This is a genomic window from Pseudomonas iridis (assembly GCF_017980685.1).
In the GTDB taxonomy this organism is placed as follows: Bacteria; Pseudomonadota; Gammaproteobacteria; order Pseudomonadales; family Pseudomonadaceae; genus Aquipseudomonas; species Aquipseudomonas iridis.
This window is the reverse complement of record NZ_JACXXO010000019.1, coordinates 1-53786: the sequence shown is the minus strand read 5'-3', so window position 1 is coordinate 53786 and position 53786 is coordinate 1. Positions and strand designations below refer to the sequence as shown.

Annotated in this window: 58 protein-coding genes, 3 pseudogenes and 1 riboswitch (1 of these 62 running past the window's edge); of the genes and pseudogenes, 26 read left to right on the top strand and 35 right to left on the bottom strand. The window is 58.3% G+C overall.

Going from position 1 to position 53786, the window contains the following annotated elements; genetic code table 11:
* Positions 1–40: the final stretch of a LacI family DNA-binding transcriptional regulator gene (locus tag IEQ42_RS23570; protein ID WP_210705519.1), read on the top strand. It extends 959 nt beyond the left edge of the window; the window shows 40 of its 999 coding nt (coding positions 960–999); its start codon lies beyond the left edge, outside the window; the stop codon is at positions 38–40.
* Between the two features lie 38 nt (positions 41–78).
* On the opposite strand, the gene IEQ42_RS23565 is transcribed toward IEQ42_RS23570, so the two are convergent.
* Entirely contained in the window at positions 79–402 is a 324-nt protein-coding gene (locus IEQ42_RS23565; protein WP_210705518.1) for a hypothetical protein, read from the bottom strand.
* A gap of 199 nt (positions 403–601) precedes the next feature.
* Between IEQ42_RS23565 and ycaC the strand changes: the two genes are divergently transcribed.
* Complete coding sequence (ycaC, locus tag IEQ42_RS23560; protein ID WP_150618202.1) at positions 602–1234, top strand: isochorismate family cysteine hydrolase YcaC; 633 nt, start codon at positions 602–604, stop codon at positions 1232–1234.
* Between the two features lie 85 nt (positions 1235–1319).
* Here ycaC and IEQ42_RS23555 read toward each other — a convergent pair whose 3' ends face one another.
* From IEQ42_RS23555 to IEQ42_RS23530, 6 genes are all read right to left on the bottom strand, one after another.
* Positions 1320–2057, bottom strand: coding sequence for a Fic family protein (locus IEQ42_RS23555; protein ID WP_210705516.1), 738 nt, complete (start codon positions 2055–2057; stop codon positions 1320–1322).
* A complete protein-coding gene (locus IEQ42_RS23550; protein ID WP_150618203.1) occupies positions 2054–2317 on the bottom strand; it encodes a hypothetical protein in 264 nt (87 codons plus the stop codon). Before IEQ42_RS23550 ends, IEQ42_RS23555 begins: the two co-directional genes overlap by 4 nt.
* A 279-nt stretch (positions 2318–2596) precedes the next feature.
* Entirely contained in the window at positions 2597–5512 is a 2916-nt protein-coding gene (locus tag IEQ42_RS23545; RefSeq protein ID WP_210705560.1) for a PAS domain-containing hybrid sensor histidine kinase/response regulator, read from the bottom strand.
* A 174-nt stretch (positions 5513–5686) separates the two neighbouring features.
* Positions 5687–7225 carry a cryptochrome/photolyase family protein gene (locus IEQ42_RS23540; protein WP_210705515.1) on the bottom strand — a complete coding sequence of 513 codons (1539 nt, stop codon included), beginning with the start codon at positions 7223–7225 and terminating at the stop codon, positions 5687–5689.
* A 103-nt stretch (positions 7226–7328) separates the two neighbouring features.
* On the bottom strand, positions 7329–8453 hold the full coding sequence (locus IEQ42_RS23535; RefSeq protein ID WP_210705514.1) for an alkene reductase: 1125 nt from the start codon (positions 8451–8453) through the stop codon (positions 7329–7331).
* Between the two features lie 119 nt (positions 8454–8572).
* Positions 8573–9250 carry a type 1 glutamine amidotransferase domain-containing protein gene (locus IEQ42_RS23530; protein ID WP_210705513.1) on the bottom strand — a complete coding sequence of 226 codons (678 nt, stop codon included), beginning with the start codon at positions 9248–9250 and terminating at the stop codon, positions 8573–8575.
* Positions 9251–9459: 209 nt separating this feature from the next.
* Here IEQ42_RS23530 and IEQ42_RS23525 point away from each other — a divergent pair, with 209 nt between their 5' ends.
* The gene (locus IEQ42_RS23525; RefSeq protein ID WP_210705512.1) at positions 9460–10044 is read left to right on the top strand and encodes a TetR/AcrR family transcriptional regulator; all 585 of its coding nucleotides are present in this window, start codon (positions 9460–9462) and stop codon (positions 10042–10044) included.
* 13 nt (positions 10045–10057) lie between these two features.
* Here the strand turns inward: IEQ42_RS23525 and IEQ42_RS23520 are convergent, their stop codons facing one another.
* From IEQ42_RS23520 to IEQ42_RS23500, 5 genes are all read right to left on the bottom strand, one after another.
* On the bottom strand, positions 10058–10981 hold the full coding sequence (locus tag IEQ42_RS23520) for a LysR family transcriptional regulator (protein ID WP_210705511.1): 924 nt from the start codon (positions 10979–10981) through the stop codon (positions 10058–10060).
* A 112-nt stretch (positions 10982–11093) separates the two neighbouring features.
* Positions 11094–11804 carry an SDR family NAD(P)-dependent oxidoreductase gene (locus IEQ42_RS23515; RefSeq protein WP_210705510.1) on the bottom strand — a complete coding sequence of 237 codons (711 nt, stop codon included), beginning with the start codon at positions 11802–11804 and terminating at the stop codon, positions 11094–11096.
* Positions 11805–11853: 49 nt separating this feature from the next.
* The gene (locus tag IEQ42_RS23510; protein ID WP_210705509.1) at positions 11854–12510 is read right to left on the bottom strand and encodes a DsbA family oxidoreductase; all 657 of its coding nucleotides are present in this window, start codon (positions 12508–12510) and stop codon (positions 11854–11856) included.
* Positions 12507–12722 (bottom strand): tautomerase family protein, encoded by a 216-nt coding sequence (locus tag IEQ42_RS23505; protein WP_042558834.1) that lies wholly within the window; start codon positions 12720–12722, stop codon positions 12507–12509. Before IEQ42_RS23505 ends, IEQ42_RS23510 begins: the two co-directional genes overlap by 4 nt.
* 253 nt (positions 12723–12975) lie before the next feature.
* A complete protein-coding gene (locus tag IEQ42_RS23500; protein ID WP_210705507.1) occupies positions 12976–13671 on the bottom strand; it encodes a tRNA (adenine(22)-N(1))-methyltransferase in 696 nt (231 codons plus the stop codon).
* 253 nt (positions 13672–13924) lie between these two features.
* On the opposite strand from IEQ42_RS23500, the gene IEQ42_RS23495 reads away from it, so the two are divergent.
* Both IEQ42_RS23495 and IEQ42_RS23490 read left to right on the top strand, forming a co-directional pair.
* A complete protein-coding gene (locus IEQ42_RS23495; protein WP_210705505.1) occupies positions 13925–14854 on the top strand; it encodes a Gfo/Idh/MocA family protein in 930 nt (309 codons plus the stop codon).
* A 380-nt stretch (positions 14855–15234) separates the two neighbouring features.
* Positions 15235–15522, top strand: coding sequence for a hypothetical protein (locus IEQ42_RS23490; protein ID WP_150595402.1), 288 nt, complete (start codon positions 15235–15237; stop codon positions 15520–15522).
* A gap of 118 nt (positions 15523–15640) precedes the next feature.
* Here the strand turns inward: IEQ42_RS23490 and IEQ42_RS23485 are convergent, their stop codons facing one another.
* The 3 genes from IEQ42_RS23485 to IEQ42_RS23475 all read right to left on the bottom strand — a co-directional run bounded on the left by IEQ42_RS23485 (position 15641) and on the right by IEQ42_RS23475 (position 20387).
* Positions 15641–17185, bottom strand: a complete 1545-nt coding sequence (locus IEQ42_RS23485; RefSeq protein WP_210705502.1) for a methyltransferase regulatory domain-containing protein — start codon at positions 17183–17185, stop codon at positions 15641–15643.
* A 289-nt stretch (positions 17186–17474) separates the two neighbouring features.
* Positions 17475–19856 (bottom strand): DUF3772 domain-containing protein, encoded by a 2382-nt coding sequence (locus IEQ42_RS23480; protein WP_210705500.1) that lies wholly within the window; start codon positions 19854–19856, stop codon positions 17475–17477.
* A gap of 72 nt (positions 19857–19928) precedes the next feature.
* Positions 19929–20387, bottom strand: coding sequence for a metallophosphoesterase family protein (locus IEQ42_RS23475; RefSeq protein WP_210705499.1), 459 nt, complete (start codon positions 20385–20387; stop codon positions 19929–19931).
* A gap of 57 nt (positions 20388–20444) precedes the next feature.
* Here IEQ42_RS23475 and IEQ42_RS23470 point away from each other — a divergent pair.
* A pseudogene (locus IEQ42_RS23470) lies at positions 20445–20573 on the top strand (transposase); the annotation flags it as partial.
* On the opposite strand, the gene IEQ42_RS23465 reads toward IEQ42_RS23470, so the two are convergent.
* Positions 20569–21201, bottom strand: coding sequence for a TetR/AcrR family transcriptional regulator (locus tag IEQ42_RS23465; protein ID WP_210705498.1), 633 nt, complete (start codon positions 21199–21201; stop codon positions 20569–20571). The pseudogene IEQ42_RS23470 and the gene IEQ42_RS23465 overlap by 5 nt on opposite strands.
* A gap of 159 nt (positions 21202–21360) precedes the next feature.
* Here IEQ42_RS23465 and IEQ42_RS23460 point away from each other — a divergent pair, with 159 nt between their 5' ends.
* Both IEQ42_RS23460 and IEQ42_RS23455 read left to right on the top strand, forming a co-directional pair.
* Complete coding sequence (locus IEQ42_RS23460) at positions 21361–22101, top strand: SDR family NAD(P)-dependent oxidoreductase (protein ID WP_210705497.1); 741 nt, start codon at positions 21361–21363, stop codon at positions 22099–22101.
* A 169-nt stretch (positions 22102–22270) separates the two neighbouring features.
* The gene (locus IEQ42_RS23455) at positions 22271–22681 is read left to right on the top strand and encodes a VOC family protein (RefSeq protein WP_150596589.1); all 411 of its coding nucleotides are present in this window, start codon (positions 22271–22273) and stop codon (positions 22679–22681) included.
* Between the two features lie 211 nt (positions 22682–22892).
* Here the strand turns inward: IEQ42_RS23455 and IEQ42_RS23450 are convergent, their stop codons facing one another.
* The 3 genes from IEQ42_RS23450 to IEQ42_RS23440 form a co-directional block, all read right to left on the bottom strand.
* On the bottom strand, positions 22893–25280 hold the full coding sequence (locus IEQ42_RS23450) for a TonB-dependent siderophore receptor (protein WP_210705496.1): 2388 nt from the start codon (positions 25278–25280) through the stop codon (positions 22893–22895).
* A 118-nt stretch (positions 25281–25398) separates the two neighbouring features.
* On the bottom strand, positions 25399–26379 hold the full coding sequence (locus tag IEQ42_RS23445; RefSeq protein WP_210705495.1) for a FecR domain-containing protein: 981 nt from the start codon (positions 26377–26379) through the stop codon (positions 25399–25401).
* Positions 26366–26881, bottom strand: coding sequence for a sigma-70 family RNA polymerase sigma factor (locus IEQ42_RS23440; protein ID WP_150605014.1), 516 nt, complete (start codon positions 26879–26881; stop codon positions 26366–26368). The genes IEQ42_RS23445 and IEQ42_RS23440 overlap by 14 nt, the downstream gene beginning before the upstream one ends.
* A 213-nt stretch (positions 26882–27094) precedes the next feature.
* Between IEQ42_RS23440 and IEQ42_RS23435 the strand changes: the two genes are divergently transcribed.
* Positions 27095–27811: a class I SAM-dependent methyltransferase gene (locus IEQ42_RS23435; RefSeq protein ID WP_150605015.1), complete on the top strand. Its 717-nt coding sequence runs from the start codon at positions 27095–27097 to the stop codon at positions 27809–27811.
* 110 nt (positions 27812–27921) lie between these two features.
* On the opposite strand, the gene IEQ42_RS23430 is transcribed toward IEQ42_RS23435, so the two are convergent.
* Entirely contained in the window at positions 27922–28815 is an 894-nt protein-coding gene (locus tag IEQ42_RS23430; RefSeq protein WP_042558850.1) for a LysR family transcriptional regulator, read from the bottom strand.
* A 127-nt stretch (positions 28816–28942) separates the two neighbouring features.
* Here IEQ42_RS23430 and IEQ42_RS23425 point away from each other — a divergent pair, with 127 nt between their 5' ends.
* The 5 genes and pseudogenes from IEQ42_RS23425 to IEQ42_RS23410 all read left to right on the top strand — a co-directional run.
* Positions 28943–30130, top strand: a complete 1188-nt coding sequence (locus tag IEQ42_RS23425; protein WP_210705494.1) for an MFS transporter — start codon at positions 28943–28945, stop codon at positions 30128–30130.
* Between the two features lie 27 nt (positions 30131–30157).
* Complete coding sequence (locus IEQ42_RS23420) at positions 30158–30607, top strand: cyclophilin-like fold protein (RefSeq protein ID WP_210705493.1); 450 nt, start codon at positions 30158–30160, stop codon at positions 30605–30607.
* A 25-nt stretch (positions 30608–30632) separates the two neighbouring features.
* Positions 30633–31661, top strand: a complete 1029-nt coding sequence (locus IEQ42_RS23415; RefSeq protein ID WP_210705491.1) for an alpha/beta hydrolase — start codon at positions 30633–30635, stop codon at positions 31659–31661.
* A gap of 177 nt (positions 31662–31838) precedes the next feature.
* Positions 31839–31982, top strand: a pseudogene (locus IEQ42_RS27395) (TetR/AcrR family transcriptional regulator); the annotation flags it as partial.
* 54 nt (positions 31983–32036) lie between these two features.
* Positions 32037–32153 (top strand): annotated as a pseudogene (locus tag IEQ42_RS23410) (zinc-binding dehydrogenase); the annotation flags it as partial.
* An 18-nt stretch (positions 32154–32171) separates the two neighbouring features.
* Here the strand turns inward: IEQ42_RS23410 and IEQ42_RS23405 are convergent.
* The 5 genes from IEQ42_RS23405 to IEQ42_RS23385 form a co-directional block, all read right to left on the bottom strand.
* The gene (locus IEQ42_RS23405; RefSeq protein WP_080896012.1) at positions 32172–32330 is read right to left on the bottom strand and encodes a DUF2986 domain-containing protein; all 159 of its coding nucleotides are present in this window, start codon (positions 32328–32330) and stop codon (positions 32172–32174) included.
* A gap of 150 nt (positions 32331–32480) precedes the next feature.
* Entirely contained in the window at positions 32481–33032 is a 552-nt protein-coding gene (locus IEQ42_RS23400; RefSeq protein ID WP_210705489.1) for a hypothetical protein, read from the bottom strand.
* Positions 33029–33514, bottom strand: coding sequence for a GNAT family N-acetyltransferase (locus IEQ42_RS23395; protein WP_210705488.1), 486 nt, complete (start codon positions 33512–33514; stop codon positions 33029–33031). Before IEQ42_RS23395 ends, IEQ42_RS23400 begins: the two co-directional genes overlap by 4 nt.
* Before the next feature lie 140 nt (positions 33515–33654).
* The gene (locus tag IEQ42_RS23390; RefSeq protein ID WP_210705487.1) at positions 33655–34227 is read right to left on the bottom strand and encodes a P-loop NTPase family protein; all 573 of its coding nucleotides are present in this window, start codon (positions 34225–34227) and stop codon (positions 33655–33657) included.
* Positions 34228–34340: 113 nt separating this feature from the next.
* A complete protein-coding gene (locus IEQ42_RS23385) occupies positions 34341–34817 on the bottom strand; it encodes a hemerythrin domain-containing protein (protein ID WP_210705486.1) in 477 nt (158 codons plus the stop codon).
* A 335-nt stretch (positions 34818–35152) separates the two neighbouring features.
* Here IEQ42_RS23385 and IEQ42_RS23380 point away from each other — a divergent pair, with 335 nt between their 5' ends.
* From IEQ42_RS23380 to IEQ42_RS23370, 3 genes are all read left to right on the top strand, one after another.
* On the top strand, positions 35153–36493 hold the full coding sequence (locus tag IEQ42_RS23380) for a cytochrome ubiquinol oxidase subunit I (RefSeq protein ID WP_241865833.1): 1341 nt from the start codon (positions 35153–35155) through the stop codon (positions 36491–36493).
* Positions 36494–36505: 12 nt separating this feature from the next.
* Positions 36506–37501 (top strand): cytochrome d ubiquinol oxidase subunit II, encoded by a 996-nt coding sequence (cydB, locus tag IEQ42_RS23375; RefSeq protein WP_210705484.1) that lies wholly within the window; start codon positions 36506–36508, stop codon positions 37499–37501.
* Positions 37502–37606: 105 nt separating this feature from the next.
* The gene (locus IEQ42_RS23370; protein WP_210705483.1) at positions 37607–38833 is read left to right on the top strand and encodes a zinc-dependent alcohol dehydrogenase; all 1227 of its coding nucleotides are present in this window, start codon (positions 37607–37609) and stop codon (positions 38831–38833) included.
* 49 nt (positions 38834–38882) lie between these two features.
* Here the strand turns inward: IEQ42_RS23370 and IEQ42_RS23365 are convergent, their stop codons facing one another.
* Positions 38883–39260 carry a low affinity iron permease family protein gene (locus IEQ42_RS23365; protein WP_210705482.1) on the bottom strand — a complete coding sequence of 126 codons (378 nt, stop codon included), beginning with the start codon at positions 39258–39260 and terminating at the stop codon, positions 38883–38885.
* Positions 39261–39344: 84 nt separating this feature from the next.
* Here IEQ42_RS23365 and IEQ42_RS23360 point away from each other — a divergent pair, with 84 nt between their 5' ends.
* The gene (locus IEQ42_RS23360) at positions 39345–39782 is read left to right on the top strand and encodes an HhH-GDP family DNA glycosylase (RefSeq protein ID WP_210705481.1); all 438 of its coding nucleotides are present in this window, start codon (positions 39345–39347) and stop codon (positions 39780–39782) included.
* Here the strand turns inward: IEQ42_RS23360 and IEQ42_RS23355 are convergent.
* The 5 genes from IEQ42_RS23355 to IEQ42_RS23335 form a co-directional block, all read right to left on the bottom strand.
* Complete coding sequence (locus IEQ42_RS23355; RefSeq protein WP_042558859.1) at positions 39779–39994, bottom strand: PLDc N-terminal domain-containing protein; 216 nt, start codon at positions 39992–39994, stop codon at positions 39779–39781. The genes IEQ42_RS23360 and IEQ42_RS23355 overlap by 4 nt on opposite strands.
* A gap of 48 nt (positions 39995–40042) precedes the next feature.
* Positions 40043–40969, bottom strand: a complete 927-nt coding sequence (locus IEQ42_RS23350; RefSeq protein WP_210705479.1) for an ABC transporter substrate-binding protein — start codon at positions 40967–40969, stop codon at positions 40043–40045.
* Positions 40966–41325 carry a (2Fe-2S) ferredoxin domain-containing protein gene (locus tag IEQ42_RS23345; protein WP_210705477.1) on the bottom strand — a complete coding sequence of 120 codons (360 nt, stop codon included), beginning with the start codon at positions 41323–41325 and terminating at the stop codon, positions 40966–40968. Before IEQ42_RS23345 ends, IEQ42_RS23350 begins: the two co-directional genes overlap by 4 nt.
* Complete coding sequence (locus IEQ42_RS23340; RefSeq protein ID WP_210705475.1) at positions 41325–43262, bottom strand: TonB-dependent receptor plug domain-containing protein; 1938 nt, start codon at positions 43260–43262, stop codon at positions 41325–41327. Before IEQ42_RS23340 ends, IEQ42_RS23345 begins: the two co-directional genes overlap by 1 nt.
* Before the next feature lie 94 nt (positions 43263–43356).
* A riboswitch (cobalamin riboswitch) is annotated at positions 43357–43562 on the bottom strand.
* A gap of 52 nt (positions 43563–43614) precedes the next feature.
* A complete protein-coding gene (locus tag IEQ42_RS23335) occupies positions 43615–44505 on the bottom strand; it encodes a LysR family transcriptional regulator (protein ID WP_210705473.1) in 891 nt (296 codons plus the stop codon).
* Positions 44506–44615: 110 nt separating this feature from the next.
* Between IEQ42_RS23335 and IEQ42_RS23330 the strand changes: the two genes are divergently transcribed.
* The 4 genes from IEQ42_RS23330 to IEQ42_RS23315 all read left to right on the top strand — a co-directional run bounded on the left by IEQ42_RS23330 (position 44616) and on the right by IEQ42_RS23315 (position 48454).
* On the top strand, positions 44616–45623 hold the full coding sequence (locus IEQ42_RS23330; RefSeq protein ID WP_210705471.1) for a zinc-binding alcohol dehydrogenase family protein: 1008 nt from the start codon (positions 44616–44618) through the stop codon (positions 45621–45623).
* 56 nt (positions 45624–45679) lie between these two features.
* Positions 45680–46864 carry an L-dopachrome tautomerase-related protein gene (locus tag IEQ42_RS23325; RefSeq protein WP_210705469.1) on the top strand — a complete coding sequence of 395 codons (1185 nt, stop codon included), beginning with the start codon at positions 45680–45682 and terminating at the stop codon, positions 46862–46864.
* 28 nt (positions 46865–46892) lie between these two features.
* Positions 46893–47201 (top strand): putative quinol monooxygenase, encoded by a 309-nt coding sequence (locus tag IEQ42_RS23320; protein WP_210705466.1) that lies wholly within the window; start codon positions 46893–46895, stop codon positions 47199–47201.
* A 113-nt stretch (positions 47202–47314) separates the two neighbouring features.
* Complete coding sequence (locus IEQ42_RS23315; protein WP_210705464.1) at positions 47315–48454, top strand: saccharopine dehydrogenase family protein; 1140 nt, start codon at positions 47315–47317, stop codon at positions 48452–48454.
* Here the strand turns inward: IEQ42_RS23315 and IEQ42_RS23310 are convergent.
* A complete protein-coding gene (locus tag IEQ42_RS23310; RefSeq protein ID WP_210705463.1) occupies positions 48443–48919 on the bottom strand; it encodes a thiol-disulfide oxidoreductase DCC family protein in 477 nt (158 codons plus the stop codon). The genes IEQ42_RS23315 and IEQ42_RS23310 overlap by 12 nt on opposite strands.
* Before the next feature lie 114 nt (positions 48920–49033).
* Between IEQ42_RS23310 and IEQ42_RS23305 the strand changes: the two genes are divergently transcribed.
* From IEQ42_RS23305 to IEQ42_RS23295, 3 genes are all read left to right on the top strand, one after another.
* Positions 49034–49336, top strand: coding sequence for an ArsR/SmtB family transcription factor (locus IEQ42_RS23305; RefSeq protein WP_047300830.1), 303 nt, complete (start codon positions 49034–49036; stop codon positions 49334–49336).
* Between the two features lie 72 nt (positions 49337–49408).
* A complete protein-coding gene (locus IEQ42_RS23300; RefSeq protein WP_210705461.1) occupies positions 49409–50383 on the top strand; it encodes a zinc-dependent alcohol dehydrogenase family protein in 975 nt (324 codons plus the stop codon).
* A gap of 40 nt (positions 50384–50423) precedes the next feature.
* Positions 50424–50726 carry an antibiotic biosynthesis monooxygenase family protein gene (locus IEQ42_RS23295; protein ID WP_210705459.1) on the top strand — a complete coding sequence of 101 codons (303 nt, stop codon included), beginning with the start codon at positions 50424–50426 and terminating at the stop codon, positions 50724–50726.
* Between the two features lie 86 nt (positions 50727–50812).
* On the opposite strand, the gene msrA is transcribed toward IEQ42_RS23295, so the two are convergent.
* The 3 genes from msrA to tspO are packed head-to-tail and all read right to left on the bottom strand — an operon-like array spanning position 50813 to position 52811.
* The gene (gene msrA, locus IEQ42_RS23290) at positions 50813–51319 is read right to left on the bottom strand and encodes a peptide-methionine (S)-S-oxide reductase MsrA (RefSeq protein ID WP_210705457.1); all 507 of its coding nucleotides are present in this window, start codon (positions 51317–51319) and stop codon (positions 50813–50815) included.
* A 41-nt stretch (positions 51320–51360) separates the two neighbouring features.
* A complete protein-coding gene (locus tag IEQ42_RS23285) occupies positions 51361–52371 on the bottom strand; it encodes an alpha/beta hydrolase (protein WP_210705456.1) in 1011 nt (336 codons plus the stop codon).
* Positions 52371–52811 (bottom strand): tryptophan-rich sensory protein TspO, encoded by a 441-nt coding sequence (tspO, locus tag IEQ42_RS23280; protein WP_210705455.1) that lies wholly within the window; start codon positions 52809–52811, stop codon positions 52371–52373. The genes IEQ42_RS23285 and tspO overlap by 1 nt, the downstream gene beginning before the upstream one ends.
* A 183-nt stretch (positions 52812–52994) precedes the next feature.
* Between tspO and IEQ42_RS23275 the strand changes: the two genes are divergently transcribed.
* Positions 52995–53228: a hypothetical protein gene (locus IEQ42_RS23275; RefSeq protein WP_210705454.1), complete on the top strand. Its 234-nt coding sequence runs from the start codon at positions 52995–52997 to the stop codon at positions 53226–53228.
* Positions 53229–53786: the final 558 nt, after the last annotated feature.

Below are 53786 nucleotides of genomic sequence, written 5' to 3'. Positions count from 1 at the left end.
CCAGCTGACGCCACGTGACAGCACGGCTCGACTTGACTGACTCATCTGTCAGCACTCATTGCGCAGGTAGCGAACGCTTTAATCGCTTTGCGGCTTCAGCGTTTGATACCACTCGGCATACGGCGTGTTGCTCACTTTGTATCGGTTGTAATCCGCACTGCCGTCCTCCCACCAGACCGGGCCACGTTCGCCCAGTGCCACTTTGGCGGCTTGCACATGCGCCCTGGCTGTTTTCAATTCTTGCGGGTCACCCAGCGACTTCGCCGCTTTGATTTCGCGTCGCGCAGTCATCAAGTCGTCGACGAGATGCTGGCGTTGTTGCGGGTCCAAAGACGGGTTGCTGCATCGCCAAAGCCGTTCTTTGACCACGAAATAACGGCCGTCAGGCGTGGTTGGGTGCATCTGTTTATTCCTCTGTCAGCGAACCTGCCTTACCCATCGACCCCGAAGGCGCGAGGGGATTCAGATCGATGTTTTGGATTGTCCTTTTTGGGTTGACGGTCAAACGCTTTTCAGCCGATTTATCCAGCGCTGGAGTGTCAGTAATCTGAGCCCATCTTGAACGCAACAAGAACTTCCCCAACTAAAAAGGACTGCACAGATGAACACGCCAACCTACAACCGCCTCAACAAAGACGACGCCGTAGTACTGCTGGTTGACCACCAGACCGGTTTGATTTCTCTGGTGCAGGACTTCTCGCCGAACGAATTCAAGAACAACGTTCTGGCGTTGGCCGATCTGGCGAAGTTCTTCGAATTGCCGACCATCCTCACCACCAGTTTCGAACAAGGCCCGAACGGCCCACTGGTACCGGAACTGAAAGAGATGTTCCCGGATGCGCCCTACATCGCCCGTCCAGGCCAGATCAATGCCTGGGACAACGAAGACTTCGTCAAGGCGATCAAAGCCACCGGCCGCAAGCAGATCATCATTGCTGGCGTGGTCACCGATGTTTGTGTGGCATTCCCGACACTGTCAGCCTTGGCCGAAGGGTTTGATGTGTTCGTGGTCACCGATGCCTCCGGCACTTTCAACACCACCGTGCAACAAGCCGCATGGATCCGCATGACTCAGGCCGGCGCACAGATGATGAACTGGTTCTCGGTAGCCTGTGAGCTGCACCGCGACTGGCGCAACGACATCGAAGGACTGGGTAATCTGCTGTCGCAGCGGATCCCGAACTATCGCAACTTGATGAATGGTTATGCGGCGCTGACGGCGCAGCAAAAGTAAGTCGACGGCGACTGACGAAAAGCCTGCCCTGAAAAGCAGGCTTTTGGTTCTTCTGCGGTACAAAATCAGAATTCCCAGATGACCATCATTCGAAAGGCCGCGCCCGGTACGTTTTGTAGAGCTGCTGAACCTCTGGATCATCAAGACTCTGGTACGTAATGCCTTCCTTGTCCAGACCATCCAGTCCCGTTATACGGCCAATCATTTCTGGCCATTCTTCTCGGCTGGAGATGTTGACGATGAAAGGCGCCAGGTAATCATCCAGATGGCCTTGGAAAGGATCTCGAATTTCTTCGCTGAGCGCTCGCAAGTAGTCGTCCTTGCTTGTCTTTGACCAGTCGATGGCGAATTTGGTCCGAAAACACAGTTCCATGTAAACCAGCAGGATTGTGCGTCCATTGCCATCCAGAAAGGGGTGAGCAGAAGCCAGTTGGCCCATTACCTCACCCGGTCGGGTCCGGAAGCGTTTCTTGTTGGCTGCGAGTTCAAGCGCGTATTCGACTGACCTTTTGATCAGCTCCGGACGCTCAAATATCGTGTGATGAGGATCGTCTTTCGATCCCTTGAAAACTGCCAGATGGGGAACCAGCTCATTCCTGTCTTTCCCCGCCCAAGGGTAAAAACCGGAGAATAGGATTTCGTGGGTTTTGAGGATGGTTTTGTAGTCGATGGGCTTTTTCTTGGCTAGATAGGCAAGAGCCTCATCGATACTGGCTTCGAATGAGAGGTGCTCAGACTCCTTTACTTCGATGGGGTCTTTGAGTTTGAGCGAGTTTTGAAGATAACCTGCTGTATCGAAATCGCCGAAGGGGTCGAAGGTCATGCGCTGAGTTGTTTTTTGCAGCGCCTTTTTTCCTGCAGGTAGCGTCCTTGCAGGGCCATGATCTCTGTTTTGCTTAAAACACCTTTTCTTTTGAGGTTGACGAGCAATTGCTCAACGCCGTCCAGCTCCACGACATCGCCAGCCAAGCGTGTGATCGTAACTGCCATACGGCTCAGGCTATCTCGGTCGGCGGTAACCTGGTGTTCTTTGGCGAGCTGGCGAACTTCGGCCGCAACGCTGTCAGTGGTTGATCTGGTCATTTGGAAACCCTCATTTTCTCCTTTGAAGCATAGCATGGTGTCGTTTCTGTCGGCGTGCAGTGCAGGTGCACCGTGTCATTCAGCATGTCTGTCGACTGACACGGCCCCTTCGCGAGCAAGCTCGCTCCCACAGGTTTGTGCGTCGCTCACAGATCTTCGGCCAGCACACAAACCTGTAGGAGCATTCGAGTGAAACGAGGCTGCGATCTTTTGATTGTGATTTTTACAATCAAGATCAAAAGATCGCAGCGTGCCGCAGCTACAGGGGGCGGTTGCGGGTTACGGCTTTGTCGCTTCGTACAGCAAATCACTGACCCGCGACACCAGCGTGTCGACCGCAAAAGGCTTGGTCAGCACTTGCATCCCCGGCCCTAGTTGAGCGCTGCCGATGACGGCGTTTTCTGCGTAGCCGGTGATGAACAGGGTCTTGAGTTTCGGGCGGATTTCCCGGCCCGCGTCGGCCATTTGCCGGCCGTTCATGCCGCCCGGTAAGCCGACATCGGTGATGAGCAGGTCGATCTGCGCGTTGGAGCGCAACGTATCAAGGCCTTCGATGCTGTCAGTCGCATCCAGCACGGTATAGCCGAGTTCGCTGAGCACGTCTTTGAGCAGTATGCGCACCGTGGGTTCGTCGTCGACGATAAGAATGGTCTCGCCTGCTTTAACCAGCGGTGTTGTCGTGCTGCGGGTGGCGTCGTGATTTTGTTTTGCTTCGCCGCGATAGCGTGGCAGGTAGATGCACATCGTGGTGCCTTGGCCAACTTGTGAATGCACACGCACATGGCCACCGGATTGTTTGGTGAAGCCGTAGATCATCGACAGCCCAAGGCCTGTGCCCTGTCCGAGCGGTTTGGTGGTGAAAAACGGGTCGAAGGCCTTGGCGATAACTTCAGTGCTCATGCCGGTGCCGGTGTCGGTCACGCAGAGGCAAAGGTACTCGCCCTCGGGAATGTCCAGCGTGCGAACCGACTCGACGGCCACGGCGCGATTGGCGGTTTCCACCGTGATGCTGCCGCCATCCGGCATGGCATCGCGGGCGTTGATGCACAGATTCAGCAGAGCGTTTTCCAACTGGCTGGCATCGACCAGCGCCGGCCACAGATCGGGTGCCACCAACGTCTTCAAGCGAATGCTCGGGCCGACGGTGCGCTGGATCAACTCGGTCATGCCGACAATCAGTGTGTTGACGTCCGTTGGCCGCGGATCGAGAGTCTGGCGCCGGGAGAACGCCAGCAGTCGATGGGTGAGCGCCGCCGCACGTTTGGTCGCGCCTTGGGCGGTGGCCAAATACTTGTCGACGTCCTTGAAGCGGTCCTGAGCGATGCGTTTTTGCATCAGCTCCAGGGCGGCGGAAATGCCGGCCAGCAGATTGTTGAAGTCATGGGCCAGGCCTCCGGTGAGTTGCCCGACGGCTTCCATTTTCTGAGATTGCCGCAGCTTTTCCTCGGCTTGCATGAGATCGGCAGTGCGCGCGATTACACGTTGTTCCAGGGTGTCGTTGAGCGCGCGCAGTGCCGCGTTGGCCCGATCGCGCTCGGCCTCGACACTGCGCCGCTCTTCCACATCGATCAGCACGCCGGGAAAGCGCAGCGCCGTACCGTCGTCGGCGCACTCGACGCGCCCGTTGGCCTCGAGCCAGTTGTATTTTCCATCGGCGTCGCGCACCCGATACTGATGTGAATAGGCGCCGCCGCGGGCAATCGCTTCGTTAATCGCACCGATGAGTCCGTCCCGGTCGTCAGGGTGAACGGTCGTCACCACTTGTTCCAGGCTCAGACCGGTGCGGCCCAGAGCCGGGTCGAGATTGAACACCTTGGCGAAGGCTTCATCCACGGTAAAGCTATCGGTCGGCAGGTCCCAGTGCCATGTGCCGATAATGGCGCCGGCGGCGAGGGCAAGTTGTACACGCTCGACGTTTTCACGCGCGAGTGCTTCGCTGACGCGCAGGCGCTCTTCGACGTCGCGTCGTTCGGTGACGTCATTAAAGAGGATCGCGATTTGCCGGTCGGCCGGATCGCCGACTCGTACGGCACGCACGTCGAACCATCGCTCAAAGGTGTTGGCGTAACTTTCGAAGTTCGCCGGTTCGCCAGTCTTGGCCACGTGCCCGTAGGTCTCGAACCAGAACTTTTCCAGATTGGGTGCAAACTCGGTCACCCATTTACCCCGCAGATTGACCCCGCATTGACGTTCGAACGCCGGATTAGCCTCGACGAAGTAGTAATCCACCGGACGATCGTCGGCGTCGAATTTGACCTTGACGATGGCGAATGCGGCTTCGATGGTTTCCAGAATGGTGCTGAAGCGTTCTTCGCTCAGGCGCAGCGCCGTTTCGGCACTGCGCGAGCGCGTCAGATCAAGCATCGCGCCGATGATGCGTTCGGCGCGGCCGTCGGCGTCACGGATCAAGTGGCCGCGGTCAAGCACTTCGGCGTAGGAACCGTCCTGGCAGCGGAAGCGGTACTCGGCGCTCCAGGTCGATCCGCTGCCGTCGATGGCCGAGCGTATCGATTCCTCGACGCGTTCGCGATCCTGCGGATGGATCTGGGCAAAACGCCATTCACTCGTCGAGCCGATGGCCGCACACGGGAATCCATAAGCCTGTTGCAGGGCTTCGTTCCAGACAATCTGCCGGGTCTGCAGATCCCAGTCCCAGACCGCATCGCGTGTGGCCTTGAGCGCCAGGCGATAACGCTCTTGCGATTCGAATAGTGCACGGCCAGCGAGATGCTCCTGGGTGCGGTCACGAAGTATTTTCACGAAGCCCAAGTGGGATTGATCGTCAGCATAGAGCGGCATCAGTTCGCCCGACGCCCAGAACAATTGGCCGTCCTTGCGCAGGTGCCAACGCTCATCGGAGGCGCGCCCTTCAAGCAAAGCGCGTTGCATTTCCAATTCAACGCGACCCGTGGCGCGATCCGTCGGCGTGAAAAAAATCGCGGCGCTCTGGCCGAGTACTTCTTCGGCGCTCCAGCCCATGACATTGACGGCGCCGGCGTTCCCTTCGGTAATGTTGCCGCGCGGGTCGGTGGCGACCATGGCGAAATCGATCGCGCACTCCAAGATCGCCCGCTGGCGCGCTTCACTGGCGGCGAGCGCCGCACGGCTGGCGGCCAGTTGCGCGGCGATATCGCGCTGTGCGCCGCTGACGAGTGTTTGTCCTGCGCTGGTTTCCAGCGCCTGGCGCAGACGCATGACTTCGGATTCAAGCGCTTCGCGGGTTAGATGTTTCAGGATTTTCACCACTCACGCCTGGTTGATTATTGTGGTCCGGGCTCGTTCAACGCGTTGCAAACGAACACTACGGGTGACCCATTGACACGGCGCGCCTTACATAAGTTGCAGCCTTGAAGGGCGGCGCTTGCGGATCTACAACGACTGCCCGTTATCCAGCGTGTCGAGCAGCATTTGCCCGCGTTGCCAAAGAGCCTGCTGTTTGGCTTCGGGCATGCGGTCGAGGTTCTTATAGAGCATGCCCATGCGCTGATTGCTGCGCAGCAGGTTGCCGTGGCGCATCAGAAAATGCCAGTACAACGCATTGAATGGACAGGCATTGTCGGTGGTGCTTTCACTTACCTTGTAGGCACAGTCGCGACAGTAATCGGACATTCGCTTGATGTACTGGCCGCTGGCGCAGTAGGGCTTGGAGCCCAGGTATCCGCCATCGGCGTGCATCACCATGCCCAGGGTGTTGGGCAGCTCGACCCAGTCGAACGCGTCCATGTAAATGGCCAGATACCACTCGCATATCTCACTCGGCGCGATGCCGGCCAGCAAGGCGAAATTGCCCGTGACCATGAGCCGCTGGATGTGGTGTGCATAGGCATGTTCGAGACTTTGCCCGATGGCCTGGCGCATGCAGTTCATCTGTGTTTCGCCGGTCCAGTAGAACTCCGGCAATGGCCGGGTGTTACCGAATGAGTTGCCTTCGGCGTAGTCAGGCATTTTCAGCCAGTAGACCCCGCGCACATATTCACGCCAGCCGATCAGTTGCCGAATGAAGCCTTCGGCGGCGTTCAGGGCAACGCTGCCCGCCCAATAGGCCGACTCGACGTCGCTGCACAGTTGCCGCAGATCGAGCAAGCCGATGTTGAGCGCGGCACTGATGCGCGCATGGAACAGAAACGGCTCGTCGCTGGCCATGGCGTCCTGATAATCACCAAAACCGGCCAGACCGAAATCCAGAAAGTATTGCCACAGCGCTTGGGCGTCGGCGTGGGTCACCGGGTAGTTGAAGTCGTCCACAGCGCCGTAGTGACTGGCGAAACGCTCGCGCACCAAAGCGAGGACTTGCTGAGTGACAGGGTCCGCGCTGAAGTTGAGCGGGTAGGGCGGCTTCACGCCTTTGGGCAGCGACTTGCGGTTGTCGGCATCGAAATTCCACGCGCCACCCACCGGAGTACCGTCGCCATTGAGCAACAGCCTGCTTTTGCGGCGCATCTCGCGATAGAAGTACTCCATGCGCAGCTGCTTTTTACCAGCCGCCCAATCGGCGAACTCGGCGCGGGTGCATAGAAAACGGCTGTCACTGTGCCAATGGATGGGCAAACCACAATCGCGCAGCGAATGCTCCAAACGCCAGTCGCCACATTCGGTCAGGTGCAACTCGTCCGGCTTTAGAAGCGCATGCCAGCGCTGCAACTCACTCGGCACAGCGCCGGTGTTTTGCGGATCGTCGAGCCTGACGTACTGCACCCGAAAGCCTTGCTCCTGCAACGCCTGAGCAAAATGACGCATGGCGCTGAACACCAGAACGATTTTTTGCGGATGGTGAGGAACATGGCTGGCTTCCTCCATCACCTCGACCAGCAGGACGGTGTCGCGTTCGCGATCAAGCCCTTGCAACGAGGCGAGATCGAAAGATAACTGGTCACCGAGGACCAGGCACAAGCGGTTAACAGTCTTCATTCGAACGCAATCAGCCTGATGAGAGGCAATAGAGGTAGCCAGTGGTGGGAAAGTCCTTACTCAGATAGTTGTACGAAAAGTTGATTTTGTATAGGTTTTTTTGCTAGCCGGGGTACGCCGGGTAATCGATATAACCTTCAGCGCTGCCGCCATACACCGTGGCCGGGTTCAGTGCATTCAGCGGCCAGCCATTGGCGATTCGCGCAGGCAGATCCGGGTTGGCCATGAACGGCCGACCGAAAGCGACAAAATCGGCGAGACCGGAGTCGAGCAACTGCGCACCGGATTCGGCGTTGTAGCGCCCGGCATAGATGATCGCGCCGCTGAAGGTATCGCGCACCGCTTGGCGGAAGGTTTGCGGCATCGCTGGCGCGTCGTCCCAATCGGCTTCGGCGATGGACAGATAAGCAATGCCGACGTCCTCCAGCACCTTGATCGCTTCTATATAGGTGTTGTGCGGATCTTCCTCGACCAGGCCCAGGTACGTGCGCGCCTCATCGGTGGTGGTGAACAGCGGTGCGAAGCGCACGCCGACCTTCTCCTTGCCAATGCACTCGGCGACGCCCGCCACCACTTCGCGCAGAAAACGCAGGCGATTGTGCAGCGAACCACCGTATTGATCGGTGCGCAGATTGCTGTGGGCGGAGATGAACTGGTTGACCAGATAGCCATTGGCGCAGTGCAGTTCGATGCCGTCGAAACCGGCGTCCATCGCGTTGCGTGCTGCCTGGATGTAGAGCTGGATCAGCTCCTGAACTTCATCAGCGCTCAACGCGCGCGGTGCGGACGGCGGCACCAACTCGCCTTTGCCTGGCGCGGTTTCGATGAACACACTGACCCGATCGGTCGCCACCGCGGAAGCCGATACCGGCGCCGCACCGCCAGGTTGCAACGCGCTGTGCGACACACGGCCCACGTGCCAGAGCTGGGCGAAAATCACCCCGTCGACGGCATGCACGGCATCGGTGACTTTGCGCCATCCGGCAATTTGCTCGGGGGTGTGAATGCCCGGCGTCCAGGCATAACCCTGGCCCCGTGGCTCGATCTGCGTGCCTTCGGTCACCAGCAAACCCGCGCCGGCGCGCTGCTGGTAATACTCGGCCATCAATTCATTGGCGATGTTGCCCGGTTGGGTACTGCGCTGGCGGGTGAGGGGCGGCAGCACGATGCGGTTTTTCAGGGTATGCAGGCCCAATCGGGTGGGGGTGAAGAAACTACTGTTGTTCATGAATGACCTTTTTTACTGGTTTATTAGACCAGTCAACTATTGAGTGAGCGTAAAAAAACGCCGTGCATGACGCGCACGGCGTTCGGGTGTTATTCCCGCGTGAGGCTTGGCGTGAAAAATCAGCCGAGCATCTTCAGCAATTTTTCGGCGACCGCTGCGGAGCTGGCAGGGTTCTGGCCAGTGACCAATTGCCCGTCGGCCACCACATGAACTTGCCAGTCGGCGACCTTGGAGTAGTAACCGCCAAGACGCTGGAACTCGTCTTCGATCAGGAACGGCACGACATCGGTCAAACCGACCGCGGCCTCTTCGGCGTTAGTGAAACCGGTGACCTGGCGATGCTGGATCAGCGGCTTGCCCTCGGCATTCAAAACGTGGCGCAGTACGCCCGGTGCGTGGCAAACGAAACCGTGCGGCTTGTTGCTGCGGTCGAAGGCTTCGATCAAAGCGATCGACTGCTTGTCTTCGGCCAGATCCCACAATGGACCGTGGCCACCCGGGTAGAACACCGCATCGAAATCATCCGCCCGAACATCCGCCAGACGCCCGGTGTTGGCCAATGCCTGTTGGGCGGCCGGATCATTGCGAAAGCGATCGGTCTCGGTGGTCTGTGCGTCGGGTTCGTCGCTTTTCGGATCGAGCGGTGGCTGGCCACCGGCCGGGGACACCAGCGTGACGTCGGCGCCGGCGTCCTTGAAGGCGTAGTAAGGAGCGGCGAACTCTTCGAGCCAGAAGCCGGTTTTCTTGCCGGTGTCGCCAAGTTGATCGTGCGAAGTCAGAACCATCAAGATTTTCATAAAGCACCCTTGGTTGATCAGGTGGCGTCGCTGCGCAACGGATTTGCGAAACGCCGACACCGGGAGATGAGTTGTCGGAGCGCAGCATAGATTCCAATTAGACCAGTCGTCTAGTAATTTTTTCTGCGCAGGTTTTTCACTGACAGGTATGGCAAACTCCCGTTCCCTGGAAATATACGACTGGTCTATTGTCTGGTAATTTGCGCCCCATGAAACCGACCTACGACGACACCCGCCAACACTTGCTCGATACCGGCCACCGAATGATGGCCGAGAAGGGCTTCACCAGTGTCGGCCTCAATGAAATCCTGCAAACCGCTGGCGTGCCCAAGGGCTCGTTCTATCACTATTTCAAATCCAAAGAGCTCTATGGCCAGGCCTTGCTCGAGGATTACTTTGTCGGCTACCTCGCCGACATGGAGCGACGCCTGACGTTGCCGGGGCTGACCGCTTATGAGCGATTGATGGATTACTGGCTGGGCTGGCAGAACCGCTGCACGCTCGAAGGGCATGGCGATGAGTGTCTGGTGGTGAAACTCAGCGCCGAAGTCGCCGACCTGTCCGAGTCGATGCGCCTCACCTTGCGTGATGGCGCCGAACAAGTGGTGTCGCGCATTACCCTGTGCATCGAGCAGGGCCAGGCTGAAAACAGCCTTCCTCAGGGCAATGCCCGGCGGTTGGCGGAAACCCTGTACCAGATGTGGTTGGGCGCCAGCCTGCTGAACAAGTTGCAGCGCACCGGGCAGTCGCTGAATACGTCGATGGCGACCACCCGGCAACTGCTCAGCGTTTGAGTTCGACGGTCGGCTAAAGCGCCGCCCATTGATCCCGATATTGCAGCAGAAAATCAACGAAGGCCCGCACGTGTTGCGGCACGTAGCGGCCGTGCGGATACAGCAAGGTGTAAGGTCTGGAGCGACCTTTATAGGGCTGCAGGACTTCGACGAGACGGCCATCCGCCAATTCCTGTTCGACAATGAATTTGTAGGTCTGGAACACCCCGGCGCCGTGCTTGGCCAGGGTCACGCCACCGAGCACATCGTCGGAGCAGGAATAACCGCCGTCCGAAATAATCTCGCGATCGCCGCCATTTTCCTGAAACAGCCATGAAATCCGCCGTCCGCTGCTGGGCAGTTCGAACTGGATGCACTCGTGGTCCACCAGATCCTCCAGCGTCTGCGGCGTACCGGCCTTGCGCAGATACCCGGGCGAGGCGACCACCACCAGTTTGGCGTCCTCTAAAAGCCGCGCAATCATCGTTGAGTCCGGTTGGGCGCGGACGCGGATTGCCAAGTCGTAGCCCTCCGCGACGAAGTCGATGTTGCGATTCCCCAAGTGGATATCGACGGTGACGGCGGGGTACAGCGCGCGAAACTTTGGCAGCAGCGGCAGGATGCGGTGATGCCCGTAAGTGGTGGGCAGGCTGATGCGCAATCTTCCTGACGCACTTGTCTGTGCGCCCATGACCTCTTGTTGAGCTTCAACCAGTTGGGTCAGCGCCTGGTTGCACTGGACGAAGAAGTTGTTACCGGCCTCGGTCAAGCGAATGCTGCGCGTGGTTCGCGCAAAGAGCCGAGCACCGAACCGTTGCTCAAGCCGCAGAATCGACCGGCTCACCGCTGCCGGTGTCACCCCGGCGAGTTGCGCGGCCGCGGTGAAGCTGCCCGCTTCGGCGGCGAGGCAAAAGAGTTCGATACTGCCCAGCTGCAAGTCTTCAAAGTGGCGCTTCATAATCGATTACACCGAGGCTCAACGGATCTTTCATTCCGGTATTTACCACAACAAACGGCACCGCCGGTATAGACCGACGGTGCCGTTTGTTGTGGCAAGGACAGCGGCTGGATCAATGACCTGCGCTCTGGCCACCGTCGACGTGCAGGATCTCGCCCGTGACAAAGTTCGCGTTATCCAGATAGAGGATCGCTTGCACGATGTCATCAATCTCGCCCATATGGCCAACCGGGTGGAGATTGCCCAGCGCTTCGTGGGTTTCCACGCCGTGCATTGGCGTCTTGATGATGCCTGGCGAAACCGCGTTGACCCGAATGCCGCGTTTGGCGTACTCGATGGCCAGCGATTTGGTTGCCGCGTTGATGCCACCCTTGGTCAGCGAAGCCAGCACCGAAGGCACGCCGTCAATCGCGTGGTCGACCAGGCTGGTGGTAACGCTGACGACGTGGCCGCTACGGTTTTTTTCCATCTCGGCAATGGCCAGTTGGGTGATGTAGAAGAAGCCGCCCATGTTGGTCGCCACGACCTGGGCGTAATCTTCTTTGCTGTAATCGGTGAACGGCTTGGCGACGAAGATGCCCGCGTTGTTGACCAGTGTGTCGATGCGACCAAAGCGTGCAACGGCTTCACGGATCACCCGCTCGGCGGTTTGCGGATCAGCGATGTCGCCTGCGACGGTCAGAATATCCGGGTCTGACGACGGTTTGACGGAGCGAGACGTCGCGACAACCTGATACCCGCGATCGCGAAAACCCTTGACCAGGCCTGCGCCAATGCCTTGCGAGGCGCCGGTGACCACTACAACTTTATTGGAAGTGCTCATGATGAATTCCTCATTGAATCGATAGAGATTGAGTAGAAAAATCTGCAAATCAGGCGTGAGAGGTCTCTCGTGCCGCCTGCCGAAGCGCTTGCTGGTATTCGGCGACCGAGTGCGATCCGGACATCAGTTCTCGGTCATTGAGCACCATCGCCGGGACCGAATTGATGCCCCGCGCCTGATAAAACTGCTGAAGTTCGCGGACCTCCTGACTGAACTCGCCGCTCGCCAACACTTCTTGCGCACGTCCGGTGTCGAGGCCGACTTCGCCCGCCAGATTCACCAGCGTTTGCGCGTCATCCGGGTTCTTGCCGTCGGTGAAGTAAGCACGTAACAAGGCTTGCTTGAGTTCACGTTGCCGGCCTTCGATGTGCGCCCAAAACAACAGGCGATGTGCATTGAACGTGTTGAAGAAGTGACTGCGTTTTTCCAGGTCGAAGCTAAAGCCGATGTCTTTGCCGCGTTGAATGATCATCGCGTTGCGCTCCGCCACTTGCTGAGCGCTACGGCCATATTTGCGCATCATGTGCTCGACGGCGTGTTCACCGACGGCCGGCATATCCGGGTTCAGTTCGAACGGTTTGTAGGTCAGTTCAACATCGATCTCACCGGCCAGATTCGCAATCGCTTGCTCAAGTGCCGTAGCGCCCAAGGCGCACCACGGGCAGACCACATCCGAGACAAAGTCGATTTTCACCTTGCGGCTCATGACTGTTCGTCCGCTAGCTGCTGGCGGTACTCGGTGGTGGTGATACCGGCATAACCCCAGTTATCCGTGTCGACTTCTTCAATCACGATGTGCGTGAGTTTTGGGTCTTTGTTGAGTACTCGCTCCATCGTCTCGGTGATCTCTTTGATCACCTGGGCTTTTTGCTCGCGAGTGACGCCGTCACGGGTGATGCGTACGCTGATGAAAGGCATTGGAGTAACTCCACTAGCCAGCCTGTCGGGATGATGGGCTGCTGTTGGAGTGAACTTTAAGAAGTGGCGCGCGATTGATAAATACGCCTTGAGGTACTTCATTTGTGATGCGGTGTATCAAATCGAGAGGGGCGAACCCTGCGGGATCCTTCCACTGAGGGTCTTGGCGGGGGAGTTGTTCAGGAGCCTAGGTCGCAACGGATGTGCGCCGAGGATTGAAGCGAAGCGGTCATTACGATCAGGCGTACGCCACTCAAGCCAATAAATCGGTGATCCATTGCGCTTGTTGCGTGATCTCTTGCACTTTGGCTTCGGGCAACGCCTGCCGCGCTCGGGCGAACTGGCCAAGCGTCTTTTGTTTCTCGCGAAGGATGCGCTGCCACTTGCTCAGAAACGCCGGGCTGCGCGCTTGCATCTGCAGTGGCCCGAAGTACAACTCCGGACCCGTGTAGGCGACGGAATCTGCACGCTCGGCCACGATGATTTCGTAGTAGAAACGGTTCTCCCACAGCAGTTCTTCACAGAGGATGCAGTAGCCGTTATCCATCAGCCATTGGCGCAGGGGTTGTTCGCCGCCGTTGGGTTGCAGGATCAGGCGTTCGGCGCCGCCAAGCTTTGCTTTGCCGCTTTCAAGAATGTCGCGGATCGTCTCGCCGCCCATGCCGCAAATGCTGATCGCGGTGATTGCGTCGCCAGGCTCGATTGCCGCCAGACCGCTGGCATGACGCACGGTGATGTGCTGTTCAAGATCGTTCTCGCGCACCGTGCGTTCAGCCGAGCGGAACGGCGTCAACGCCACTTCGCCAGCCACTGCCGCTGCAATCACGCCACGGCGCATCAGCGCCACCGGCAGATAGCCGTGATCGGAGCCGATATCGGCCAGTCGCGCGCCGGCCGGCACGTGCGCCGCTACGCGCTCCAGGCGCATGGACAATGTGTGTTCGTTCAACGACAACCCCTGTTCAACACTGACTTGCGGCACTGGTGGCCGCAAAAGGGGTGCGACTTTGTCGAGCTATGCGTTGCCTGTCAAATCCCGGCGACAAGGGCCGCGTTGTGATCCGGGCGTGAAGTGTTGAATTCCTGTGCAATGCTTGCCTGATCCTGTGCGTCGTTGTGACGTTGCACCGACAGACGAACGCGGTGATTGCGGGTAATCTGCCGGCTCGCTGACTAAAACAAGATAAAAACAGGAGTCATTGATGCAACCGATCCGTCTCGGTCTGGTGGGCTACGGCAAGATTGCCCAGGATCAACACGTTCCGGCGATCAACGCCAATCCCGCATTCCAGTTGGTGTCTGTCGCCACACAGGGCAAGCCTTGCGCCGGCGTTGAAAACTTTCAGTCCCTGAGCGAGCTGCTCGCCAACGGCCCGCAGGTTGATGCGATCGCGTTCTGCACACCACCGCAAGGGCGCTTTGCTTTGGTGCAAGAGGGGCTGGCTGCCGGCAAACATGTGCTGGTGGAAAAGCCGCCGTGCGCCACATTAGGTGAGGCCATGGCGTTGGTCAGCCTGGCCGGGCAGCAAGGCGTCAGCGCGTTGTTCGCCTGGCATTCGCGCTACGCCCCCGGCATTGCCGCCGCCCGCGACTGGCTCGCCACGCGCACCCTGCAAAGCGTGCAGATCGACTGGAAGGAAGACGTGCGCAAATGGCACCCCGGCCAGACCTGGATCTGGCAGCCGGGCGGTCTCGGCGTTTTCGATCCGGGCATCAATGCCTTGTCGATTGTCACGCACTTGCTGGCGCTGCCGTTGTTTGTCGAGTCCGCCGAACTGCGCGTTCCCGAAAACTGCCAGTCACCGATTGCCGCGTCGATCAAAATGTCAGACGCACGCCACCTCGATGTACGTGCCGAGTTCGACTTCGACCACGGCCACGACGAACTCTGGAGCATCGAAATTCGTTGCGCCGAAGGGGTGTTGCGACTGGACAACGGTGGCGCGTTGTTGAGCATCGACGGTGTGCGCCAGACCGTTTCGCGGGAGGGTGAATATGCGGCGGTCTATCGGCACTTTCAGCAGTTGATTGGTGACAAGGCCAGCGACCTCGACCTTCAGCCGTTGCGGCTGGTGGCGGATAGTTTCTTCGTCGGCAGTCGCGTCTCAGTCGCCCCGTTTTACGACGCATAATCCCAATGCGGTCACAAAAAACCGCCGTCCTGGTTGATCGGGACGGCGGTTTTTTTGCCTGATGACACTGCGTTGCTTATTCGTCAGCTTTCGCGAGCAGGCTCGCTCCCACATTGGAACGCGGTCCACGCGATAAGGATCAATGAAGTGCCCGGTGCGCGGAAAGAACAAACCGCCCCGAATCTGCTCGCTGAGTTGCGGCGCGGCTTCGACCGGTTTCACCCCGCGCCAGTATCGCCAGGCCACGACCTCCCTGTAGGAGCTGCCGAAGGCTGCGATCTTTAGATTTTGATTGCAGCCTTCGACAGCTCCTACAAAGGGGCGCGTTCAGTGCAGCTAGACTGAATGAGTCACAACCCTCATGCGACAGGAGCGACGCGATGATCGGAACACCTCGGCACCGATGCTCGCAGTGGCTCTTGCCTGCGCTCATCGTTTTCAGCCTGACGCTGAGCGCCGGCTGCTCGAACCGCAAACACTATCCGCCCTCCGGCGTAGGCGACAGTTGTTACGCCAAGGCGTTGCCGACGGTGGGCGAGGGCGGTCTGGCCTGGGGCTCCAGCCTGAACATGGCGCGGCAGAAATCCATGAACAACTGTATTCGTTATGCCGGGCGCTCAGGCGGCACGCCGAATACTTGTCAGGTGGTGTTGGCCAAGTGCAAATGATCTGAGCTGCGAGGGAGCTAATGCGCTTGCCGCGGACGAAACCGACCCTGTAGTGACAAAAAAACCGGCCTCTTCAGCCGGTTTTTTCATGCGCGATGCTTTTGCGTGTGTGTGCCTGTCAGACGATGTTCAACGCTCTGAGAATCACCAGTTTGTTACTGGCAAATACCTGGGCACTCAGCGTCAGCTCTGCGACGTTCTCTTCGGCGGTCGCCAGCGGCGCGCCGTCCCTGACGAGGACTTCGCCTTGTTCGCCGAGGATGGCCCACGCCAGTTGTGCCCATTCGGCGGGTTGTTCCTGGCCATGCTTGATCGATATCAGGAACAGCTGTTCGAAACGACTGACGGTGATGCCGCCGCCGGTCACCGGGCTGGCCAACACCTGGATCTTGTCGTTCAGCAGCGAGCGTTTGCACAGTTCCAGGTTCAGGTCGTTGCAACGCGCCTGCACGCCTTTCTCTGCAGCTTCGCTCTGGCACGGTGCCACGGCATTCATGCCGATCAGCACGTTGAGCGCTTGCAGCACATCGTCAGAAGCCAGTGAGGACGCGGCGGCTGACAACTGGCGCAAGGTTTTCGGGGCATAGTCGTTGGCTGCCAGCGCTTCAAGTACCGGGCCGTAGATCTCCGTCTGCAGCGAGGCTTCACCCGCAGGCCCGCGAACGTGGACAGGCACGCTCTCTGGCGCTTGCAGCAGGATGAATCGGGTATTGAACAATGCCTGGCGCTGCTCTGCGGTCGACAGCCGGGTGGCGCCGCGCACGTAGAGGTCACGTCGGAAACTTTGATTGACGAAATAGTCACGCGCTTGTTCGCGCATGATCGGATGCTCGATCCCTTCCAGGAAATCCATACCCTCTGGCCTGAGGTTGAGCGGGTCGACCGAGTCCAGCGGCACAGCGGTGGTGACGTAGTCGAGTTTTGCGGGGGCCATGGCGTCGACCACGTCAGTGAAATACATGCAATCCCAGCTACGATTGAAGTATTCATGGGCGACGTACTGGCGATTCTGCCCCTTGATGCTCTGAAGTTTGGCATCCAGGTTCGGCGCTGCGCTGGCGTAGTTGGGATTAGCGGCCAACAGCGCTTCAGAGAATTGCAGAGCAGCGTCAATACGCTGATCCGGGCCGGAAGACGCCGACTTGGTGAAACGATCATGCAGGCTGAACAGGTTGCGCAGTGGCGCTGCGGGCGACCATCCGGGGAAGCAGTTGTAGCTGACGTACAGCATTCCACCCGGTTTCAGATGGCGACGGGCAAACTCGACGATCAGTTGCTGGTTGTCGCGACTGACCCAGGTCCAGATGCCATGCAGGCTGATGCTGTCGAATTGCGGCAAGTCATCACGGGCCAGCAGTTGCGCGAAGCTGTCGTCATACAGCCGGGCATCGCTGTTCCAGTCGCTGGCCAGCGTACTGGCAAAGGCGGCCTGAGACGGTGTGAAGTCTGTACCCACATAGGAACCGGGGTTGGCGGCGGCATGGATATTGATCGATACGCCTTGGCCGAAGCCCAGTTCGCAATGATAGCTTTCGCTCGATTCCAGGCTGGCAAAGCCGCGCAGCAACAAGCAATAACGCTGGAAGACAGGATTGATTTCCCGGCTATAGCTGTAGGTGTAGCCTTCGTCGGTGAAATACCCTTCGTTCCAGGTGTCGCTCATGTTCGTTTCCTAATATTTCGTGACTGAAAGGCTGGTTTATAAGGGCTGGTGATTACGGGCCACAAGGACAAAATGCGCGTGAGTATTTCTATTCGTGTCCGCATTGTGGCGAGGATTCATCCCCCAATGGACTGCGGAGCAGGCTCCAGTCTCTAAATGGCCTCATCGCGAGCAGGCTCACTCCTACAGTGATCGGCGTCAGGTAAAGATTCTTTAAACACCCGGCAACTTGTGGGAGCTGGCTTGCCAGCGATAGCGGCGCATCAGCCAGCGAAAATATCGAACCTGATCAAGCACTCGACGCCGGCTTCGCCAACGCTATCCCTGCCGCGCCCAACCGCTTGAGCACCTCGAACAGCAAATCACTCTTGGTCACCCCGACAATCCTCGGGCTGCCGACATACCCCGTCACCGTCAACGTAATCCCGTCCGGCGACAAATGGCTGAAACGCACAAACGGCGCCGGCTTGTCGAGGATGTTTTCGTTCTCGCCGTAGGTGTTGAGGAGAAGCTCTTTGACCTCCTCGGGATCGATATCCAGCGGGAACATCAACTCCAGCGACGCCACGCCCTGGGCACTGCCGCCGAGGGTGACGTTGCGCAGGTTCTGCGAGATCAGTTGCGAGTTGGGCACGATCACGATCGAGCGGTCGCTGAGCTGGATTTCCGTGGCGCGCACATTGATCCGGCGGATGTCACCCTCGACGCCGCTGATGCTGATCAGATCGCCGACCTTCACCGGGCGCTCGGTGAGCAGAATCAGGCCTGAGACGAAGTTCTTCACAATCTCCTGCAAACCGAAACCGATGCCCACCGACAGTGCGCTGACGATCCACGCCAGATTGGTCCACTGCACGCCGAGCGACGACAGTGTCAGCAAGATCACCAGCGCGTAACCGATATTGGAAAACAGCGTGCTCAGCGACGCGCACATGCCCGGGTCCATGTCGGTCTTGGGCAGGAACTCGTTGTCCAGCCAGCGGCGCAGGGCGCGGATCAACCAGATGCCGATCAGCAACGCCAACACCGCGTTGAGCAGATGAGCGGGAACAATGTTCAGCTTGCGTAACCCGGCGCCGCCGAGAATCGCCAGGATGTTGCTTGTCAACTGCCCGAGCGTGGTGCCGATGCCGCCGACAAACAGCGTGATCACCGCGCACAGCAACAGCACGGAGCGGCTGATGCCGGATATCAGGATGGCTATCTGATCCAGCCGTCGATCACCAATCCCGAACAGATGCTCAAGCGCCTTGCCGCTTGAATACCTGGGCGAAAACGCGAACTCGCAACCGTCCTTGACTACCTGAATCAACAGGTAGAACCCTGCAAGCACGATGTACGCCCACACCAGTTCATACGTGACGAAGCGTGCCAGCGACACGTAACCGGTCAGCAGCGCGACCGTCGAAACAACCATTGAAATGCTGGCGACGGTGAAAATCACTCCGGCGAAGGTGCTGCTCGTCTGCGGGTCATGAGTCGCAGCCAACGCCTTGCGCACTTTGCCAACACGCAGCAGCATCGTCACGATGATCGCCATGACCACCATGGCGACCACGCCACGGCCGGCCAGCACAATCTTGCTGCTCATTGCCGTCGCATTGCTGACCTGCACCAGTGTCACCAACACCAGCAATGTGCAGGACAAGATGCGCGGATAAGGCTTGAGGGCCAGCGCCACTTCATCGGCAATCGCTGGCAAACGCCACGACGGATGCTCCGTCGCCAACAGCGCGCGGCTCAAACCTGTGATCAGGACGCAGGCATAGACGACTTTCTCGAACTCTTCGGAGAACGTCAGCAGCAGGGGCGTCAATGGAGCTTGCCGAGTGAGGGCGTAGAACAGCAAATGCAAGGCGAGGGCGGTGGTGGCAATTGTCGCCAGCGCCGATGCAAACGCCAGCGCACTGCGCCGCAAGCGTCCCTCCGGCATGCGGTGAATGCACACCCACGTCAGCCCTCGCTCGGCCAGCCGCCGTCCGAGCGTCCACACCAGCCATGCGATCAGCATCAGCACCAGCGTGAAAAAGTACTCACCCGGCGCCCATACCGTCGCCCAGGTTTTGCGGATCTGGTCGGAGAAATAATTGAAACGCTGGGCATCACTCTCTGAAGGACTGACCAGCGGCGCCCAGAAATCCGGATTCAGCACACTCAGTGTGCGCAGCGTCAATTCGCTCTCAAGCAACGTGCGGCGGATACCGGCGATCTGTGTGATCAAATCCGCGGCACTCTGTTTCAACGCCGCCAGACTCTTCAGCGTGCCATCGACCTTGTTCTTCTGCTCCGTCAGCGCCGCCCGCTGCGCGACGATGTCTGCCTGCTCCGCCGCCGCCTCGACATCCGGTGCCGCGCCCAACACCCCCAACTGCACCGCCAACTGTGCCTGCTGCGGCAACAACGACGCCGACAACCGATCGACATCCAGCATAAAAGCCTGAACCCGATCCTGCGGCCCTTCGAGCTGATTGAAATTGTTCGCCGACGAGATCTGCTGCTTGAGCGCATCGAGACGTTGTTGCAGCGCTTGCAGATCACTTTGATTAATCGCCGGCAACGGCGCCTCAGCCGTCGCGGAAGGCGCCGGCAGATCCGCAGCCCGCAGCGAAAAACTGCCGGAAACGAGCAGCATGAAAGCGACCAGAAACAACGACTTCATCGTGTTACGCATGGGTAGGACGGGCTCGAAGGGAACACACAGTCTATGAGGTTAGGTGATCGGGCCGGATGGGGCGGAAAAGTTTCAGGGCAGGAGGTGGATCAGCTGCGGTTCCAGTGCGTCTGCACGCACGTCGAGCAGGGCCAGCGTCACGGGGAGTTTGAAACGACGGCGACCGGCGCTGCCGGGGTTCAGATAGAGGCAGTTGTCGCGCCATTCGATTAACGGCTTGTGGGAATGGCCGGTGATGATGAGTCGGGTATTGGCGGCGAGGAGGGCAGGGACGTCTGCGATGTCGTGAATCAACAGGGTTGGCCAACCGTTGAGATCGAGGCTGAGGTGGTCGGGGATGTTGGCAGCCCATGGGAGGTTGAGGTCATTGTTGCCGCGCACGGCTTGGACGGGGGCTATTTGGGATAGCTGATCAAGGATTTCGGGACTGCCGATGTCGCCAGCGTGGAGGATGAGGTCGCAGCCTTGGATGGCGGTCAGGGCTTCGGGACGCAGGAGGCCGTGGGTGTCGGAGATGATGGCGGTTTTCATGGGGGGAGATTAGCAGGGAATGGATGGGTGGTTTCGGCTGTGGAATCACCCGGTCAAGAGCATGAACGTCGTATTACAGGCTTCGATGACCAGGTCATTGCCATGTACGCCCGTGGCGTGACGGTGCGTGAGATCCGCGCTTTCCTGCCGGAGCAGTATGGAACCGATGTGTCGCATGATTTCATCTGGATACCACGGTCGAGATGTTTGCTCCGGATTCCACCGCGCTGTCGCCCGACTTGAGCTCATGGGCAAGCAACCTGCCGGCAATCCGTGCGGCGTTCTCCAGGCGCTCGCTGGACATTCCACTGCATGCCGCCGCAGATAGCCCCCGCAGGGTGATCAGGATGTAGTCGGTCAGCGTCTGCGAAGCGTCCGGGCGGACGTGGTCCAGATAACGGCGGATCGCCTGGATTCCGGCATCGCCAAATTTCTCGGCCATGTTTCGAGCGATCGGATCGTCCGCGCGTAGGCCTTCGGTAATCAGACAACCACGCAAAGCGCTGTCTCGTCCGTACTGCTGCGCAGCGGCAATTAGCAGTGCGGTTAGCGCTTCGGCGGGAGGTCGATCCGGTGCCAGCAGCCTGTCCATCGGCAGCGCGTTTTCTGCGGCGTAGCGATTCATCGCTCGTTCGAACAGTTCGGCCTTGCTGCCATACGCTGCGTAAAAGCTCGGCGGTTTGATATTCATGGCCTCGGTCAGGTCGGTGAGGCTGACGGCGTCGAATCCACGCTGGTGAAACAGTGCTTGTGCGATGGCTATTCCTTGCTCTCGGTCAAAGGCGGGACGGCGCTGCCTGGGTTTTTCGTTCATGGCTTATCTCTCAAGTTGGTACGCCACTTTAGCGATCGCTACATGCAAGTTCAAATACGCTTTGCCTGCGTGCTTTTATTTAGTGGTTGCTAAATAACTTGCAGGCGGTTTTCTTATTATGTAGTGTTCGCTACATCTTCGACTGTTGAGGTTTTTCCCATGCAATTCAAAAACAAGGTTGTGCTGGTCACTGGCGGCTCCTCGGGCCTCGGCTTTGCAATCGCCGAAGCATTCGTCAGCCAAGGCGCGGATCTGATCATCACCGGGCGCCGCCAGCCACAGCTCGATGAAGCTGCAAGTCGCCTCGGTGGTAATGTTTCTACAGTGCGGACTGATATCTCGGACCCTGCCTCTTTAGGGGAACTGTTCAGGCATATCGGTGCGGTCCACGGTCGTATCGATGTATTGATCGCTAACGCCGGGATGGGTGAAATCGAGCCTATGGGTGCAATCACTGAAGCGGGCTTCGATCGGGTTTTCGCGACCAACGTCAAAGGCACCACCTTTACCGTTCAGGGGGCGTTGCCGTTGATGGGCGAGGGGAGCAGCGTTGTCATCATCGGCTCGACCTCTTCGATCAACCCTGGACCTGGTATGAGCGTTTATGGAGCAACCAAGGCGGCATTACGCGCGTTGGTGAGGAGCTGGATTCTCGACATCAGAGGATCGGGTGTACGTATTAACTTACTCAGCCCCGGGCCGGTGGACACCCCGTCCCTACGCGACGTGCTTGGTGAAAACGCGCAGCAGGTGATCGGTTTGCTCAACGAGAAGAGCACGCTTGGCCGGATCGGCCAGGCACACGAGATCGGCCAGGCTGCGCTCTTCCTGGCGAGCGATGCCTCGAGCTATGTCAATGGCGCCGAGCTGTTCGCTGACGGTGGAGCTTCTCAGGTCTGAGGTTACATGGGGCGGCCGATTCGTCCCACGCTCACCTTCCTCTGAACTCCGACAATGCCTTAGCCGGCTCCTGATGCGATTCACCCGCCCCAACCGGAAACATCGTTCGTCTATGGATGGCGAGCCTTACCAACATGCCGAGCGAATCGGGCATTTGAGGAGTTACCTAATGAGTAAATTTGCTGGATCAGTAATCGATCATGTGGGCATCGGTGTTTCGGACATTTTGCATGCTCGCGCCTTCTACGAGCAGGCGCTCGAGCCTTTGGGGATTACATTGATAATGAGCATCGAGACGGAACCACCGCAATCGACGCCTCGGAGATTGGGGTTCGGCTCCGCAGGCAAGCCATTCCTGTGGCTGCACGACGCTCCCGTTCCCAGTTACGGGGCTCATATCGCGCTGATGGCGCAGAGTCATAAGGCCGTCGACGCATTCCATGCGGCTGCCATCGCCGCTGGCGGACAGGACAACGGTGCACCCGGGATCAGGCCTCAGTACCACTCCGATTATTACGCGGCCTACGTACTGGGTCCTGATGGGGTGAATCTGGAGAGTGTTTGCCAACTGACGACTTAAGCGATTGGGCTCACACCAGGTGCCTGCCGGGTCACGTTCTTAGTCAGCGATACGATGTCATCTCGCGCTAATGGCACGTAATTAACAGCTGGCACGTAACGATGAAGATCGAACGCCCTTGCTTTCACCTTGCCGACTGATGGCCAAGTCGACGATGCCCGCGGTAAAGCGGGCACCGCTTCCTATAGGGAAAAAAGGCTTACACGCCTGCTTACCAGTTGTAACTCACTTTGGCGGTAATCTCGCGACCCGGGTTGTAGAAGTTCGCTGTGCCGGAGCCGACCACGTGCTGTTCATCCAGCAGGTTGCTGACGTTCACCGCAAGGTCGGTGCCCTTGGCGATCTTGTAGTTGAAGGCGGCGTCGAACAGCGTGGTGCCATCGCTTTTGCCGGAGTTGGCGGCATCGAAGTAATAAGAGCCGACGTAGCGCGCACCCAAGCCAACGCTGACATCAGTGGCGGGGACGTCGTAATAACTCCAGAGCGAAGCGGAATGCTTGGGTGCCGTCGAGAACTCATTACCCTTCAGGGAGCTGCCGTCGTACAACGAACCGCGCAGTACCTCGGACTCCATGTAGGAATAGCCACCGATCAGGCTGAGGTTCTGCGTCACCTGCGCCTTGGCTTCCAGGTCGAGGCCACGCGCCCGCGACTCGCCTACCGTCTGTTGTTCAATGATGCCGCTCGGCAGCACCACAGCGATGGTGACGTTTTCCTGGGTCAGGTCATAAACGGCAGCGGAAAACAGTGCGTCCATCCCCATCGGCGCATATTTCACGCCCACTTCGTACTGCCTGCCCGTCTGCGGTGTAACGCCAACCTGCGGGGGCGAGACGGATTCCACCATGCTCACATAGGTGGACACCTCATCGTTGACGATATAGGTCAACGCACCTCGGTAGGAGGTTTCGGAGAAGGTGTCTTTCTCAGTGGATTGCAAGCCTTTGCTGGTCAGGTCCATCGAGTCGTTACGCACACCGCCGGTGACGATGAAACGTTCGTAGAACGACAGGTTCTGCTGAAGGAATACGGCCTTGGTGGTCGCGTCTCGCTTATTTACGGCATACGGCGCGATTGAGCGTGAAACGCCAGTAAACACGGGGTTTGCAATGTCAATCGGGGTCGTCAGGGCGTAGATCGAGCTTTCCTTGGTGGTCGAATCGAGGTACTCCACGCCCACCAGGCTGCTGCTGTCGATGTTCTCGAATCGGGCATCGTATTGCAGCATCAGATTGCCGTTGAACTGGTCGGCCTCACTGTCCGTTCCAAACATATAGCGGTCAACGGTAGTACCGACACGTGCGGCGCTGTCGCTGAGGTAAACGTAGCCAAAATCATCGGTCAACTTGCTGTAACGCAGATTGCTGCGCAGTACGAAGCCGTTATCGAAGTCATGGGTGACGTTACCGCTGAGGCTGGTGCGCTCGACATCGTGGAAGTTGTAGCTGGGCTCGCCATAAAACTTGCTGCGGTCGTATTCCTTGTCCAGCGGATAGCCACCACTGTTGGGCGAACTTTCGGTTTTCAGGTAGTCCAGAATCATCGTGGCCGACGTGTAATCCGTCGGTGCCCAAGTGAGGCCACCCATAAACAACTGGTTGTCGTCCTGTGAGTGATCGTACTCGCGGTCGCTGTTCTGGCCTTTGGCAGTAAAGCGGCCAGCCAGGGTTTTCTCGTCGTTCAGCGCATCCCCCACATCGATGCCTGTCTCGACATGGTCAAACGAACCATAAGTCACATAGCCTTGGCCAAACTGCTCGAAGCGCGGCTGTTTGGTCACGAAATTCACCGAACCGCCGGGGTCCGCGGGGCCAAACAACGTGGAGTTGGCGCCACGCAGAATCTCGATGCGCTCATAAGCGAATGGATCTTCGCGTACGCCGCGCATCGAACTCAGGGTCAAGCCGTCACGGTAGGTAGTGGCCTGGAAGCCCCGGATCTGGAAATAGTCGTTGCGGTCATCCGTACCATAGAAGTCACTGACCACGCCCGGCGTGTATTGCAGCGCCTCTTCCGTGGTGCTGACGCTGCGTTGCTCCATTTCCTTGTTGGTAACAACCGACACCGATGCCGGTGTATTGAGAATGCTGGTTGCCACCTTGCCGCCAACCCAGAGCTCCTTGGCGACCACCGAGTTGGCGTCGTCGGCACTGACCCTGACCTTGGCATTGATGATGAGGGGGGCAAGGCGGTAGTCCTCGACGTCCGTTGCGTCCAGCTCCAGCGGGCCGGCGGGCTTTGCCTGAGGGAGCAGCAGGTAGGCGTTCGGGCCTTGCTGTTGGATTTGCAATTCGCTCCCCTGCAGCAACGATGACAGCGCTGCCGACGTATCGAGCGTGCCATTCACGCCAGCAGTGGTGCGGTTCACTACACTCGACGCGTCGAAGGAAAGACTGATGCCAGCCTCGCGCGCGAAACGATCAAGCGCCGGTGCCAGTGGGCCCGCAGCGATGTTCCACTGCTTGACTTGATTGCTGTGGTCAGCGCTCGACGTTTGCGCCAGCGATGGCAATGCGTAGCTGCTTACGATCAAACCCAGGATCGCACCGTGCAAGGCACGATTTAATGGATGGCGCTGTGAAACCGGGGACGAACTCATTTTCTCGCTCCAAGAAAGGACATCGGCAGACTGGCCTGTATTCCGGCCTTCCTTAGTAGTCGAACGAGAATGAGAAACCACCTCATTATTTTTCAGGTTATATAAAGTTCTGATGGATTCAGGTGGCAGCGGTCACGGTCACCCAGTAACGGGTTCGATAATCAATGTGCAAGTGCAGTGACTGCGCGATCAAAGCCAGGACCTGATCGTTGTCGGCGAGCTGGAAGGTGCCGGAAACGCGACGATCAGCGACCTCTTCGGCGCAGCGCAATACCCCGGAGCGATAACGCGACAACTCCCCGATGAAATCACTAAGGCGCATATTGCGCGCACTGATCACCCCGTCACCCCAGCTCCATAGATCAAGACCGTTGTCCCTGACCATTTGGGCGCCACTTGATGTGAACAGCAGCTGATGTCCGGCCTGGACGCTGCGGCTTGCAGAAGTTTGACTGGAACCGGGGAATACCGTGACTGATCCTTCCTTAGCCGCGACCAGAGTGCCATCGTCAAGCTCGCGTGCCAGAAAACGGGAGCTATGAGCGCGCATGATCCCGTCCCGTGATTGCACCCAGAACGGTCGCGCTTGAGGCGAGTGTTGATCCGCGCCGACATTCACGATGATTTCACCGCGTCGCAGAATGAGCAGGCGTCGCTGGGCGTCGAAATCGTTGTCGACGGCGCTATCGCTATTGAGCTGGATAAGGCTGCCATCATCGAGTTGGAAGCGTCGTTGCTCGCCGGTGCTGCTGCGTTGCTGCGCAAGCATGGCGGGTACGGGTGTGTAGTCCCGGCCGAGCCAGGCTGCCGTGCCAACAGTCGCCAATATGCCCAGTAGCTTCAGGCTTTCCCGCCGACGCAATCCATGATCGGTGCCATCAAGGGTTTGTCGGGCCAGTTGAGCTGGCACGCCTGTGAGTTCATCCCCAAGCGTTTCCACACGCTGCCACGCCAACACATGCTCTGGGCGTTCCTGCAGCCAGTGCTCGAAAGTGCGCTGTGTTTGTTCATCGGCTTGATTGAAGCGAAGGCGCACCTGCCATTGAATCGCCTGCTCGACAATCGCCGGATCCAGCGCCTGCGGCTCACGCCTCGACATAACGCAAGCGATAGCAGTGTTGCAGGGCCGTGGCCAGGTCGCGTTCCACCGTCGCGCGGGAGACACCCAGCTTCTCGGCTATTTGCGCGCAGGTCAGACCGTCGAGTCGGGCAAATAAAAACGCCTGGCGAACTCTCGGTTTTAGCGTACCGAGCATGCGGTCAATGCGCTCGAGCGCATCAAGAATCATCAGCCGGCTTTCTTCCGAGGGAACCTCGTGTTGAGGCAGCAACGTGACGCTTTCCAGGTAGGCACGTTCGAGTTCGCGACGACGGTACTGATCAATCATCAGTCCGCGGGCGATACTGCTCAGATAGGCGCGTGGTTCGCGCAAGGGGCTGGACTGACGGGATTTGAGCAGACGTACGAAGGTGTCCTGCGCCAAATCTGCTGCGTTATCGCGACATCCAATGCGTCGGATCAGCCAGCCGTGCAACCACGAGTGGTGGGTGCGATAGAGCAGCCCTAGATCTGCAGTACCTAGTGTTTCGTCGCTGCGCATTGGAATCCCAGCAAGTACATGATTGATAATTAATCGCATTCTACTCACGCGATAGGCCTTAGGTAAATACGTGGCGTTCAGTGTCTGCTTTTGCCGACCGCTGAGCGCCGCTCCAGGCATGCATTCCCCGCAGGAATGCACCGCATAAAATCTATGCATTTTTTTTATTCGGTTTCTCGGCGTACCTTGCTGCAAAGACAAGGAGATCGCCTATTGAACTCATCCACTGCCAATCCCGCCGATAAATTCGATACCTCCCGCGCCAGTGAATACGCCAGGCAAAGCCGCATCGCATTGGCCGGTTACGATGCCTGTCACGATCTTGCGGCGTGCATGTTGGCCGCCAGTCTCGGTCACTCGCGGTCGGCTAAAGTGCTGGTCGTCGGAGCTGGCGGTACGGCGCAGGAAATCATCGCAATGGCCACGCTGGAGCCGAACTGGCGCTTCACCGCAGTTGATCCTTCCGAGCCAATGCTGGAAGCCGCGACGCAGCACTTGCAGGCCAACAACTTGCTGCACACAACGAAGGTGCATCTGGGGCACGTCGACGACTTGCCAGCGGACGAGTCATTCGACGCAGCGACCCTGATCGGCGTACTCCATCACCTGAATGGCGACGAGCAAAAACACGCCATCCTGCAATCGATCAAGGCTCGCTTGAAACCGGGCGCGCCGTTGATCGTGGCAGGCAATCATTACGCTTACGCCAGTCAACCGTTGTTGCTGGAAGCGTGGGGTCAACGCTGGCGGCAACAGGGCGCCAATGCGGAGGAGGTGAGGGCAAAGCTTGGCAAGATTCTTCAGGGCGCGGACCCGCCACATTCCGAGGCGGCGGTTCAGGCGTTGCTGCATGAGGCGGGGTTCGGCGAGGCTACGCGGTTTTTTAGCAGCCTGTTCTGGGGGGCGTGGTTAACCTGTCGAACGGTCTGAACGCAAGCTGTCGGTGCTACCCTCCTGCCGCCGCGCTTGGCTGATGTTTGAAGAGCATGAATCCCCGGGGCACGGTCAAAATAACAAATATCAGAGCATAGGCTCGCCCACTAAACCCCTTCGCGCAGCGCATTCGCAACCAATGTAAATGCAGGCGAAGGTTGCCGACGGTTGGGGTAGTACAAGTAATATCCAGAAAATGGTAAGCACCAGTCTTCCAGAACCCGCACGAGCCGGCCTTCCTGAAGATGCGGTTCAAACTCCTCTTCGGGGAGGTAGGCAATGCCCAGCCCGGCCAAAGCGGCATAGACGATGTGGGTGGACGTGTTGAAAATGAGCTGGCCGTCTACGCGCACGTTCACTTGTTTACCGCGCCGCTCGAAATCCCACACATAGAGCCCGCCTGATGTCTGCATACGCTGATTGATGCAGTTGTGGTTCATCAGGTCTCGTGGATTTTTCGGGCGCTCGTGCGCGGTGAAGTACGCTGGCGAGGCTACGACGGCCATGCGTAAGGGCGGCCCTATCGGAACGGCGACCATGTCTTTGTCGATGGTATCCCCAAGACGCACACCCGCATCAAAACGATCCGCCACGATGTCTCTGAACCCGTAATTGACGTCGAATTCGACATTGATATCGGGGTATTCGTGTAGCAATGCGGTGAGTTTTGGAAGGAGTGTTGTCCGCAAAACGTGATCGCCGCAGGTGATGCGTACCGTGCCGGCCGGCTTGTCGCGCAGGTCCGTCAGGATATCCAGTTCCGTTTCGATTTCATCGAAGCGGTGGCCGATCGCCTGCAACAGCCTTTCGCCGGCAGCGGTCGGCGAAACGCTGCGTGTGGTTCGCGTCAACAACCTGATTTGCAGACGTGCTTCCAGACCGCTGACGGCCTGACTCAGGGCAGACTGCGTGACGCCCAGTACGCCTGCCGCGCGCGTAAAACTGCCTTCGCGCGCCACCGTTACGAACGACAGCAGATCGTTGAGATTTCTTCTGACCATTTTGTAAACGCCGTCACAGTCGATTGATTAGCTGAGCTTATAACCTTGTTAAGTATTCATTAGCTAGTCGCGCTCGCGTTCACTCGTCACCATTGTCGGCATGAATATGAATGCTAATGAGGCCCCAATGGTCGCTGTCTCCGCTCCCCAGAACGCGCCTGCTCATTGGAGCGGCGTCTTTGCAATGACGCTTTGTGTCTTCGCGCTGATCGCGTCGGAGTTCATGCCGGTCAGTCTGCTGACGCCGATGGCCGATGATCTTCAGGTGACGCAAGGGATGGTCGGGCAGGGCATTGCGATCTCCGGAGCATTTGCCGTTTTAAGCAGCCTGACCCTCTCCTGGATGGCTGGAACCCTCAACCGCAAGATTTTGCTGATGGCATTGGCAGCGTTGATGGCCGCTTCCGGCGCGATCGTCGCACTGGCCCCCAACTACCTGACGTACATGGTCGGTCGTGCCTTGATCGGTGTGGTCATTGGTGGTTTTTGGTCGATGTCCGCTGCGACCGCGATGCGACTGGTGCCCGCCTCGCAGGTGCCCAAAGCCTTGGCCATCTTCAATGGCGGCAATGCGTTGGCTACCGTGATCGCCGCGCCGCTGGGCAGCTATCTGGGCTCGATCATCGGTTGGCGCGGGGCGTTTTTTTGTCTGGTGCCCGTAGCGACGATTGCCTTCATCTGGCTGTGGATCAGCCTGCCGACCATGAAGGTAGCGCCGCGCACGTCGGGAACGGGCAATGCCTTGAAGCTGTTGAAGAACCGATCTGTCGCAATCGGCATGGCCGGGTGCGGCGCCTTTTTCATGGGGCAGTTCGCCCTGTTTACCTACCTGCGACCTTTCCTCGAAACGGTGACGCGTGTCGATGTATCCACACTGTCGCTGATCCTGTTGGTGATCGGAGTAGCAGGCTTTATCGGCACTCTGATCATTGGGCGGTTTTTAAAACGCGGTCTCTTCCGGACATTGATAGCCATACCGGTGCTGATGGCGTTGATTGCTTTGGCATTGATTCCGCTTGGCGCCTCGGTCGTAGTCGTTGCCGCACTGCTTGGCTTTTGGGGGTTGTTGGCCACCGCGGCGCCAGTCGGATGGTGGAGCTGGATCGCGCAGGCCTTACCCAACAATGCCGAGGCCGGGGGAGGTTTGATGGTGGCGGTGATTCAACTGGCCATCGCCCTGGGCTCAAACATCGGCGGACTGCTTTTCGATCATGGCGGCTATCAGAGCACTTTCGTGTTTAGCGCAGGCGTGCTGCTGCTTGCCGCATTCGTGACGTTGCTGACATCACGCTCCCCAATATCGCAATCCGCTTGAGACATACAACTTTACGGGAGATGGGCAATGAGAGCACTTCGCTGGCTTGGTTTGCTGTCTGCAATGCTCGTGCTGGGCGGTTACGTCGCTGTAGGTGATGCCGCGTCGGCGTCTTTAAAACCGGAGAGATCTCGCATGTGGATGACCGTCGGGGAACAACGCTTCGCCATCACTTTGGCCGACAACGCCGCCGCTGGCGCGTTTGCCAGGCTACTGCCGTTAACAATTGAGATGAGTGATCTCAACGGCAATGAGAAGCACGCCAGCCTTCCAGAAACTTTACCTGCCAACGCGAGCAAACCAGGAACAATCCACAGCGGTGACTTGATGTTGTATGGCGCGGATACGCTGGTGGTTTTTTATTCAACCTTTAACTCAACGTACGCCTACACCCGGGTCGGGCGTGTGGATGACATCGCTGACATGGCTCAGGCGCTAGGGCGAGGGGATGTGCGCGTGATGTTCTCTAAAGACTGATCAATCCGAATCAACAGGGATTCCAATGAAAAAACTCATTGTTCTATTAACGCTTCTTGTCAGTTCACTCTCAGCAACAGGAGCCGATATGTCCAACGGCGCAGATAATTTTTACACCAGCGAAAAAGTGACGGTGCAGAAGGTCACCTTCAAAAACCAATATCAAATGAATGTGGCGGGGAATCTGTTCATCCCGAAAAACCTCGACGCAAAATCAAAGACCCCGGCAATTGTTATCGGCCACCCGATGGGCGCGGTCAAGGAGCAGAGCGCTAACCTCTATGCCACGAAAATGGCCGAGAAGGGCTTCGTGACTCTGTCACTGGATCTGTCGTTCTGGGGTGAAAGCGAGGGGCGTACGCGCAATGCTGTTTCGCCGGACATCTACGCCGAAGACTTCAGTGCGGCAGTGGACTTTCTCGGTGCACAGCCATTCGTCAACAAGGAGCGCATTGGCGCAATCGGCATCTGTGGCAGCGGCAGTTTCGTCATCAGCGCGGCCAAGATCGACCCGCGCATGAAAGCCATCGCAACGGTCAGCATGTATGACATGGGCGCAGCCAATCGCAATGGTTTGAAGCACTCGCAAACGCTTGAGCAACGAAAGGCGATCATTGCGCAAGCGGCACAGCAGCGTGATGTCGAGTTCGCTGGCGGTAAAACCGCTTACACCAGCGGCACGGTACATCAACTGGATGAAAACACTCATCCCATTCAACGCGAGTTCTATGACTTCTACCGCACACCCCGCGGCGAGTACACACCGTCCAGTTCCTCTAAAGAGTTGACGACGCACCCGACTCTGACGAGCAACATCAAGTTCATGAACTTCTACCCGTTCAATGATATCGAGACGATTTCTCCGCGCCCGATGTTGTTCATTGCCGGCGCTGATGCGCACTCAAGGGAGTTCAGCGAGGAGGCCTATAAGCTCGCCGGACAACCCAAGGAGCTGGTTATCATCCCGGGTGCTGGGCATGTTGACCTCTATGATCGTGTCAATCTGATTCCTTTCGACAAGTTGGCTACCTTCTTTCAGAACAAACTGAAGTAACCAACAAGCAGGGATTGCCTGCCGCGAAAGCCTCAAAATCTTGAGGCTTTCGCGAGAGTTCGAGTGACATTCTTTTCAGTACGCCTATTGAATGGTGACTTTGCCTTTTGATCTGCGAGGCTTTTCAATACCACGCGCGAAATCGCGCAGATCGTGTGCAAAATCCAGGGATCACACGATGGGCGCTCCACGGGTTGCACCCTGGCGGCGTTATGCGGTGATGCGGCGCGTTAGTCGGGCGATTTGAAGTCGGCATTCGCTGAAGGCGTTGAGCGTACGCTGCAGACGCTGGGCGAAAAATACCCGACAGCGCCGTCGGCGCGCCCGCCAACATGAGCGACGAAGAAGCGGCAACGCTGCCGATTGCCGCGCTCAAACGAACACAAGATCCGCCCGGTTATCGATCAGGTGTATCCGTTCGAGCAAGCCCGCCAAGCGTACGAGCCTCTGGCGAAAGGGGCGTTCGGCAAGGTGGTGATCAAGATCGGTTGAGGCCGTTGGGGCGATGCCTCAGCTATCGGTAGAAACGACCGGCTCGGCAGCAGTTTCCTCAGCCATCTTCAGCCGGTCAGCCTTGCTGATGTACTTTTCCTTTTTCGGGGCCAGTTTCGCGCTGGCCTTTTTGGCTTTTTCCCTGAACAACTGCTTCAGTTTTTTCTGGCGGTTCATGTTGATGACTCGGGTTGTCTGTTGAATATCGACGAACGAAGGGTTTCTCGCTCGCCTTGACCAGAGAGTCGCATAAGCAAGTGTCGCTGTCTCCGGCCCAAAAGGGCAGGCATCCTGACGCATGGCCGGGGTGCAGGCAACATCAATTCCTTACCTCACAATAAAGTCCCGAACAGCCTTGATCGTCGGGCCGGCATTTCTTCCATGGACGAATGCCCCGCACCCGGAATCAAGTGAGGGTAGACGCGTTTTGGCATCTGCATTTGAGCGTCGATCAATACGGCCGGTTACGCGCGCAGTCGGGCGGGAGATCACAATCTGGATCAGGCCGACCATAACGGAAGGGTGGTCTCTGGAGCCCCAGGACACCGGCGCCCCATTGGCCACCAGGTCGTAAATCCTGCTTACGCCGAGCAACTGACCGTCACGATTATCGTATAAGCGGAAAAACGCCGGGCTCTCCCAACGGATGAACCAGGACAGATCTTGCGGATCGTCCGGGTGGAACTGAGGATGAAAGGAGTTTGGCAACACCCAATAAGGCCTGAATGCCTGGACCCGGACGCAGCCATCGGGGCTGATGTCAGCGTCGCCGTAAGGGGTCGCCAACGCTTTTTCCCACCACTGAGACGCCGCCCACAGTCCCATGTAAAACACCACCAAACCGAGGACGATCATCACTAGTCGGCGTTGCCTGCTCATACCAGACGCATGCCCATTTCAACTGCGCGATCCTCGAAACCGAGCTCCGCATACATGCGTGCCGCACGTTCATTGAACGGCCAGACTGTCAGGCGCAAATCCTGTGCGTCATGTTCAATCGCCCAATCCCTGACGAGTTGCATCAGCGCCCGACCAATGCCTTTGCCGGAGAACCGCTCGGCGACACATATCGAGCCGATGCGCACAATCTTTTGCGGCTGCATAAGCGGTGGCGAACTGGCCGACAGGCTGGCCGTAATGAATGCGGCGGGTTGATCGCCGACGTGCGCGATAAAAGCTACCTGATCCGGCTTCTCGAAAATGCCCGACCAATGTGGCAGGTCGCGGGAGAAGTCTTCGGTGGCGGCAGCATAAATATCGGGACGGGCAGCGTGGTGTAAGGCGTTGAGTAATTGCCCGAGCTCGCACATCGTCAGTGCATCTTCTGCGGTTGCGATGCGGTAGGTGATGGTGTCGTCCATGAAGGTTAACGCTCCTTAAGTGTGTTGCACGGCTTGAGCTTGCGCGAGGATGTGGCGATTGTCCAAATCGCTTAAGCATTTCTTCAACAGTGCCGCCTCTATGGGCAGGCGCCCGGAAAAAGCACCCCACCTGCAAATATTCAAATGCATGGTTTTTTCGACGAGCCCTCGATGCTGTGACCAAGAGATGTGCGTGCAGGCTTGTTCAGACCCGCCACAAACGCCGAAATCTGCCGCGTCCCGCTCAGGTGAACAACCGGAATCTGCGGTGCTATCGTCATTCGCCTGGCCTCGCTGGCAGGGCGATTGACTCGGTCAAAGTGCCAGACATATTTCAGAAAGCCCAGAAAGGCTTTATCCAGTCGTTCGGTACATCCTGCCGGCAGATCCGCGCGTGGCCGGTTCAGTGCGCTACGCATGATGACCCGTCGCAGGCAGGTCAGTCGCGGGGTTTCGAGCCAGATGATCAGGTCTGCACGGGCCAGGCGCAGATCGAAGGTGCGTCGGGAATAATTGCCTTCACTTACCCATGCATCACCGGCGACGGCTTGTCGTACCCGCTCACGGAAAGCTTTCTCATCCGGCTCGACCCAACCAGGCTCCCAGAACAGCGGATCAAGGTGAACAACGGGCACGTCCAGACGCTGGCCGATTTCCCGGGCCAAGGTCGACTTTCCACTGCCGGCGTTGCCCAGAATGACGATGCGTTGCATATGCAAATCCCTTGCGGCAAAAGCCGGCAATTCTAAGCCACCAAGACCTGGGGCAGGCCATCGACCGCAAAAAAAGCCCGGCAGTACGCCGGGCTCTGGATCGGCTCAAAGCATTACGCAGCCATATTGCCGGCCGCCATGTCTTTCTTGTAGCTGGCCTTCATGGCCTCCATTTGCGCTCCGAGTTCATCGAGCTTCGCTTTACCCAACAGCTTTTTCGCCTGAGGGAACATTTCTGTTTCTTCCTCTTCGATGTGGTGCTCCAGCAACTCCTTGACGACTTTCACCCGACCGGCAAATTCCGGCGTGCCCGGGTCGGTCATTTTCAGGTCCGGCAGCACCAGGGAGTCCACCGTACGGTGCTCTTCCTTGGCTTCGAAGTACATGATGTCCTGTTCCTTGCCGCCCGCTTCCTTAAACGCGGGGTAGAGGATTTCTTCTTCCAGACGCGTGTGGATCGAGATTTCCATTTCCAGCTTGGCCAGCAACTCGGTGCGTTTTTTCAACGCGCGTTCGGTGGATTCGCTCAGTTGGGTGAGGATGCCTTTTACTTTTTCATGGTCGGCTTTGAGAAGGTCGATGGCGTTCATGGTGGTTGCCTCTGCTATCACGGGTTGTACACAGGCCGTTGTGCCACGGCGCTATGGGATTCGCCTGTAGCTATCGCATTTGCTGTGCCAACTTGCAGCGCAACCCTGAACCGCGCTGGATCAATGGTTTGCGCCGCATGCGGCAAAAAGCCTTCGTGCAGGCTGCATGAACAGCGCCCGGCAGGCATTGCAGATCGCTACCTGCGCTGAATTTGCCGGTTGGCGGTGATGTCGAACCTTCATCAGGCGATAAATTAAGGACGGCGACATGCCCATGGGACTTCAAACCGGATACGTTTATGGAAAACGTTGAGTCAGCCCTTATGGCGGCGCGAATGCAGTTCGCGATCACGATCAGTTTCCACATCGTGCTGGCGGCGTTGAGCATCGGCCTGGCCAATTTTCTGATGATTCTCGAAGCGCTGTGGCTGAAAACCGGGCGTAAGGTTTATCTGGATGTCTACCGCTACTGGCTCAAGGTGTTTGCCCTCAATGTGGCAGTAGGCGTGGCGTCGGGACTGATTCTGGAATATCAGTTCGGACTCAACTGGTCACGGCTGGCGGTGCAGGCGGGGGATATTCTCGGTCCGCTGATGTTCTACGAGATACTCGCGGCGTTTTTTCTGGAAGCCGGTTTTCTCGGGATCATGCTGTTCGGTCTGAAGAAGGTCGGACCGCGTCTGCATTTCCTGGCCACGTGTGCGGTCGCCGTGGGCTCGTTGATCAGCGCGTTCTGGATTCTTTCGGCCAACTCGTGGATGCAGACACCCGCCGGTTACTCGATTGCGGCAGACGGTCGTTTTATCGCCGAAGACTGGTGGGCGATCATCTTCAACCCGTCGTTTCCCTATCGGTTGATCCATATGACGCTGGCCGCGTTGCTCGGCACCGCAGCCGTGGTGGCTGGCGCCAGTGCGTGGCAACTGTTGAAGGCGCCAGACAATCCACGCGCACGCCTGGCGTTTTCCATGACGCTGTGGGCGATTGCCGTACTGATCCCGGTGCAGGTTGTGGTCGGCGATCTGCATGGTCAGAACAGCCTGAAGTTTCAGCCGCAGAAAGTGGCGGCTATCGAAGGCTCCTGGACACGCCCGGCGACAGGCGCGGGCGAACCGCTGCGGCTGTTGGCCTGGCCCGATATGAACGAGCGTCGCAACCATTGGGAAGTGGCAATTCCGCGCGTTGGCTCCTTGTACCTGACGCATGATTTGAGCGGGACAATCGCTGCGCTGGATGAGTTTGCGCCGCAGGATATTCCGCCAGTCACGCCGGTGTTTTTTGCCTTTCGCGCCATGGTCGGCCTGGGATTGTTGATGCTGGGGCAGGGCGTCATCAGCCTTGTTTTGCGCCGTCGACAACGCCTCTACACCGCGCGCTGGTGGTTATGGACAAGCGTGCTGATGGCGCCGGCAGGTTTGCTGGCGATGCTCAGTGGCTGGATTGTCACCGAGGTCGGTCGGCAACCGTTCACGGTCTACGGTTTGATGCGCACAGCTGACAGTCTGTCGTCGGTGTCGCGGGCGCAGGTGCTCGGATCGACGTGGCTGATTCTGCTGTTTTATCTGCTGATCTTCGGCATCGGCCTGTGGGTGCTGCTACGCACCCTGCGCGAGCCACCCCACGAAGACGAGCCCGGGCCACAGCCGACCCTGGCCGATGAAACCGGGCATTCCTGAGGATCTGAAGGCATGGACACCGATTGGATCACGCTGCTCTGCGCTGCCGCTCTGGCGTTTTCAGTGATGAACTATGTGCTGCTCGACGGCACCGACCTGGGCGTCGGCATGCTGATGGGGCTGACGACTTCCAGCCAGGATCGCCGCGCCATGGCGGTAACCATTCTGCCGATCTGGGATGCCAACGAGACATGGCTGGTGCTCGGTGGCGGCGGGCTGCTGGCATTGTTTCCATTGGCGTATGCCGTGCTTTTGCCGGCGCTGTATCTGCCTTTCATTGTGATGTTTCTGGCATTGATTCTACGGGCGGTCGCTCTTGAGTTTCGCGACTATGCGCCCAGCGAAACAGCCAAACGATGGGTCGACGGCGTGATGCTTGGCGGCTCACTGTGCACCGGCGCGATACAAGGCATCATTCTGGGGACACTGGTACAAGGCGTGCCGCACAAGGGCGGGCAATACAGCGGTGACGGCGGCGAGTGGCTGACGCCATTCCCGTTGTTTTGCGGGGGAGTGCTGGTGCTGGGCTATGCGTGGCTGGGCACGTGCTGGCTGTATTGGCGCACCGTCGATGACCTGCAATGGCGTTCGGCTCGTCAGGCGAAGTGGCTGGCGCTGCTGACAGCAATGTTGTTGCTGATTCTGGTGGGCTGGACGTCTACGTTGCAGGGGCAATACCTACAGCGCCTGTCGGATGTTCGCGTGTGGCTGACGTCGGTCGTGTTGCTCGGCACCTTGCTGGTCGTTTTTCACTTGGGCTTTCGCAGTCGTTTTCATGGCTTGCCGCTGTTCGCTGCGCTGGGTGTATTCATTCTGGCTTTTGCCCTGATGCTGATCGCTTTGTACCCGCTGATCGTGCCACCGGACCTGACTCTGCAAGCCGCTACGTCCAGCCCCAAGAGTCAGGTATTCATGCTGGTCGGTTTCGCCGTGTTGATCCCCGTGACACTGATCTACAACACCTATGGCTTCAAGGTTTTCAGCGGCAAGGTTCGCATTGGCGAATGATTCCACTTATCCGAATAAGCAAAAACGCAATGAACTCGTGGCGGCTTTCATCCTTCCGAAAATGAAGCAGCAATCCTTTCATCAGAAAGTACGAGGACACCCACCATGCGAGCAATGACTTACCACGGCGCACATGATGTCAGAGTCGAAACCGTACCGGACCCGATCATCGAAGCGCCTGACGACATTATCCTGCGCGTCACGGCCACGGCGATTTGCGGCTCGGATCTGCACCTGTATCGCGGCAAGATTCCCACCGTTGAGCATGGCGATATCTTCGGCCATGAGTTCATGGGGATTGTCGAAGAAACGGGCTCTGCGGTAACGGCCGTGCAGCGTGGCGATCGCGTGGTGATTCCTTTCGTGATTGCGTGTGGTGATTGTTTCTTCTGCCAACTGGAACAGTACGCCGCGTGTGAAACCACTAACTCGGGCCCGGGCGGGGCGTTGAACAAAAAGGTCATTCCACCGCCGGCCGCGCTGTTCGGTTACAGCCGCCTGTACGGTGGCATTCCCGGTGGACAGGCGGAATTGGTGAGAGTGCCAAAGGCCAATACCGGGCCCTTCAAGGTGCCGGGGACTTTGTCGGATGAGAAAGTGTTGTTCCTCTCCGATATCCTGCCGACGGCCTGGCAAGCGGTGATCAATGCCGGTATCGGCCAAGGGTCGAGCATTGCAATTTTTGGCGCCGGCCCTGTCGGTCTGCTCAGCGCGGCATGCGCCAGAATGCTCGGTGCCGAACGCATTTTCATGGTCGATCACCATGCTTATCGACTCGAATATGCGCAAAGCACTTACGGCGTAATCCCGATCAATTTCGATGACGACGATGACCCGGCGGACACCATCATTCGCCAGACCCCGGGCAATCGCGGCGTGGATGCGGTAGTCGATGCGGTGGGTTTCGAAGCCAAGGGCAGCACCACGGAAACCATCATGGCCACGCTCAAGCTTGAAGGCGGCAGCGGCAAAGCGCTTCGCCAGTGCATCGCAGCTGTGCGTCGCGGTGGCGTGGTGAGTGTACCGGGGGTGTATTCCGGTCCGATTCACGGCTTCCTGTTTGGCGATGCATTCGACAAAGGCCTGACATTCAAGATGGGCCAGACCCATGTCCAGCGCTTCCTGCCTGAACTGCTCGGGCATATCGAGACCGGACGCTTGCAGCCGGAGGCGATCATCACCCATCGGATGTCGTTGGAGCAGGCCGCCGAGGGCTACAAGATCTTCGACAAGAAAGAGGAAAGTTGCCGCAAGGTCATTCTCACGCCGGGAGGCAGTGACGTGCCGTTGGCGGAGACGATTGAGACGCCTGCGTTAGTGCCGGCGATCTGAGTCATTGTTCATGGGCGGTGGAGTGCGCAGGCACTCCATTGTCTGACACTCACTCCACTTTCGACTCGACGTCGATCTCATCGGCTTCACCGAGCGATCTGTAGTGCTTGCGCAATTTACGCAGTTCACGGGTGCCCATTTTGTCCAGCCCCAGCGTGGCGTTCTGCGCATCCTTGGTGGCGCGAATCAGCTCGTCGATCTTCAGGTGCAAGATATCGTTGTCGCGGTTTTGCGTGTTTTGAATCAGGAACACCATCAGAAACGTGATGATCGTGGTCGAGGTGTTGATGATCAGTTGCCAGGTGTCGTTGTAATGAAAGAACGGGCCGGTAAGCGCCCAGATGATGATCAGAAAAATGGCGGCGATAAAAGTTTTGGAGCTGCCGGCCCAATTGGAGAGGGCCTGGCAGAAAGACGCGAATTTCATGTTTGTACAAGCTCTTGAGGACGGTAAGGCATAGACCTCAGCAGTCCTTTGAAATTCTTTTTTACAATTTGGTGAGGCGGATTCATGGGTAAAACCATCACGGCAGAGGATCTGGAGATCAGCTTTGGCGACGCGTCAGATGAGGTGGCGCTGTTCAAATGGTTGATCGCCAGTTTCCTGATGGGCAAACGCATTCAGGCTGACATTGCTGCGCAAGCCTATCGGGTGATCATCGAAAAGCGTCAACGCGACACGCCGCGCAAGTTGGCGAACTGCAGCCATCGTGAATTGGTGATGATGCTCGGCGAAGCGCATTACGTGAGGTACGACGAAACCACCGCCACGCGCCTTCTGGCGTTGGCACACAAGCTCAATGATGAATACGCGGGGAAGGTCGGCAATATCGTGGCCGAGAGTGCCGTCCGCCAGGCGTTCGAGAAACGCCTGGCGGAATTTGACGGGATCGGTCCGAAAACCGTCGAGATTTTCATGCGTGAAGCAGGGCCGGTACTTTTTGGTTAACGGCCAGGACGCGCGGCGGTGCTCGGGCTGATGTGCTTAGGGCCGGCGATTGCCCAAGCGATGAGCCCGAACAGCGGCACAAACACGATCAACACAATCCAGACTCCTTTGTTGTTCGATTTCCCCTCACTCTTGCGCACCCGATTGATGGCCCACAGTTCTATCAGTAGAAGAACTGCCGCCAGTACGATCCACACGGTTTCGATATGCATTGGCTACCTCCTGATGGTCTTTCTTAGGTGGCCTGTGTTGCGCCGGGTTCATTTATTTTTCTGCAGCGCCTTGAGTTGCTGCGCCAGGTGAAGTGCGACACGGCCGCTGCCCACCGTCGGCAGCAGGTGAGTGAAGGGGATGTCGATCAGGCGATTGTCACGCACGGCGCGCAAGCGCGATAACACCGGATCATTCTCTAGCAGTTGACGTTTGCGCCAGGCCGGCGACCATTCGGCATCGGCCAGCAAGATGACGTCGGGATCGCTGATCAGCAGGGTTTCCCGATCTATCGTCACGCGGTACTGGTTGATGTCGGCGAATGGATTGCGCGCCCCGGCAGCCGCGAGCAGGGTGGTCACGAAACCGCGTCCGCCCTCTGAATCCAGACCGTTGACCTCGCTGTCCAGATAGAACACCGACAGCGGCTTTTCGTTGCCGATCAGTGCGCGGGCGCGGGCCAGATCGGCGTCCATGGCGGCGCTCAGTTGCTGCGCTTTTTGCTGTTTGTGCAGCACGGCACCGAGGGTCAGCAGGTCATTGCGCACATGCCCGAAATAATCCAGCGAATGCCCCGCACAGGCCGACTCCAGTAAATAGGAAGCGACGGCGTTGCGCGCCAGACCTGAGCGTGAAGTGACGCCGTCACCGAACGCCGTGGCAAAGCCGCCGACTACCAGATCCGGTTTCTGCGCGTACAGCACTTCGCTGGACGGGTAGCGCGGCGCGATCACCGGAACGCCTGCGTACTCGGTCTTTCGATCCCCGGCATGGGTGTCGTCCAGATAGGCGACGCCAACCAGACTCGGGCCTGCATCCAGGGCGATCAGCAGATCAGCCGCGTGTTGGTTGAGTGCGACGATGCGCGATGGCGGCAATTGTGCAGCGCTCCAGGTTTCGCCGCAGTTTCGGTAATTGTCAGCGAGGGCCGGTGCAGAGCAGAGCAGGGCCGTCAGGCATAACACAAGTGTTCTCATGAGCGCTCCTTGATCAGCAAATCCTCAACCACCTCACCACCGACCAGGTGCACCTCGACCAGCCGTTGCACGTCGGCGTCGCTGTGCACGCCATACCAGCAGGTCTCGGGATAAACCGTCAGAATCGGCCCCAGATTGCACGGGAACTGACAATGCGTGCGTGTCAGTAACACGCCGCCCGGGGTTTCGATGCGGTCGTGCGCCAGCAGGTGCCGGCGCAGGGTTTTCCATAACTGCAAGGCGCCGCGCTGGGTGCAGCGCGGGCCGGTGCAGAGGAACACGTGGTGCGCATGTTCGGGAACGTGCGACCAGTCCGGGTGCGTGTATACGCCGTCGACCGTTTTGAATTCAGCCATCAGAAGCGGTACGTGTAGCGTACTTCTGAGGTGAACGGCCGTCCGAGGTTGTCGACGTTGCTGGCACGGCTGGTGACGTAATCGCGGTCGAACAGGTTCTCTACCAGCAGGCTGACACGGTGTTGGCGGGCATTGTCGAGGTAGCGATAAGCGTCGGCATCGATCACTGAATAGTGACCGTATTCGACCTGTTTCGAGCTGGTCACATCGCGGATATAGCGGATCGCACCGCCGGCACCCCACAGACGGTTTTCCGACTCGAAGCCTATGCGCGAACGGGCGAAGAAGCTCGGGATGTCATTGATGGTCACGCCACTGCGCGATTCGGTGAGGTTGCGGGTCATGTCCGCTTGCAGGCTCCATTGCGCGTTGAGCGCCAGTGTCGCGTCGGCCTCGAAACCGCGCATGCGCACCTGGCCTTCGCCGTTGACCCAGCGACTATCGTCGAGGGTGATCAGGTCGTCGATTTTGCGTTTGAACACGGTGACGCTGGCGCTGAACGCGCGATCGAGCAGTAGCCCCTTGTAGTCGAGTCCCAGTTCGGCGTTGCGGCTTTTTTCAGGTTTAAGGTTGCGGTTGCCGATCTCGTCGCCCGGTTCGTTGACGAACAATTGTTCGGCGTTCGGCAGTTTGTAGGCACTGCCGTACTGACCGCGCACGGCCCAGTTGTCGTTGAGATCGTAGAGCGAAGTGAGCATGCCGACCGTGGCGCTGTCGCCGCCGCCCATGGCTTCGTGGCGAACGCCGACGCTCGGGTGCCAGTCGGGCAGGGCGTCGATTCGCGGACGCAACTGGGTGTAAATCGCGTGGGCTTCAGCCTTGTCGTTGTCGATGATCAGGACATCGTCCTGGCCCTTGAACCACTGGTTGTCAGTGCCAAACACCAGCACATGACCGCCGGACGATTCAGCCTTGCCTTCGGCCTGTATGCCCCAGTCGGTGAAGCCCCAGTAGTCGTTGTGGTTGATGACTCTGGTGGCGCCGTCCTCGACGTTATTGATGCGTGTGTAGCGCGTGTCCCAATCGTTGACATGGCCTTTGACGAAGTAGCTCAGACGCTCATTGAGGTTTTGCTCGAAGGTCGCTGTGGCGATCTGTTGCACACGGTCGTTGGTGGTTTTGTGGTTGCCGACCGGACGGGCGAAATCGAGGTTGGCGTCAGCGTATTGGTAGAACAGCTCCAGCCGCGAGTCGTCGCCGAACGACTGAATCGCCTTGCCACCAAACGTGGTGACTTCATAAGCGCGTTTTTTCTCTGTGACGTTTTTCATGTCGCGGTTGCGAAACGGCTGGTAACCGTCGGAGACGTTGTGGCTGACATACGCCAGCAGGCCCAGATCGCCGAAACCGTTGCTGAAGATGTTCTCGACCCGGGCATCGCCGGTGGTGCCGCCGAAGGTATCGAGGCCCATGTTCACCTCGCCCGAGGCCTTTCGACGCTGTGGCGAGCGAGTGACGATGTTGATCACCCCCGACACCGCTTGCGTGCCGAACAACAGACTTTGCCCACCCTTGAGCACTTCGATGCGTTCGATGGCGTTCGCCGGCAAGGTGTCCAGGTACAAGCCGTCGTACAAGCGGTTGTTCAGGCGTACACCGTCGAGCAGGATCAGCGTATCGTCGTTGCGCCCGCCCAGCAGGGAATAAGTGCCGTAGTCGAATGGGCCGTTTTTCGGGGCGACATAGAGGCCGGGAATAAACATCTGCATGACGCGGCTGACATCCGCCGCGGGGCCGGCGCGCTCGATCTGTTCGCGGCTGACGATGTCCACTTTGCTGCCGTAATGCGCCATGTCGGCGACGGTCGTGGACTCCACCGAGGGTGCCGAAACGATTTGCTGATTGAGTTCCAGAGGCGCTTCGTCGGCCAGCAGCAGCGGACTGAACAGGCAACCGAATAGCAGGGATGGAGCAGAGGAGTTGAAAGGTCGAATCATTGTCTTCTCGAAAAGGATCTTCGCAGAAGAGCATGCAGGAGAAGGCATCGCGCACACGCCGACACCGGCCCATGCCCGCCCACCGCAGGATTTTGCCAAACAGAAATTTCGGGCCGGTCTCCGGGCTCGCGCGTATCGATGCTTTCACCTTCCCATGGCCGTCTGGCCACAGTGGTGTGTCGAAAGCATCACGCGCATACCGTTGCGGGGGCAGCACCGGACTTGTTCAAAAAGAACGTACCGGTTTCCCGTTTCACCCCATGCACGGCGGCATGGGACACCTGAAACTGGGCGGCATCTGAACACTCGAAAGACCGTTCGTCAACGCCGCAGCCATTATCGGGCGCTCAGTTCAGCCCGGCTGCAGGGCGGCAAACTGATTGCTTAACCACGCATACAGTTGCGATACCGCGGGGGAGATTTGTTTGCGATGCGGGCACACCAGACTCAACGGCGAGGCTTCTCCGGGAAAGTCCGGCAGCAGCACAAGCAGACGTCCTGCGCTCACGTCAGCGCTGACATCCAGCCAGGATTTGTTGGCGATACCTTCACCGTCCAGTGCCCAGCGCCGAACCACATCGGCGTCGTCGCTGAACAGCGGGCCAGAGACTTGAATCGTTTGACCGGCCAGGCACCATTTATCGAAGACCCGACCATTCTGCAGGTAGAGCAGACATGGATGATTCAACAAGTCCTCCGGCGTTTTTGGCTGCCCGTGGCGTTGCACGTAGTCCTTCGATGCGACCAGCACCCGTTTATTCCAAGGCGCGAGTGGCAGAGCCACGTAGTTGGCGTCTTCGTTGGTACCGTATCGAATGGCGACGTCGACCGGGTCGCGAAACAGGTCGGCCATCTGGTCCGACAGCACAAAGCGCAGGGTCAGTTCCGGATGCTGACGACGGAACATCGTTAGCCACGGCAGCAGAATGTTGCGCCCCAGATCAGATGGCGCAGTGACTTGCAGCACGCCGCGTAGCGTGGCGTTTTCACCCCGCAGGTTTTCCTCGCCCTGTTTCAGGGTTTCGAGCACGGCGTGGGCGGTGGGCAGGTATTGCTCACCTTCGGCAGTCAAACGCAGGCTGCGGGTGGTTCGCGCGAACAGGCGCACATCCAGTTCGCGCTCCAGGCGTTTGATGGCGGCGGCGACCTGCCCCGGCAACAAATCGGCCTCCAGCGCCGCGGCGGTAAAGCTGCCCAGCGCTGCGCTGCGGGTGAACAGGGCGAGATCATCGATGCGGATCATTTTCTCTTCTGCAGTGAAAGTGTTGGCGCATTCTGCAGGTTTTTCTTTCTCCGTGGGAAGCCGAAGATGGTGGCAAGTGAATGCTTCAACCCTTCAGACAGCGAGCCCCCATGAAAGCCATCACCTTTGTACAACACGCCCTGCCCATTGAAGATCCGCAATCCTTGCAAGATATCGAGATGCCTGCGCCAGTGCCCGGTCCGCGTGATCTGCTGGTCGAGGTACGGGCCGTTTCAGTCAACCCGGTCGACACCAAAGTGCGCGCCGGTACTTTCACCAAAGAACCAAAAATTCTCGGTTGGGATGCGGCCGGCATCGTTCGCGAAGTCGGTTCGCAAGTGACGCTGTTTCAACCGGGCGACGAAGTGTTTTACGCCGGCTCGATTATTCGCAGCGGTAGCTACAGCGAATTGCATTTGGTGGATGAGCGGATTGTCGGGCACAAGCCGCGTTCGTTGAGTGCTGCCGAGGCGGCGGCACTGCCGTTAACGTCGATCACGGCGTGGGAATTATTGTTCGACCGTCTCGGTGTCGCCGAGGCCAGCGGGGAGGGTAAATGCCTGTTGATTACCGGTGCGGCGGGTGGCGTCGGATCGATGCTGGTGCAATTGGCTCGGCAGTTGACCCGACTCACGGTGATTGGCACCGCCTCGCGCCCGGAGACCGCTGGTTGGGTGAAGCAGTTGGGCGCCCATCACGTCATTGATCACAGCCAGCCGCTGCTCGCTCAGTTGCAGGCACTCGGTATTGCCGAGGTCGATTACGTCGCCAGCCTGACCCACACCGAACAGCACTTTTTACAGCTGATCGAAGTGCTGCGACCGCAGGGTCGTCTAGCGGTGATTGATGATCCCGAGAGCCTTGATGTCATGCCGCTCAAGCGCAAGTCGTTGTCGCTGCATTGGGAGTTGATGTTCACGCGTTCGTTGTACGAAACGGCGGACATGATCGAGCAGCATCACCTGCTTGACCGGGTCTCGGACCTGATTGATCTGGGGGTTTTGCAGACCACCGTCGGCGAGCACTTCGGTGCGATCAACGCCGCAAACATGCGCCGCGCTCATGCAGTGGTCGAAAGTGGCAAGGCTCGGGGCAAGATCGTTCTCGAAGGCTTCTGATAACCGTCACTTGAACCGTCATACGGGCGCCATAAAGGGCCCGTCAGGAGCACTTTATGCGTATGAAAACCCTTCCCGCCGTCATCGCCCTGTTATCGGCTGCCGCGTTTGGTGCGCCGTTCTCCCACGCCATCAACGCTGTCGCCTTGCCGGCGGATGCACCCGCCGATCGATCCTTCGGTAAGCTTGAACAAGTGCATGCGTTCTACGATGCGATGCCCACCGGTGTGACCGTCAGCGAGACCGGGCGGATCTTCGTCAACTTTCCGCGCTGGGGCGACAACGTGCCGTTCACCGTGGGCGAGATCCGCGACGGCAAAGTGGTGGCCTATCCGAACGCCGCGATCAACAAGGAAAACCCCAACGACCCAAGCGACGGGTTAATCAGTGTGCAAAGCGTGGTGGCTGATGGTCAGGGGCGTGTCTGGCTGCTCGACACCGCAGCGCCGGGCTTCGCCGACCCCAAGCCGCGAGGAGCGAAACTGGTTGCGATAGACCTTGCCAGCAACAAAGTCGTCAAGCGGCTGGTGTTCCCGGCCAACGTGATGTTGCCCAGCACGTATGTCAACGACATGCGTTTCGACTTTCGCAACGGCGCCGAGGGCACCGTGTACCTCACCGACTCCTCGCTGCGAGGCCCGGGCGCGATCATTGTCATGGACATCGCCAGCGGGCGTGCCATGCGTCGTTTGAGCGGCGTGCCGGCAACGTCGGTTGATCCGGCTTTCGTCCCGGTCGTTGAAGGCTTGCCAGTGATGGTCGAAGGCGTCGGCGGCAAACCCAAACCGCTGGGTGTGGCGTCGGACGGTATTGCCCTGTCAGCCGATGGCCAGACGCTGTATTTCACGCCTCTGTCCAGTCGACACCTGTATGCCGTGTCCACTGCGCTGCTGCGCGATGCCAGCGTCAGCGAGCAACAACTGGCTGCCGCCGTGCAGGATCTGGGCGAGAAAGGGGCTTCCGATGGCATGGAGGCTGACGCCGACGGCGCCGTCTATGCCGGGGACTACGAACACAACTCGATCCGCAAGCGGCTGCCGGATGGCCAATGGCAGACGCTGGTGCACGACCCACGGTTGCTCTGGCCTGACACGTTGTCGATCGGCCCCGACGGCTATCTGTATTTCATCGCCAACCAGTTGCACCGCCAGGCGGCGTTTCGCGGCGGGCAGGATCAACGACAGAAACCCTACAGCCTGCTGCGTCTGAAAATCGACGCGGCGCCTGCGCCTACGCGCTAATACCTGTTTATTTTCCGGAGAACTGATGATGAATGCGTCCACAGAAGTGTTGGTTTCGATTGCTGTACTCAAGGCCAAAAAGGGTCAGGAACAGGCCTTGAAAGAAGGGCTTCTGGCACTGGTCGAACCGACCCGGGCAGAGCCGGGCAATCTCGATTATGTGTTGTTTGAACTGCGCGATGAGCGCGGTACGTTCTACATGCGCGAGGCGTTCAAGGATCAAGCGGCACTGGATGCGCACTTCGCCATGCCGTACTTCCAGCGTTTCGCCGCTACGGCGGATGACCTGCTTGAAGAGCCCTTGCAACTGATCTTTCTTGAACAGGTATCGAACTGACCGCATCGCGCAATTGTTGAGTGGCTTGCGGGTGCCCGGGTCTATATTCTTCACGGCTGTTCATGTGCGTCGAATAGTGGCTGAGAACAGCCTTTCAATTAGGGAAGAATTGAATGCCGTTCAGGGTGATGGTGGTCGGTGGCTACGGTAATTTCGGTAGCATCGTTTGCGGGCATTTGGCGGCCATGCCGGGTGTAGAGCTGCTGCTCTCGGGACGCGACCCGCATAAGTTGCAGCGCAAGGTCGATGAGCTGAACAGCCTATCGGCTGCTGTCGTCCAAGGTTGGTGCGGTGATGCCATGGGCCCTGCGTTCAGCGCCGCTTTGCGCTCGCTGAATATCCGGTTGGTGATCCACACCGGCGGGCCGTTTCAGGGGCAATCCTATGCAGTTGCCGAGAATTGCATCGCTGCCCAAGTGAACTACTGCGATCTGGCGGACTGCCGAACCTTCGTCAGCGGCGTGGGTATTCTCGATGCACGGGCGAAAGCGGCAGGCGTGGCGATCCTCAGTGGTTGCAGTTCGGTGCCGACGCTTTCGTCAGCGATCATCGATCAGCAGCGTCACCGATTCTCGCGTATTGACGTGATCGAACATGGCGTTAGCGCTTCGGCGAAAATGCCGGGATTGTCGACAATCGAAGGTGTGCTGGCCTACGCCGGCAAGCCGATCAAACAACTGAAAAACAGCAAGGTGCATGAAGTGTCGGGTTGGCAGGATCTGACCATGCGCAAAATACCGCAACTGGGCACTCGCTTGCTGGCCAATGTCGACGTACCGGACATGGATATCTTCGCCGGACGCTATGGTGCGTACACGCTGAGCTTCAAGGCAGGTGCTGGGCTGAAACTCGCCGGTGTTGCCAACGCTTTGTTAGCGCAGGCAGTCAAGATCGGACTGGTTCGCGACCATCTCCCTTGGGCCGCCAGGTTGCATTGGCTGGGCTCTCGATTCGAGCGATTCGGCGATGGCAAAAGTGCGATGTACATCGACGTTCAGGGCGCAGGCGTTGAAGGGCATCCGCTGACCATGACCGCACAACTGACCGCTTTTAACGACAAAGGCCCGGAAATCCCCAGCTGCGCAGCCGTCGCACTGGCCGCGAAAATGGCCGGAGGTTATGTGCCGCAACCAGGTGCCCGGCCCTGCGTCGGCGAAATCAGCGTTGACGAATACCTGGCTGCGATCAACGACCCGGCCAACCTGAGCCTGTCCGTGCAGTTTTCTGACGGGCAGTCCTGGTCAGCTTTCTGATCCGGCCACCGATGGCGCAGGCATTTTCAGAAATCGCTGCTCGTGATCAGGGTTTGGCAGCAGGCAGCTGTCGTACTTGCCGAACAGCCGATAGCGATTCAACGCGATGCGGTCATAAGCCCAGTCCCGCAGCCCACGCGGGAAAACGCGCAACAAGCGCAAGGGCTGCCAGCGGCCGGGCAACTGACCGACGACTTCGAAAAACGCATCTGATCGCTCCCAGTAATTTCGGTCGCGAATCACCGCCATGGTGTCGAACTGGTCCATCGGCAACCCCGCCCACGCCAGTAGCGCCTGTCCTTCGGGTGACTGCACTGCCGCCAGTCGCACGCGCCGTTGATGATCATGCCGAATCAAAAAACGCGCCCAGCCATTACATAGCTTGCACACACCGTCGAACAGCACCACGGTTTCGCCGGGTTTGAGCAATGGAGCGGGGGTAGGGCGGGTCTGCGCGGTTGGCATGAGCGTGAGTCCATCGGAATCGGTTGCTGCGGATCATATCGCAATGCTCCCGGTCGACTGAAAAGTCCTGGATTCCCGTATTGACATATCGAAAAATATCGATATCCTCGCGGCATGGACTTACTCGAAATATTCAAAGCACTTTCAAACCAGACCCGACTTGAAATCCTCAAGGGTTTGAAAGATCCCGAAAAGAACTTCCCGCCACAGGACGAAGGTGACGTTCATACGGTGGGCGTGTGTGTGAGCAGTATCCAGGAAGGTGTCGGGCTGTCGCAGTCGACGGTGTCTTCTTATCTCGCAACGCTGCAACGCGTGGGTTTGGTTGAAGTCAGGCGTATCGGTCAGTGGACCTACTACAAGCGCAATGAAGCAACCATCAGCGTTCTTGCCGAGATCATCGGGAAGGACCTGTAGTTTTCAGCTGTCTTTTTACCTGAAGATATCGAGAAATCTCGATATCCCTTTTTATCGAAATGAGGATATACGATGAAAGCTCTGATACTTAAATCATTTGGCGGCCCGCAAGCATTCGAACTTCGCGAAGTGTCCAAACCCGTGCCTCAAGCGGGACAGGTTCTGGTCCGGGTTCACGCGACTTCGATCAACCCGTTGGATTTCCAGGTTCGACGCGGCGATTATCCGGACCTGGTGCAACTGCCGGCCATAACCGGGCATGACGTATCGGGCGTCGTCGAAGCGGTGGGGCCGGGCGTGACGAGCTTCGTTCCCGGAGACGAGGTCTGGTACACCCCGCAGATATTTGACGGCCAAGGCAGTTACGCCGAGTACCACGTTGCCGCCGAAAGCATCGTCGGCAAGAAGCCTGCCGCGCTGAGCCATCTGGAGGCAGCAAGCGTGACGTTGGTGGGTGGGACGGCGTGGGAAGCGTTGGTCGTGCGCGCGGCGCTCAGAGTGGGCGAAACCATTCTGATACACGGTGGTGCCGGGGGCGTAGGGCATGTGGCGATTCAACTGGCAAAAGCCATCGGCGCCAGGGTGTTCACGACCGTGCGTGAGGCGAACAGTGAGTTCGCACGCAGTATGGGGGCCGATGTGGTCATCGATTACGAAAAGGAGGATTACGTCGACGCCATCCTGCGGGAAACCGCTGGGCGCGGAGTCGATGTGGTGTTCGACACCATTGGCGGCAACACGTTGTCACGCAGCCCCGACGCGCTCGCTCAACTGGGTCGCGTTGTTTCGATTGTCGACATTGCGCTGCCACAAAATCTCGTCCAGGCCTGGGGCAAGAACGCCAGTTATCACTTCGTTTTCACCCGACAAAACCGCGGCAAACTCGATGAGCTGAGCGCGTTGATTGAGCGCGGTCAACTGCGTCCGCACGTGGGGGCCGTCTATTCACTTGCCGACATTCCACTCGCGCATGCCCGGTTGGAGAGTCCCAACAATGGAATCCAGGGAAAAATTGCGATTGCCATCGAAGATAGCCTTATTGGCTGAGTGCACTTTCAACCGTTGAAGCTCAATTTGGAGACACGCCATGATTTATGAAATCGCTTTGCTTCCCGTCCATAAAGAACAAATAGAGCAGTTCCGCCACGCGTTCGCCGAGGTCGAGCCTTTACTTGCTCGGGCAAAGGGTTACCGCGGTCACACACTCGCGCAGGGGATTGAAAGTCCCGAGGTCTTCAACTTGATCGTGCAATGGCAAACACTCGAGGATCACACGCCGGCTTTTGAAGCGAGTGATGACCATCAGAGGTTCATGCTGGGTTTGCAGGATTACTTTTCGCAAGAGCCGACGGTCTATCACGTTGAGGGGCCGGAGTTTGCTAAAGGCTGACGCGTAAAGCTGAACAGCCCCCCGATACCTTTTAAAGAAAGGTATCGGGGGGCTGATGTCGGAGAGCCGCGAACTTGTTTTGGCTATCAGTTGCGCTTGGGCAACTTCCAGTTAGGCCTAATAAAGTGGCAGGTGTAGCCGTTTGGAATTCGCTCCAGGTAATCCTGATGCTCACGCTCTGCTTCCCAGAAGGGACCGGCCGGTTCGATTTCGGTGACCACGCGGCCCGGCCACAACTTTGAAGCGTCAACGTCAGCAGCAGTGTCTTCGGCAACATCGCGTTGCTCTTCGCTGAGGTAGTAGATCGCCGAGCGATAGCTGGGGCCCAGGTCATTGCCCTGGCGATTAGGTGTGCTCGGATCGTGTATCTGGAAGAAGAACTCGAGGATCTGCCGGTAACTGATCACGGCTGGATCAAAGACGATTTCGATCGCTTCAGCATGATTGCCATGGTTGCGATAAGTCGCATTGGGGACATCGCCGCCGGTATAGCCGACCCGCGTCTGCAAGACACCGGGGTAGCGCCGCAGCAAGTCCTGCATTCCCCAGAAGCACCCGCCGGCGAGGATGGCAGTTTCGGTTTGGCTGGTCATGGTCTGTCCTTCCCCTCGGGAAATGATGTGTGTAGTCATTGTTATGAGGGCGTGTTGCCCAATTCCAAGGTTGAAGCGTTCATTTGCCCGCTGACCCGAGCGCGAATCCATTCACGGCTGTAGGTCAATACGCTTTCAGCAATAGCCGTTGGAAAATGAATGAAACCGTGGGGCGAGGAGGGCAGCAGGTGCATTTCAACAGGCGCTGATTGCATCCAGCGCTCGGCGATGTCGAGGGTGTCATCGCGTAACGGATCCAGTTCGCCGGCAAACATCAGCGCAGGCGGGAAATCACTGAAGTCGCCATATAGAGGTGACAACGGAGGCTGTCGGCGTTCCTCGTCACTCAGGTCTGGCGTGAGCATGCGCAACGCTTCAACTATACCGGGACCGTCCAGCACCAGGGTTTGCGGCGGCGCGGTGCGGACGCTCGCCGTGCCGGTCAAATCGTATATGCCGTAATACAACAGCGCGCCGCTTACCCGTTGCAGCAAATCGGGCGATTGCTTGAGCCCCAACAAAGTAGCTGCTGCCAGATGGCCGCCGGCCGACTCGCCCACGACAATCACCGGCAGATCGGCAAACTCGTCGTCAGTCAGTAACCATCGAGCCGCGGCCAGGCAGTCTTGCATCACCCCTTCAATGGGGGTCGATACCGCAAGCCGGTAATCCACCGAGACGACAGTCACATCGCACGTATTAACGATGGCGACATTGAAGTTGTCATTCATCTGCGCATTGCCGATCACCCAGCCGCCACCGTGATAATCCAGCACAACGCCTTTTGCTCGACCTTTGGGCCGAATGATCCGCACGGCCACCGGTACTCCGCCGCTATCAATCACCCTGCTTTCAGCCGTGAGGCCATGCTTGAGCAATTTTCTCGCGCCGCCGACCTGGCTGGCGCGCAGCAGCGTTTGAATCATCCTCGGCAGCACGCGATTGCGAATTTTAAAGCGCGGCAACCAGGCAAGTTTTCTGTTGAAGGCGTGCACTTGCGCCAACTCACGCTCGCCCTCCGGCCACGGCGCTTTTCGGGTGAATGTGTTCATCAGCGGTTCTTGATCAGAATGGAGAAATTCAACGCCGCGGCGACGCATAGCCACGCCAGGTAAGGAAACAGGATTAAACCAGTGATCAGATCAAGCTGCACGGCCAGTACCACCATCGTCGCAACCACTAGCCAGAGCAATGTCAGGATCACCATGGCGGCGAGAACTTGATGTGCGCCGAAGAACACCGGAGTCCACAGTGTATTCAGGGCTATCTGCGCGGCCCACAAAGCCAGCACCGTCTGACTTCCGGGAATAAGGCTCAAGCGGTAACCCGCCCATGCGAGCAACACATAGATGACAGTCCAGGCCACCGGGAACGCCCAGTTGGGTGGCGTAAAGCCGGGTTTGACCAGTGACTCATACCACTCGCCCGGTTTGAACATGATGCCAGTGGTCGCGGCCGCCGCGCAGGCCAGAAGGAATATAAAGAAGGTCATCGCCAGTCCTTAGCTGTGGTCAGCTGTTTGGGAGTGTAAGAAAAGGACGCCCGGTGGCGCGAAAAGTTTGCATTGAGTGAAGACATTTATCCGTTCATGCGCGAGGCGAAATGCAGTTGAACTATAAATTGACTGCTGAGTCAGGATAATCAGTTGCTTCTTCCTACAACCCTGGATGAAACCATGCACACTTATCTTCTGGAATACCTGTTCAACGGCGAGCCTCGCACTCACACCTTCGAGCTCAAGGAACCTCGATTGGGCGATCACGAGGCGGCCATGCATCTGCTGGAACTGCATCTGGGCGATGCCGAAAACGGCCTGATCATGCCCACCGCAGACTCGACGCCGCAGGAGATCCTGCAGCAGGCCGAGCGGGTGGGGATCACACATATTCAGGTGATCGCTGATCACTGACGCAAATCTCGATAGAAACTGCGGAACGCTGCGATCTGTTGATCCGGATCCTCATGCTGGGGAGAAGATCAAAAGATTGCAGCCCCGTTCCACTCCAATGGCGCATGATCGCCAGCCCGATCTGCGAAACGCCGATGGATTCGGTGGTGTGGTTGACGATGATGGTGCCGGCAGTGCGGATGGGGTGGTAACCCCTTGGGGCGTTCCATGATCGGGGGCGCTTGGAGGTGGGGCCTTCGTTTGGCGGGGGAGGTTAGCAGTCGCAGATAACAGGATTATGGCGGTTGGTGCAGACTGAGCTGTAACCGGTTGATTTCTGTCTGGAAAAGAATTTTCCAAGAGGGGTTGACCATAAGTTTCAGTCCTGTATTATTCACCTCCCGCCAGACAGCAGATTGCTTCTAGCGGGTGTAAGTGATTGATTTTAAATAAAAATAATCACTTGACAGCAAATGAGGCTGCTGTAGAATGCGCGCCTCGGTTGAGACGAAAGATCTTAACCAACCGCTCTTTAACAACTGAATCAAGCAATTCGTGTGGGTGCTTGTGGAGTCAGAC

Excerpts from the sequence above, each read along its gene's own strand:
- IEQ42_RS23565 (WP_210705518.1), bottom strand. The coding sequence starts at position 402 with ATGCACCCAACCACGCCTGACGGCCGTTATTTCGTGGTCAAAGAACGG.
- ycaC (WP_150618202.1), top strand. The coding sequence starts at position 602 with ATGAACACGCCAACCTACAACCGCCTCAACAAAGACGACGCCGTAGTA.
- IEQ42_RS23555 (WP_210705516.1), bottom strand. The coding sequence starts at position 2,057 with ATGACCTTCGACCCCTTCGGCGATTTCGATACAGCAGGTTATCTTCAA.
- IEQ42_RS23550 (WP_150618203.1), bottom strand. The coding sequence starts at position 2,317 with ATGACCAGATCAACCACTGACAGCGTTGCGGCCGAAGTTCGCCAGCTC.
- IEQ42_RS23545 (WP_210705560.1), bottom strand. The coding sequence starts at position 5,512 with ATGCGTCTGCGCCAGGCGCTGGAAACCAGCGCAGGACAAACACTCGTC.
- IEQ42_RS23540 (WP_210705515.1), bottom strand. The coding sequence starts at position 7,225 with ATGAAGACTGTTAACCGCTTGTGCCTGGTCCTCGGTGACCAGTTATCT.
- IEQ42_RS23535 (WP_210705514.1), bottom strand. The coding sequence starts at position 8,453 with ATGAACAACAGTAGTTTCTTCACCCCCACCCGATTGGGCCTGCATACC.
- IEQ42_RS23530 (WP_210705513.1), bottom strand. The coding sequence starts at position 9,250 with ATGAAAATCTTGATGGTTCTGACTTCGCACGATCAACTTGGCGACACC.
- IEQ42_RS23525 (WP_210705512.1), top strand. The coding sequence starts at position 9,460 with ATGAAACCGACCTACGACGACACCCGCCAACACTTGCTCGATACCGGC.
- IEQ42_RS23520 (WP_210705511.1), bottom strand. The coding sequence starts at position 10,981 with ATGAAGCGCCACTTTGAAGACTTGCAGCTGGGCAGTATCGAACTCTTT.
- IEQ42_RS23515 (WP_210705510.1), bottom strand. The coding sequence starts at position 11,804 with ATGAGCACTTCCAATAAAGTTGTAGTGGTCACCGGCGCCTCGCAAGGC.
- IEQ42_RS23510 (WP_210705509.1), bottom strand. The coding sequence starts at position 12,510 with ATGAGCCGCAAGGTGAAAATCGACTTTGTCTCGGATGTGGTCTGCCCG.
- IEQ42_RS23505 (WP_042558834.1), bottom strand. The coding sequence starts at position 12,722 with ATGCCTTTCATCAGCGTACGCATCACCCGTGACGGCGTCACTCGCGAG.
- IEQ42_RS23495 (WP_210705505.1), top strand. The coding sequence starts at position 13,925 with ATGCAACCGATCCGTCTCGGTCTGGTGGGCTACGGCAAGATTGCCCAG.
- IEQ42_RS23490 (WP_150595402.1), top strand. The coding sequence starts at position 15,235 with ATGATCGGAACACCTCGGCACCGATGCTCGCAGTGGCTCTTGCCTGCG.
- IEQ42_RS23485 (WP_210705502.1), bottom strand. The coding sequence starts at position 17,185 with ATGAGCGACACCTGGAACGAAGGGTATTTCACCGACGAAGGCTACACC.
- IEQ42_RS23480 (WP_210705500.1), bottom strand. The coding sequence starts at position 19,856 with ATGCGTAACACGATGAAGTCGTTGTTTCTGGTCGCTTTCATGCTGCTC.
- IEQ42_RS23475 (WP_210705499.1), bottom strand. The coding sequence starts at position 20,387 with ATGAAAACCGCCATCATCTCCGACACCCACGGCCTCCTGCGTCCCGAA.
- IEQ42_RS23465 (WP_210705498.1), bottom strand. The coding sequence starts at position 21,201 with ATGAACGAAAAACCCAGGCAGCGCCGTCCCGCCTTTGACCGAGAGCAA.
- IEQ42_RS23460 (WP_210705497.1), top strand. The coding sequence starts at position 21,361 with ATGCAATTCAAAAACAAGGTTGTGCTGGTCACTGGCGGCTCCTCGGGC.
- IEQ42_RS23455 (WP_150596589.1), top strand. The coding sequence starts at position 22,271 with ATGAGTAAATTTGCTGGATCAGTAATCGATCATGTGGGCATCGGTGTT.
- IEQ42_RS23450 (WP_210705496.1), bottom strand. The coding sequence starts at position 25,280 with ATGAGTTCGTCCCCGGTTTCACAGCGCCATCCATTAAATCGTGCCTTG.
- IEQ42_RS23445 (WP_210705495.1), bottom strand. The coding sequence starts at position 26,379 with ATGTCGAGGCGTGAGCCGCAGGCGCTGGATCCGGCGATTGTCGAGCAG.
- IEQ42_RS23440 (WP_150605014.1), bottom strand. The coding sequence starts at position 26,881 with ATGCGCAGCGACGAAACACTAGGTACTGCAGATCTAGGGCTGCTCTAT.
- IEQ42_RS23430 (WP_042558850.1), bottom strand. The coding sequence starts at position 28,815 with ATGGTCAGAAGAAATCTCAACGATCTGCTGTCGTTCGTAACGGTGGCG.
- IEQ42_RS23425 (WP_210705494.1), top strand. The coding sequence starts at position 28,943 with ATGGTCGCTGTCTCCGCTCCCCAGAACGCGCCTGCTCATTGGAGCGGC.
- IEQ42_RS23420 (WP_210705493.1), top strand. The coding sequence starts at position 30,158 with ATGAGAGCACTTCGCTGGCTTGGTTTGCTGTCTGCAATGCTCGTGCTG.
- IEQ42_RS23415 (WP_210705491.1), top strand. The coding sequence starts at position 30,633 with ATGAAAAAACTCATTGTTCTATTAACGCTTCTTGTCAGTTCACTCTCA.
- IEQ42_RS23405 (WP_080896012.1), bottom strand. The coding sequence starts at position 32,330 with ATGAACCGCCAGAAAAAACTGAAGCAGTTGTTCAGGGAAAAAGCCAAA.
- IEQ42_RS23400 (WP_210705489.1), bottom strand. The coding sequence starts at position 33,032 with ATGAGCAGGCAACGCCGACTAGTGATGATCGTCCTCGGTTTGGTGGTG.
- IEQ42_RS23395 (WP_210705488.1), bottom strand. The coding sequence starts at position 33,514 with ATGGACGACACCATCACCTACCGCATCGCAACCGCAGAAGATGCACTG.
- IEQ42_RS23390 (WP_210705487.1), bottom strand. The coding sequence starts at position 34,227 with ATGCAACGCATCGTCATTCTGGGCAACGCCGGCAGTGGAAAGTCGACC.
- IEQ42_RS23385 (WP_210705486.1), bottom strand. The coding sequence starts at position 34,817 with ATGAACGCCATCGACCTTCTCAAAGCCGACCATGAAAAAGTAAAAGGC.
- IEQ42_RS23380 (WP_241865833.1), top strand. The coding sequence starts at position 35,153 with ATGCAGTTCGCGATCACGATCAGTTTCCACATCGTGCTGGCGGCGTTG.
- cydB (WP_210705484.1), top strand. The coding sequence starts at position 36,506 with ATGGACACCGATTGGATCACGCTGCTCTGCGCTGCCGCTCTGGCGTTT.
- IEQ42_RS23370 (WP_210705483.1), top strand. The coding sequence starts at position 37,607 with ATGCGAGCAATGACTTACCACGGCGCACATGATGTCAGAGTCGAAACC.
- IEQ42_RS23365 (WP_210705482.1), bottom strand. The coding sequence starts at position 39,260 with ATGAAATTCGCGTCTTTCTGCCAGGCCCTCTCCAATTGGGCCGGCAGC.
- IEQ42_RS23360 (WP_210705481.1), top strand. The coding sequence starts at position 39,345 with ATGGGTAAAACCATCACGGCAGAGGATCTGGAGATCAGCTTTGGCGAC.
- IEQ42_RS23355 (WP_042558859.1), bottom strand. The coding sequence starts at position 39,994 with ATGCATATCGAAACCGTGTGGATCGTACTGGCGGCAGTTCTTCTACTG.
- IEQ42_RS23350 (WP_210705479.1), bottom strand. The coding sequence starts at position 40,969 with ATGAGAACACTTGTGTTATGCCTGACGGCCCTGCTCTGCTCTGCACCG.
- IEQ42_RS23345 (WP_210705477.1), bottom strand. The coding sequence starts at position 41,325 with ATGGCTGAATTCAAAACGGTCGACGGCGTATACACGCACCCGGACTGG.
- IEQ42_RS23340 (WP_210705475.1), bottom strand. The coding sequence starts at position 43,262 with ATGATTCGACCTTTCAACTCCTCTGCTCCATCCCTGCTATTCGGTTGC.
- IEQ42_RS23335 (WP_210705473.1), bottom strand. The coding sequence starts at position 44,505 with ATGATCCGCATCGATGATCTCGCCCTGTTCACCCGCAGCGCAGCGCTG.
- IEQ42_RS23330 (WP_210705471.1), top strand. The coding sequence starts at position 44,616 with ATGAAAGCCATCACCTTTGTACAACACGCCCTGCCCATTGAAGATCCG.
- IEQ42_RS23325 (WP_210705469.1), top strand. The coding sequence starts at position 45,680 with ATGCGTATGAAAACCCTTCCCGCCGTCATCGCCCTGTTATCGGCTGCC.
- IEQ42_RS23320 (WP_210705466.1), top strand. The coding sequence starts at position 46,893 with ATGAATGCGTCCACAGAAGTGTTGGTTTCGATTGCTGTACTCAAGGCC.
- IEQ42_RS23315 (WP_210705464.1), top strand. The coding sequence starts at position 47,315 with ATGCCGTTCAGGGTGATGGTGGTCGGTGGCTACGGTAATTTCGGTAGC.
- IEQ42_RS23310 (WP_210705463.1), bottom strand. The coding sequence starts at position 48,919 with ATGCCAACCGCGCAGACCCGCCCTACCCCCGCTCCATTGCTCAAACCC.
- IEQ42_RS23305 (WP_047300830.1), top strand. The coding sequence starts at position 49,034 with ATGGACTTACTCGAAATATTCAAAGCACTTTCAAACCAGACCCGACTT.
- IEQ42_RS23300 (WP_210705461.1), top strand. The coding sequence starts at position 49,409 with ATGAAAGCTCTGATACTTAAATCATTTGGCGGCCCGCAAGCATTCGAA.
- IEQ42_RS23295 (WP_210705459.1), top strand. The coding sequence starts at position 50,424 with ATGATTTATGAAATCGCTTTGCTTCCCGTCCATAAAGAACAAATAGAG.
- msrA (WP_210705457.1), bottom strand. The coding sequence starts at position 51,319 with ATGACCAGCCAAACCGAAACTGCCATCCTCGCCGGCGGGTGCTTCTGG.
- IEQ42_RS23285 (WP_210705456.1), bottom strand. The coding sequence starts at position 52,371 with ATGAACACATTCACCCGAAAAGCGCCGTGGCCGGAGGGCGAGCGTGAG.
- tspO (WP_210705455.1), bottom strand. The coding sequence starts at position 52,811 with ATGACCTTCTTTATATTCCTTCTGGCCTGCGCGGCGGCCGCGACCACT.
- IEQ42_RS23275 (WP_210705454.1), top strand. The coding sequence starts at position 52,995 with ATGCACACTTATCTTCTGGAATACCTGTTCAACGGCGAGCCTCGCACT.